46 protein-coding genes and 1 pseudogene (1 of these 47 running past the window's edge) are annotated in these 57671 nt (G+C 68.6%); 21 read left to right on the forward strand and 26 right to left on the reverse strand.

Features of this window, described 5'->3' with window-relative positions:
- Positions 1-659 precede the first annotated feature (659 nt).
- Positions 660-2360, forward strand: a complete 1701-nt coding sequence (locus JGS39_RS04705) for an FG-GAP repeat domain-containing protein (RefSeq protein ID WP_219567438.1) — start codon at positions 660-662, stop codon at positions 2358-2360.
- 494 nt (positions 2361-2854) lie between these two features.
- Here the strand turns inward: JGS39_RS04705 and JGS39_RS04710 are convergent.
- The 4 genes and pseudogenes from JGS39_RS04710 to JGS39_RS04725 all read right to left on the reverse strand — a co-directional run.
- Positions 2855-3340 (reverse strand): annotated as a pseudogene (locus JGS39_RS04710) (pyridoxal-phosphate dependent enzyme); the annotation flags it as partial.
- Positions 3341-3970: 630 nt separating this feature from the next.
- The gene (locus JGS39_RS04715; protein WP_219567439.1) at positions 3971-4111 is read right to left on the reverse strand and encodes a hypothetical protein; all 141 of its coding nucleotides are present in this window, start codon (positions 4109-4111) and stop codon (positions 3971-3973) included.
- Between the two features lie 80 nt (positions 4112-4191).
- Positions 4192-4926 (reverse strand): response regulator, encoded by a 735-nt coding sequence (locus tag JGS39_RS04720; RefSeq protein ID WP_219567440.1) that lies wholly within the window; start codon positions 4924-4926, stop codon positions 4192-4194.
- Positions 4923-6188: a sensor histidine kinase gene (locus JGS39_RS04725; RefSeq protein WP_308120175.1), complete on the reverse strand. Its 1266-nt coding sequence runs from the start codon at positions 6186-6188 to the stop codon at positions 4923-4925. Before JGS39_RS04725 ends, JGS39_RS04720 begins: the two co-directional genes overlap by 4 nt.
- Positions 6189-6410: 222 nt before the next feature.
- Between JGS39_RS04725 and JGS39_RS04730 the strand changes: the two genes are divergently transcribed.
- The 5 genes from JGS39_RS04730 (at position 6411) to JGS39_RS42155 (ending at position 10807) form a co-directional block, all read left to right on the forward strand.
- Positions 6411-7328: an ABC transporter ATP-binding protein gene (locus JGS39_RS04730; RefSeq protein WP_308120176.1), complete on the forward strand. Its 918-nt coding sequence runs from the start codon at positions 6411-6413 to the stop codon at positions 7326-7328.
- On the forward strand, positions 7325-8305 hold the full coding sequence (locus tag JGS39_RS04735) for an ABC-2 membrane transporter-related protein (RefSeq protein ID WP_219567442.1): 981 nt from the start codon (positions 7325-7327) through the stop codon (positions 8303-8305). The genes JGS39_RS04730 and JGS39_RS04735 overlap by 4 nt, the downstream gene beginning before the upstream one ends.
- A gap of 317 nt (positions 8306-8622) precedes the next feature.
- Complete coding sequence (locus tag JGS39_RS04740) at positions 8623-9654, forward strand: sporulation protein (protein ID WP_219567443.1); 1032 nt, start codon at positions 8623-8625, stop codon at positions 9652-9654.
- A gap of 2 nt (positions 9655-9656) precedes the next feature.
- Positions 9657-9884: a twin-arginine translocase TatA/TatE family subunit gene (locus JGS39_RS04745; protein ID WP_219567444.1), complete on the forward strand. Its 228-nt coding sequence runs from the start codon at positions 9657-9659 to the stop codon at positions 9882-9884.
- Positions 9885-10261: 377 nt separating this feature from the next.
- Positions 10262-10807 (forward strand): MTB12 C-terminal domain-containing protein, encoded by a 546-nt coding sequence (locus JGS39_RS42155; RefSeq protein ID WP_504740095.1) that lies wholly within the window; start codon positions 10262-10264, stop codon positions 10805-10807.
- Positions 10808-11081: 274 nt separating this feature from the next.
- Here the strand turns inward: JGS39_RS42155 and JGS39_RS04755 are convergent, their stop codons facing one another.
- The 3 genes from JGS39_RS04755 to JGS39_RS04765 form a co-directional block, all read right to left on the reverse strand.
- Positions 11082-11984, reverse strand: a complete 903-nt coding sequence (locus tag JGS39_RS04755) for an ion transporter (protein ID WP_219567446.1) — start codon at positions 11982-11984, stop codon at positions 11082-11084.
- A 157-nt stretch (positions 11985-12141) separates the two neighbouring features.
- The gene (locus JGS39_RS04760) at positions 12142-13167 is read right to left on the reverse strand and encodes a hemolysin family protein (RefSeq protein ID WP_219567447.1); all 1026 of its coding nucleotides are present in this window, start codon (positions 13165-13167) and stop codon (positions 12142-12144) included.
- On the reverse strand, positions 13164-14504 hold the full coding sequence (locus JGS39_RS04765) for a hemolysin family protein (RefSeq protein ID WP_219567448.1): 1341 nt from the start codon (positions 14502-14504) through the stop codon (positions 13164-13166). Before JGS39_RS04765 ends, JGS39_RS04760 begins: the two co-directional genes overlap by 4 nt.
- A 275-nt stretch (positions 14505-14779) precedes the next feature.
- On the opposite strand from JGS39_RS04765, the gene JGS39_RS04770 reads away from it, so the two are divergent.
- Positions 14780-15412 (forward strand): TetR/AcrR family transcriptional regulator, encoded by a 633-nt coding sequence (locus JGS39_RS04770; RefSeq protein ID WP_219567449.1) that lies wholly within the window; start codon positions 14780-14782, stop codon positions 15410-15412.
- Between the two features lie 91 nt (positions 15413-15503).
- Complete coding sequence (locus tag JGS39_RS04775) at positions 15504-16718, forward strand: acyltransferase family protein (RefSeq protein WP_219567450.1); 1215 nt, start codon at positions 15504-15506, stop codon at positions 16716-16718.
- Between the two features lie 16 nt (positions 16719-16734).
- On the opposite strand, the gene JGS39_RS04780 is transcribed toward JGS39_RS04775, so the two are convergent.
- Positions 16735-17667 (reverse strand): M56 family metallopeptidase, encoded by a 933-nt coding sequence (locus JGS39_RS04780; protein ID WP_219567451.1) that lies wholly within the window; start codon positions 17665-17667, stop codon positions 16735-16737.
- Between the two features lie 3 nt (positions 17668-17670).
- Entirely contained in the window at positions 17671-18102 is a 432-nt protein-coding gene (locus JGS39_RS04785; protein ID WP_308120178.1) for a BlaI/MecI/CopY family transcriptional regulator, read from the reverse strand.
- A gap of 214 nt (positions 18103-18316) precedes the next feature.
- Here JGS39_RS04785 and JGS39_RS04790 point away from each other — a divergent pair, with 214 nt between their 5' ends.
- The 4 genes from JGS39_RS04790 to JGS39_RS40585 all read left to right on the forward strand — a co-directional run bounded on the left by JGS39_RS04790 (position 18317) and on the right by JGS39_RS40585 (position 22734).
- Complete coding sequence (locus JGS39_RS04790) at positions 18317-18892, forward strand: TerD family protein (RefSeq protein ID WP_219567452.1); 576 nt, start codon at positions 18317-18319, stop codon at positions 18890-18892.
- A gap of 46 nt (positions 18893-18938) precedes the next feature.
- The gene (locus JGS39_RS04795) at positions 18939-19520 is read left to right on the forward strand and encodes a TerD family protein (RefSeq protein WP_219567453.1); all 582 of its coding nucleotides are present in this window, start codon (positions 18939-18941) and stop codon (positions 19518-19520) included.
- A gap of 59 nt (positions 19521-19579) precedes the next feature.
- On the forward strand, positions 19580-20035 hold the full coding sequence (locus tag JGS39_RS04800; RefSeq protein WP_219567454.1) for a tellurite resistance TerB family protein: 456 nt from the start codon (positions 19580-19582) through the stop codon (positions 20033-20035).
- A gap of 1523 nt (positions 20036-21558) precedes the next feature.
- Positions 21559-22734 carry a hypothetical protein gene (locus JGS39_RS40585; protein ID WP_236062857.1) on the forward strand — a complete coding sequence of 392 codons (1176 nt, stop codon included), beginning with the start codon at positions 21559-21561 and terminating at the stop codon, positions 22732-22734.
- A 953-nt stretch (positions 22735-23687) separates the two neighbouring features.
- Here the strand turns inward: JGS39_RS40585 and JGS39_RS04810 are convergent.
- Positions 23688-24410, reverse strand: a complete 723-nt coding sequence (locus JGS39_RS04810) for an ArsR/SmtB family transcription factor (RefSeq protein ID WP_219567455.1) — start codon at positions 24408-24410, stop codon at positions 23688-23690.
- Between the two features lie 109 nt (positions 24411-24519).
- Between JGS39_RS04810 and JGS39_RS04815 the strand changes: the two genes are divergently transcribed.
- The 4 genes from JGS39_RS04815 (at position 24520) to JGS39_RS41820 (ending at position 25880) form a co-directional block, all read left to right on the forward strand.
- On the forward strand, positions 24520-25020 hold the full coding sequence (locus tag JGS39_RS04815; protein WP_219567456.1) for a GNAT family N-acetyltransferase: 501 nt from the start codon (positions 24520-24522) through the stop codon (positions 25018-25020).
- Positions 25021-25108: 88 nt separating this feature from the next.
- Entirely contained in the window at positions 25109-25345 is a 237-nt protein-coding gene (locus JGS39_RS04820) for a transposase family protein (protein ID WP_236062864.1), read from the forward strand.
- Positions 25339-25722 carry a hypothetical protein gene (locus tag JGS39_RS04825; protein WP_219567503.1) on the forward strand — a complete coding sequence of 128 codons (384 nt, stop codon included), beginning with the start codon at positions 25339-25341 and terminating at the stop codon, positions 25720-25722. The genes JGS39_RS04820 and JGS39_RS04825 overlap by 7 nt, the downstream gene beginning before the upstream one ends.
- On the forward strand, positions 25650-25880 hold the full coding sequence (locus JGS39_RS41820; RefSeq protein WP_306106322.1) for a carboxypeptidase-like regulatory domain-containing protein: 231 nt from the start codon (positions 25650-25652) through the stop codon (positions 25878-25880). The genes JGS39_RS04825 and JGS39_RS41820 overlap by 73 nt, the downstream gene beginning before the upstream one ends.
- A 49-nt stretch (positions 25881-25929) precedes the next feature.
- Here the strand turns inward: JGS39_RS41820 and JGS39_RS04835 are convergent, their stop codons facing one another.
- Entirely contained in the window at positions 25930-26910 is a 981-nt protein-coding gene (locus JGS39_RS04835) for an NADPH:quinone reductase (protein WP_219567458.1), read from the reverse strand.
- A complete protein-coding gene (locus tag JGS39_RS04840; RefSeq protein ID WP_219567459.1) occupies positions 26910-27482 on the reverse strand; it encodes a PadR family transcriptional regulator in 573 nt (190 codons plus the stop codon). The genes JGS39_RS04835 and JGS39_RS04840 overlap by 1 nt, the downstream gene beginning before the upstream one ends.
- 138 nt (positions 27483-27620) lie before the next feature.
- On the opposite strand from JGS39_RS04840, the gene JGS39_RS04845 reads away from it, so the two are divergent.
- Positions 27621-28952, forward strand: a complete 1332-nt coding sequence (locus JGS39_RS04845) for an MFS transporter (protein WP_219567460.1) — start codon at positions 27621-27623, stop codon at positions 28950-28952.
- A gap of 530 nt (positions 28953-29482) precedes the next feature.
- Here JGS39_RS04845 and JGS39_RS04850 read toward each other — a convergent pair.
- The 6 genes from JGS39_RS04850 to JGS39_RS04875 all read right to left on the reverse strand — a co-directional run bounded on the left by JGS39_RS04850 (position 29483) and on the right by JGS39_RS04875 (position 36387).
- The gene (locus tag JGS39_RS04850; RefSeq protein ID WP_219567461.1) at positions 29483-32131 is read right to left on the reverse strand and encodes a tryptophanase; all 2649 of its coding nucleotides are present in this window, start codon (positions 32129-32131) and stop codon (positions 29483-29485) included.
- A 352-nt stretch (positions 32132-32483) separates the two neighbouring features.
- A complete protein-coding gene (locus tag JGS39_RS04855; protein WP_219567462.1) occupies positions 32484-33830 on the reverse strand; it encodes a cytochrome P450 in 1347 nt (448 codons plus the stop codon).
- Positions 33827-34432, reverse strand: coding sequence for a GTP-binding protein (locus JGS39_RS04860; RefSeq protein ID WP_219567463.1), 606 nt, complete (start codon positions 34430-34432; stop codon positions 33827-33829). Before JGS39_RS04860 ends, JGS39_RS04855 begins: the two co-directional genes overlap by 4 nt.
- Positions 34407-34796, reverse strand: coding sequence for a DUF742 domain-containing protein (locus JGS39_RS04865; RefSeq protein WP_219567464.1), 390 nt, complete (start codon positions 34794-34796; stop codon positions 34407-34409). Before JGS39_RS04865 ends, JGS39_RS04860 begins: the two co-directional genes overlap by 26 nt.
- Positions 34793-35191, reverse strand: coding sequence for a roadblock/LC7 domain-containing protein (locus JGS39_RS04870; RefSeq protein WP_219567465.1), 399 nt, complete (start codon positions 35189-35191; stop codon positions 34793-34795). The genes JGS39_RS04865 and JGS39_RS04870 overlap by 4 nt, the downstream gene beginning before the upstream one ends.
- Entirely contained in the window at positions 35188-36387 is a 1200-nt protein-coding gene (locus JGS39_RS04875; RefSeq protein WP_236062858.1) for an ATP-binding protein, read from the reverse strand. The genes JGS39_RS04870 and JGS39_RS04875 overlap by 4 nt, the downstream gene beginning before the upstream one ends.
- A gap of 1260 nt (positions 36388-37647) precedes the next feature.
- On the opposite strand from JGS39_RS04875, the gene JGS39_RS04880 reads away from it, so the two are divergent.
- The gene (locus JGS39_RS04880) at positions 37648-38121 is read left to right on the forward strand and encodes a MarR family winged helix-turn-helix transcriptional regulator (protein WP_219567466.1); all 474 of its coding nucleotides are present in this window, start codon (positions 37648-37650) and stop codon (positions 38119-38121) included.
- Between the two features lie 204 nt (positions 38122-38325).
- Entirely contained in the window at positions 38326-39918 is a 1593-nt protein-coding gene (locus JGS39_RS04885; protein WP_219567467.1) for an MFS transporter, read from the forward strand.
- A gap of 275 nt (positions 39919-40193) precedes the next feature.
- Here JGS39_RS04885 and JGS39_RS04890 read toward each other — a convergent pair whose 3' ends face one another.
- Positions 40194-40787, reverse strand: coding sequence for a fibronectin type III-like domain-contianing protein (locus tag JGS39_RS04890; protein ID WP_219567468.1), 594 nt, complete (start codon positions 40785-40787; stop codon positions 40194-40196).
- A 34-nt stretch (positions 40788-40821) separates the two neighbouring features.
- Between JGS39_RS04890 and JGS39_RS04895 the strand changes: the two genes are divergently transcribed.
- A complete protein-coding gene (locus tag JGS39_RS04895; protein WP_219567469.1) occupies positions 40822-43554 on the forward strand; it encodes a SpoIIE family protein phosphatase in 2733 nt (910 codons plus the stop codon).
- A gap of 196 nt (positions 43555-43750) precedes the next feature.
- Here JGS39_RS04895 and JGS39_RS41390 read toward each other — a convergent pair whose 3' ends face one another.
- The 3 genes from JGS39_RS41390 to JGS39_RS04910 form a co-directional block, all read right to left on the reverse strand.
- On the reverse strand, positions 43751-45661 hold the full coding sequence (locus JGS39_RS41390) for an NAD(P)-binding protein (RefSeq protein ID WP_219567470.1): 1911 nt from the start codon (positions 45659-45661) through the stop codon (positions 43751-43753).
- Between the two features lie 621 nt (positions 45662-46282).
- Entirely contained in the window at positions 46283-48058 is a 1776-nt protein-coding gene (locus JGS39_RS04905) for a glycoside hydrolase family 3 protein (RefSeq protein WP_219567471.1), read from the reverse strand.
- Positions 48059-48111: 53 nt separating this feature from the next.
- Entirely contained in the window at positions 48112-49467 is a 1356-nt protein-coding gene (locus tag JGS39_RS04910) for an MFS transporter (protein WP_219567472.1), read from the reverse strand.
- A gap of 164 nt (positions 49468-49631) precedes the next feature.
- Between JGS39_RS04910 and JGS39_RS04915 the strand changes: the two genes are divergently transcribed.
- Positions 49632-50264 carry a TetR/AcrR family transcriptional regulator gene (locus JGS39_RS04915; RefSeq protein ID WP_219567473.1) on the forward strand — a complete coding sequence of 211 codons (633 nt, stop codon included), beginning with the start codon at positions 49632-49634 and terminating at the stop codon, positions 50262-50264.
- A 46-nt stretch (positions 50265-50310) separates the two neighbouring features.
- Here JGS39_RS04915 and JGS39_RS04920 read toward each other — a convergent pair whose 3' ends face one another.
- The 4 genes from JGS39_RS04920 to JGS39_RS04935 form a co-directional block, all read right to left on the reverse strand.
- Positions 50311-51465 carry an ROK family transcriptional regulator gene (locus JGS39_RS04920; RefSeq protein WP_219567474.1) on the reverse strand — a complete coding sequence of 385 codons (1155 nt, stop codon included), beginning with the start codon at positions 51463-51465 and terminating at the stop codon, positions 50311-50313.
- A gap of 149 nt (positions 51466-51614) precedes the next feature.
- Entirely contained in the window at positions 51615-54854 is a 3240-nt protein-coding gene (locus JGS39_RS04925; protein WP_219567475.1) for a beta-glucosidase, read from the reverse strand.
- A gap of 432 nt (positions 54855-55286) precedes the next feature.
- Positions 55287-56036, reverse strand: coding sequence for an ABC transporter ATP-binding protein (locus JGS39_RS04930; protein ID WP_219567476.1), 750 nt, complete (start codon positions 56034-56036; stop codon positions 55287-55289).
- A protein-coding gene (locus JGS39_RS04935) for a branched-chain amino acid ABC transporter ATP-binding protein/permease (protein ID WP_219567477.1) crosses the window boundary here: on the reverse strand, positions 56036-57671 show its 3' portion. It continues 197 nt past the right edge of the window; 1636 of the gene's 1833 nt are visible here — the last part of the coding sequence; its start codon lies off the right edge, out of view; its stop codon occupies positions 56036-56038. The genes JGS39_RS04930 and JGS39_RS04935 overlap by 1 nt, the downstream gene beginning before the upstream one ends.

The following is a 57671-nucleotide window of genomic DNA, read 5'->3' on the forward strand; positions in this document are numbered from 1 at the left end:
CACGAGTTAAATCTCAGTAGAACCGACTATAAGGTCGTCTCCTATGTGAGTTCGGCTCGTCAAGTCAGTCGTGGGGTGAACATGGATTGCTCCAGACGACTGTGGGAGACCGTAAAGCCGGTGATCCCGCCGTCGATGGCGCTGCCACCGCAGACCCAACCACTGCTACGCCCCCGCCCGCGACTGCCTGGCCTCCCCCGGTCTCGCAGCCCTTCACTGGCCCGGAAGTGCGCGGAATACGCCCCATGTATGCGGCGGTCGATTGTTCCAGGAAATTGCCCGGCGGTCAGGGACTCATCGACCCGACGGCCTCATCCCTTATCGGCACCGTCTGAACTCCCACCAACCGGCCGCTGGTGGTGGCGGTGCCCGCCGCCAACGGCGAGACCAAAGCCGACATTTGAGCCACCACCTCCACCGGGCAACTTATGCTCCACTCCGACCTCGCCGGCCGAGCCATGGTAAGAACAGGCGGCTGGAGTGATCTCGGATCTCTGAGCTGACCTGACCTCGTGTTGTCAGGCCCTGGGCAGGGCCTGACAACACGACGGCTCGTCGCTGCCTTCCACCAGTTACCTCTCCCACACGGCCCGACTGAACGACACAGCTACTCCGCTACCTGGCCACCGACGGGCCAGCTGGCTCCGAAAGGGTTCGTCATGCGTCTCACCAAGCGGCACCGCGCCGCTCTCACCGGGGCACTCCTCGGCACAGCACTCGGCCTGACTCCGCTGACGACCGCCAACGCCGCCGCAGTCGCCATGACTCTCCACACCTCGGACACCATCGACACGGTCGGTACCCCTGAGGACATCGACATCACCCTCACCACGCCGCCCTCCGCCGACAGCTTCGTCGAGCTCAATGTAGGTACCGACAACGCGGCCCACCTGACCGTCACCGATGACACCGGGACCGTCCTGGCCCATGAGCCCGTTTACGCCTCCGACTCCCTGGCCACCTTCCGCTTCGGCAAGGAGGACAGCGACCACGACGGCATACCCGGCGCCACCCTCGAACCCGGTTCGCTGCACGTCCAGGTCACCGCGGACGGATACGTGGGCGATGGACTCAATATCAACGCCTACTACATCGACGGCGCCACCGGCAGCCGCATACCGATCAATCCCGCGCACGCCAGCATCCACATAAGGAAGCCGAGCGTGATCCCGTACTGGCAGTCGCCGGGCAGGTACACAGTCGCGGCCGGAACGGAAAGAGCTGCGGAGGTCCGTCTGGACACCCTCATGCAGCTGAGCACCCCGCCGGCTTCTACCTGGCTCCGGCTGCTGTTCACCGCGCAGCAGATCGCCAAGGCCGGCTACACCCCCGCCCAGTTGGCCCGCGACGTGCACGTCCAGTACTCCAGTGACGGAAACACCTACAGCACCCGCCCCTGGACCCTCGGCGCCGACGGCTCCGTGTACCTGGAGATATCCGAGCAGACCTGGCCCGCCGGCACGCTCAAGACCAGCGACTACCTGCGCTTCACAGCATCCTGGGGCCTGCCCGCCGGACACCTCGCCGGCATCTTCCAGACCCTCGATCCCGACGGAACCCAGCTCAGCAACAGGCCCCAGACCCTCGATTTCACCGCCGACCGGGCCGCGTTCTACGGCCGCGACAGCTCCGGAGTGCTCTGGCAGTACCAGGCCAGCACGACCAGCGACCCCGCCCACTACACCCGGCGCGCCCAGGTCGGCGGCGGCTGGAACACGTACAACACCCTCACCAAGCTCTCCACCCTCAAGGCAGACGGAACCGGTGATCTCGTCGCCCGCGACAAAGCCGGAATCCTCTGGTTCTACAAAGCCACCGGCGACATCAGCCACCCGTTCGCCGCCCGCAGCAAGGTCGGTGGCGGCTGGAACACCTACACCCAGCTCACCGGCCCCGGCGACATCACCGGCGACCACAAGCCGGACCTGATCGCACGCGACCACGACGGCGTCCTCTGGCTCTACCGTGGCACCGACAGCACCACCACCCCCTTCACCGCCCGCACCCGCATCGGCGGCGGCTGGAACACCTACAACCAGCTCGCAGGCGGAGCGGACCTCACCGGCGACGGCAAAGCGGACCTGCTCGCCCGCGACACCACCGGCGTTCTCTGGCTCTACCGCGGCACCTCCAGCATCAAAACCCCCTACACCGCCCGCATCCGCGTCGGCGGCGGCTGGAACACGTACACCCGCCTCGTCAGCACCGGCGACGCGAACGGCGACGGCATCAACGACCTGCTCGCCACCGACAGCAGCGGCGCCCTGTGGCTCTACTCCGGCACCCGCAACGCCAACTCGCCCTTCCGGACCCGGACCCACATCGGCGTCGGCTGGACGATCTACAACACACTCACCTGACCTGCTCTCCGCACACCCGAAAGGTCGGCGCTTCCCACGAAGCGCCGACCGCCACCATTCGTCCTGGAGCCACTCCCAGGATGTCGTGCTGGGGTAACTGCAAGGCCCTTCGTCCTTCCGTGGTGATCAAGCCTGCCCAACAATCTCCACCTCGGACCTCACCGAGCGCTACTTGCCACTTCGGCGGAGAATGCAGGGCGCAGACCGAAGGCTCGACCAGATGGCGCAGGTCGAGCCTACGTGCGCATGAGGATCAGGCTCTCAGTGGCGGCGGGGGGCCCTGCTCACTCTCCCGCGCTATCGCGCACGCGAGGGCGCCCAACGGCCGGTTCTAGGATCGTTCACGCCACCTGGGCGGCGACAACGCCGTCTACGGTTGCCCGGTACTCCCGCGGAGCGCTTCGCCCACCTTCTGGTAGGAGTCGATTCGGTGCTGTGCGCGGCAGTTGCGTTCCTCCGGGTCTCGCACGAAGAGAGCCTGCCGACCGGGGGCACTGGTCCGGGCAGTAGGCGCCAGGCGTACGGGCAAGGAGCTCGGCAACCTTGTCCCGGCGGGCCTGCTGCCAGCCGCCCTCAGGATGCGGCGCGACCACTTGCTCGACGCGCGCACCGTAGGCAAGCAGCAGGCGGACCACCGCCGGCTCCATGCCGGGGTCGGAGACGATGGTCACCGGATGGCCGTGGGTCAGCCCGACCAGAGCGAGACCCAGGCCGAGCGTGCCGCTGGAGGACTCGATGACCGGGGCGCCCGAGGCGAGGTCGCCGCGGCGCCGCGCCTCGCGGACCATGTGCAGACCGGGGTGGTCCTTGATGCCTCCCGGGTTGCCGCCCTCCAGCTTGGCGTGAAAGCCGAGGCCGTCCGGGGCGAAGGGTTCATCGATCCACAGCACCGGCGTGTTGCCGACCAGTTGGGCGGCACGGCGGGCTGAGAACGGCGCCGGGGCGAATGCTCCGACGGGGTTGAGCAGGGACAATTCCATGAAGGCACAGCTCCTCCGCGCCCGGCGCGCACGAAGGCGCCGGGCGTCGGGGCGATCCTGGTGTGGTGGTGGCGCGGGCACGCGGTGAGGCGTGGGGATCGACTACTGACGCCAGACGCAGAGAAGCGAGAGGGCCACCGCGCTACGTGAAATACGAGGCCGGTCTAGCATGTTACGGCCCGGCTGGTTCGAGCCGGGCGTGACGGCCAGGGCAGCCGGCGTGAGAGGGAGCGCCTCGAACCCGGGCACCGAAGCCCCATCAGGTCTTGTCACGCGAGGCCGGTCGGCCAGATGTTCTACATGCCCCTGCGGAATGGTCGTGCGCGGGGAGCGGGGCAGCGGATCGATTCAACGGCTGCTGAACCTCATGACTGCATGCCGTGACCGTGAGATCCAGATGGCTGCCGGCGGGCGTCGAGGCATGCACCGTGCCCGCGAGATGCGCAACGACCAGCACGGCAAGGCAGATCACGGGCACCAGTCGACCCCACCGCACGGAAGGGGTGAAGAAGCCGACACGGAAACCGATCAGAGAGCCTGAGCCTCCCCCGGCGCGGACCCCAGCACCAGCACCGTTAACTGCTGCAGCGGGCCACCGCGCCATGCAGGAACAAACCCTCCCGGCCGGGGTCAGGCGGTCGTGCCCAGACCGTCCATCGCATGGCCCGAGTTGGCACCGCAGGCGCGGTAGCCGTAGACCAGCGGTGCAGCCGCGCGGGAGTCGGCCGAGGTGCCGGTGCCGATCAGGAGCAGGTGGTCGCTGCCTTCCACTGCGCGGTCCAGGTCACAGACCAGCCATTTCCGGAACGGCAGGGAGTCGCGATAGCCCCCCGGTCGAGCTCTGGAAGTCCCTACCGTGACTGTCCCTCGCCCTGTCGCGAGGCGCCTTCGACGCCTGCTCCGGCCGAGACGAGACCTGTCTCGTACGCCATCACCACCGCCTGAACGCGGTCGCGGAGTTGGAGCTTGGCGAGGATTCGGGACACGTGCGTCTTGACGGTGGTCTCGGAGAGGTGAAGGCGGGCGGCGAGTTCGGTGTTACTCAGGCCCTGGGCGAGCAGGCGCAGAACTTCGAGTTCGCGTGGGGTCAGTGCGGCCATGCCGGGATGCGGAGCGGACGACCCGGTGGTCGGCGGCTCAGGAGGTTGGCGTGCGTGGCGTTCGACGAGGCGGCGGGTGATTGCCGGGGCGAGCAGGGCGTCCCCGGTACGGACGAGGCGGATGGCAGCGACGAGGTGTTCGGGTGTGACGTCCTTGAGGAGGAATCCGCTGGCGCCGGCCGACAGCGCTTCGTAGACGAGGTCGTCGAGGTCGAAGGTGGTCAGCATGATCACGCGGGGCGCTGCGTCATCGTCCGGGAACTCGCGCAGGATGCGGCGGGTGGCTTCCAGTCCGTCGAGGTCGGGCATGCGGATGTCCATGAGGACCACGTCGGGGCGGGTGCGGAGCACGGCGTCCACGGCTTCGGCCCCGTCGGCCGCCTCGGCGACCACGTCGATCCCGTCGGCCATGAGGATCATGCGGAAGCCGGTGCGGACGAGTGCCTGATCGTCCGCGACCACGACACGCAGCGGGTGACTGGTCACGACGCCTCCAGGGGGATCAGGGCGCGGACCCGGTAGCCGCCGTCAGGTGTCGGCCCGGTGTCGAGTGTTCCGCCGTAGACCGCGATTCTCTCCCGCAGACCCATCAGCCCGTGGCCACCACCACCGACCGCGCCGATACCTGGCGTGCCGCCGGTGTCGGTGACATCTATGCGCAGGGCATCGGGCTCGTAGGCGAGGGTCACGGTCGCACGTGCGCCGCGCGCGTGCTTCGTGGTGTTGGTCAGCGCTTCCTGGACCACGCGGTAGACGGCAAGGCCGATGCCGGACGAAACCTGGCAGGGAGTGCCTGTCACCGTCAGCTCGACGCTCAGCCCCGACTCGCGTACCCGGCCGACGAGAGCGCCCAGCCGGTCCAGGTCGGGCTGCGGAGCGAGGACGCCTGCGGCGCCGGTGGGATCGTCATCGGTGTGCATCGTGAGGAGTCCCATGGTGTGCCGAAGTTCCGCCATCGCCGAGCGGCCGCCCGCCTCCACGGCCAGGAGCGCCTCTCGGGCCATCGCGGGCTCCATGTCCATGACTTTCCGTGCGGCGCCGGCCTGGATGACCATCATGCTGACGTTGTGGGTGACCACGTCGTGCAGTTCCCGGGCGATACGAGCCCGCTCCCGCTCGGCTGCGCGGCGCAGTTCCTCGGCCTGTTGCTGTTCCAGGGCGGCCATACGTTCCTGGCGGGCGTCGGCGCGCAGCCGCCACTGGCGCATGCCGTCCGCGACGACGGCGAGCGGCAGCACGATGAGCAGCGGCACGTACTCGTTCTGGATGGTGGGCACGTCCGGGGTCCTGGCCCCGTTCAGGACGAGCAGGGCCACGGCCACGCTCGCGAGCGTGGGAATCCGGTACGGGCTGTGCATGACGGCGGAGTACGTCGCGACCAGGGCCGTGTAGAGGATCATCCGCGCCTCACTGCCCGGCGCTGTGAGTCCCGCGACGATGACGGCCCAGAGCACTGCAAGTGGGTAGCGGCGGCGAAGAGCCAGGGGCAGCGAGCACAGGAGCATCGGTGCCAGCGCGCCGACGTAGTTGCCGGATCCCTCGACCACGCGCACCGTGCCGTCGACGATCTTGTACGTGCGGTCCATGCCGACACTCAGGCCGGAGTTGACCGCGGCAACCAGGGCGAACAGGGCAAGGACTGCGTCGAGGATCAGGTCGCGCCGGGCAGGCCGGGGCAAGGTGCCCGTAGGCCGCATCAGCGCCGCGTACCCGTGTCGCAGGCGGTCCGCCGCCGATTCGTTCGTCACCCGTCGATTGTCACAGGCAGCAGCGGCCACGGCGTCGTCCCTTCAGCCCGTGGTCACGCGCCCGAGTACTTCGCTCGTCTACATCTCATGGAGGACCCCGGGAGGGGGTCCTCCATGCGCAGGAGCAGAAGGGGTCCGGGCGCCGGATGCGCCCGCCCGCTGCCCGCTCATAGCGTCCATCAGTGCCGGTCACAGGGACTGGCACCGCCGAGAGGACGACGCGTGACAGCCGCGACTGCCGTACTGAGAGCCCAGGGTCTGGGCAAGAAATACCGACAGCGCTGGGCGCTCTCGGACTGCACCCTCGATGTCCCCGCCGGCCGCGTCGTCGGCCTGGTCGGCCCCAACGGAGCCGGGAAGTCCACCCTGCTGAACCTCGCCTCCGGCATGCTCGCCCCGACCACGGGCACCATCGAGGTCTGCGGCGGCCGCCCGGCCACCGGCCCGGCCCAGCTCGCCAAGGTCGGGTACGTCTCCCAGGACACCCCCACGTACGCCGCCCTGACCGTCGCCGACCACCTCACGCTCGGAGCCCGCCTCAACCCACGCTGGGACGCCTCCCTGGCCCGCGACCGGATCCGCCGCATCGGCCTCGATCCCTCCCAGCGGGCCGGACAGCTGTCCGGCGGGCAGCGCGCCCAGCTCGCGCTCACCCTGGGCCTCGCCAAGCGCCCGGAACTCCTCGTCCTGGACGAGCCCGTCGCCGCCCTGGATCCGTTGGCCCGCCGCGAGTTCCTGGACGACCTCACGGACGCGATCAGCGGGCAGAAGATGACCGTTCTCCTCTCTTCACACCTCATCTCCGACGTCGAGCGGGTGTGCGATCACGTCATCGTCCTCGTCGACTCCCGTGTCCAAGTAAGCTTCGCCGCCGCCGAATTGATCGCTGGACACCATCGCCTCACCGGCCCGGACGGCGCCTCGGCAGACTTGCCCGCCGGGCATCAGGTGATCTCGACATCCCGCGCCCACGGGCGGACCACCCTCGTCGTGCGCGCCGATGCCCCGGCCACCGGCTCTGCTTCGTGGACGGTGGAGCCGGTCTCCCTCGAAGACATTGTCCTGGCCTATATCGGTCGCCAGACGGCCGACCGCTCCTCGGACTCCCGTCCTGCAGCCGGGCTGGGGGCCCACCGATGATCTGGCTTGCCTGGCGCCAACTGCGCACGCAGGCGACGGTGGCCATCGCCGCACTGGCAGTCGTCGCCGCCCTCCTCGCCATGACCGGCCCTCATCTGGCCGACCTTCACTCCACCGCCGGACGCGGCCTCATCCAGCAGCTCTCCCCCACCGACACCACCCTGTACTTCGTCGGCGGCGTGGCCGTTCTCCTTGTGCCGGCCCTCATCGGCATGTTCTGGGGCGCCCCGCTGGTCGCGAATGAGCTGGAAGCCGGTACCCACCGTCTCGCCTGGAACCAGGGCGTCACGCGCACCCGGTGGCTGGCCACCAAACTCGCCCTCACCGGCCTGACCGCCATGGTCGCCACCGGGCTGATCAGCATCGCGGTCACCTGGTGGAGCAGCCCTGTCGACCAAGCGGTCGCCGCGGGTGGGTCCGACAACACGGACAACTTCGTCCCGCGCATCGCCCCGGCCATCTTCAGCGCCCGCGGCATCGTCCCGATCGGATACGCCGCCTTCGCCTTCGTCCTGGGCGTCACCTGCGGCATCGTCATCCGCCGCGCGCTCCCGGCCATGGCCGCCACACTCGCGACGTACACCGCCGCCCTTCTGGCCCTGCCGCTGTGGCTCCGCGAACACCTGGCCCCTCCCAGCACCGCCACCGTCCCGTTCACCCACGACCGCATGGCGAACTACCTCCTCGACTCCGTCACCCATGTCGACATCGGGAAGCCCGACGTCTGGGTCACCGCCGAGCAGACCCTCGACAGCACTGGACACCCGGCCCACGCCATGCCGTCCGCGTACACCAACTGCGACGCCATCAAGTCCTGCATCGATGCCCTCGCGCAGGCCGGCTACCAGCAACGCGTCACCTACCAGCCCGCTGGCAACTTCTGGACGCTGCAATGGGCGGAGACCGGCATCTTTCTCGGACTCGCCATCGGGCTCGGCGCGCTGTGCGTCTGGTGGACCCGGAGCAGGCTTACCTGACGGGTCGGCCGGGCTATCGGTGGCGGCGGGTCCCCGCCCGCTCACCGCTGGGAGCGACCTCGGTCGCTCTTCACTCGGCCAGCCCGCCGTGTCGCCGCCTCGGGCCCCTGCAGCAATGGTAAAAGCACAGCAAAACCTGCTCGTCAAGCGCCTGCTCAGGCCGTCGGTCGATCCTTTTCGGACGTTCACGCCGCCACCCCGCCAGGAGCCCACGGTGACGCCTCCGCCACCCATATGCTTCTATCCGCCCGTAGGACGAGGGAAGCCGTCACTGTTCCCTCACGACTTTCGTACGCACAAAGGGAGTGAACGCCTCGATGGTGTTCAAACGACTGCTCGGCTCACTCGGCGTGGGCGGCCCGACCGTCGACACCGTCCTCACCGCGGGGGCCACCGTCCCCGGTGGTTCCCTGTCCGGCCAGGTCCATCTCCTGGGCGGAACCGATGACTTCGACATCGAACACATCACACTGGAGCTCGTCGCCAGGGTCGAGGCCGAGCACGAGGACGGCGAGAGCCACGGCGCCGTCGTCTTCGAACGGTTCGTGGTCGGCGGCGGTTTCCGGCTACCGGCGGGCGCGGAGCACAGCTTGCCGTTCACGGTGACGCTGCCCTGGGAGACTCCGGTCACCGAGCTGTACGGGCAGGGGCTCGGCATCGTCCTGGGCGTGCGCACCGAGCTGTCGGTGGCCGGCGCCAAGGACAAGGGTGACCTGGATCCGCTCGTCGTCGGCCCACTCCCGGTACAGGAGGCGATCCTCGAAGCCTTCGGGCAGCTCGGCTTCGGTTTCCGGTCCGCCGACCTCGAATACGGCCGCATCGCGGGCTCCGGCCAGCAGCTGCCCTTCTACCAGGAGATCGAGCTTTCTCCGTCCCCGCAGTACTCACACACGGTCAATGAGATCGAGGTGACCTTCCTCGCCATGCCCGGTGACGTGGAGGTGATCCTGGAGGCCGACAAGCGCGGCAGCCTGTTCTCCGAAGGGCACGACGCGGTCACCCGCTTCACCGTCAGCCAAGGCGGCGTCCACCACCAGGACTGGAACGCCCTGGTCGACGGCTGGATGCGGCAGCTCGTCGAGCACCGGGCGGCGTACGGTACGCATGCCGCGTACGGGCAGGACCACGGCCAGGGGCACGGCTATGGCCACCACGAGGATCACCATCACCACGACAGCGGCCACCGCTCCGGGCCCGGCATGGGCACGGTCGTCGCGGCGGGCGCGGCCGGGGTCGCCGTCGGCGTAGTCGGCGGCATGGTGGCTGCCGAAGTCGTCGACGAGATCGGGGACTTCTTCGAGGGTGACGACGAGGATGAGGGCGGAGAAGACGAGGGCGGCGAGGACTGACCATGTTCGGGATCAGCGAGATAGGCGTCATCCTGGTCGTGGTCGTGGCAGTGCTCTGCGTGAAAAAGCTGCCCGAATTGGTGCGCAGCGCAGGCAAGTCGGCACGCATCCTGAAGGCCGAAGCCAGGGCCTTCAAAGATCAGGACGCCGACGCCCCAGCGTCCCGCGTCATCCTTGGGGAGACGACGGCCCCGCCACGGGACGATGACCAGGGGACACGGCGCCAGTGACACCGTCCTCCTGACGGCCGCACGCCCGGGGTGGTGTTGTTACCACCCCGGAGGCGGTAAATACCCAGCTGCCCGAGACGGTCTGGACTTCGCACGTTCGTACGCATGCACGGCCACCAGCATTGCCCTGCCCGTGAAAGCGATCGCTGTCGAGACCTCAGCAATCGGCTCTGGGGCGGCCGGTCCTGCCGCCCCGGCCTCTCAGGTGTGGGACCCGCACCTGGCTCGTACTCGGGACTGCTACCGCACCACCCTTTACGGAGTACAAAGGAGGGCCGAGTCCTCCACCGTTTGCCGGGCGATGCGTCTGCGGTGCCTCGCGGGTTGGACCGGTGCGATGTGGGAACCTGCCAAGAGGTACTCGGGAGGTAGCCCCTATGAAGCACGCGCTCCGTGGTCCGGCAGGCGCACTCGCTGCCACGCTCCTACTGTCTGCCGCTTGCACCAACGGCGACACCGAGCAAAACCGGCGCCACCCACCACTCCCTCGTCCTCACACGCGCGACCGACAGCGCCCAGCCAGATCACGCAGTCCCCTACACCGACAGCAACCGCACCGGAGGACCCGGCGCAGGCAACGCGGGACATCCGGGAATCCTGGGCGCAGTTCCTCTCCCCTCACGCGTCGGTCGACGAACGAACGAACGGACGTGGCGGAGAACGGCATCCAGTACCAGCTGATGATCGAGGCACTGGCGACGGACCCGAAGGCCCGGCTGCTACGTGTGCGCGTCGACAGGATCCGCTTCTCCTCCGACGTGGTCGCGACAACCGACTACACGCTCTTCATCAATGGACGGCGGGTCGGGCCCGACGGCCCGGGTCAGTCCGTCAAGCAGGGCGACACCTGGAAGGTGTCGTTCAAGACGGTGTGCTCGCTTGCCCCATACGGAAACGATGTCCCACAGGCCGCGACCTGCTGAACCTGCGCACACCCCGAAGACGAGCCCACACCGGGCGACGTCTACCAACCTGACGGGCCCGCCGCAGGAGGGGGCCTGCTCGACTGCCCCTCCTCAACTCAGTCCATGCTGCTGCACGCCACCGCGGCCGTGGCCGTCGCACTGCTGCTCGCAACCCTCCGACGGAACAGAACGGACGCGCGGGACGAACCCGTGGACTCAGGGCGCTCACACGATCGGTACCCCCAGCCCCCTGGACGCTGATCTGCTGCTTCCCGGCTCAGGCAGGGGCCGGTCAGGTGCGGGCACCCGTCGACTCGCTGTCTTGCTGGCGGTCTTCTCCAGGGCCGCTGCGCGCGAGCACTGCTTCGATGTCGTCGAGAGCGCGGCGTGCGGCAGCCAGCTGTTCACGAAGTTCGGCCTCCGCACTCGGCGGAGTGCGCGGGGCCGGGATGTCGTCGTTCTGCTCGGCCTCCAGCTCCCGCGCCTCCTGGAGGGAGTTGATGACCACTCCGATCAGCAGGTTCACCAGGACGAACGAGCCGAGCAGAACGAAGGAGGCGAAATAGACGATCGTCCAGCGGGAGATCTCCAGACCGGCCCGGACCGCGTCACCAAGGCCGTCGAGGGTGATCAGCAGGAAGAGCGTGAGGGCTGCCCGCCCGAGCGAACCGTAGTGCTCAGGGTCGGCCGCGGCGAAGAAGACCCAGCCCACCATGGCGTAGATGTAGAGAAGGAGCGCCCCGACAAGGACGAAACTCACGGTGCCGGGCAGGCTCTTGCCCACGGCCACGATGACGATCCTCAGCTGAGGCAGGAAGCGGGCCGCTCGCACGACCCGGGCCAGCCGCAACAGGCGCAGGACTGTGGCGTTCTCGCGGGCGAAGGGCATGAAGGCCAGAGCCACCACCGCGAGGTCGAAGACGTTCCATGGGTCACGGAAGAAGTGTCCCGGCCGGTCCGCGTACGCCGCGGCGCGCAGGAGTATTTCTGCGGTGAAGGCCGCGAGGAACAGGTGCTCCGCCATCTTGAGCGGAGTGTGCCATTCGTGCACGGCGCCGGCGTAGGTCTCGATGCCGAGCAGGGCGGCGTTGCCCAGGATGAGGCAGAAGACAACAGCGGTGAATGCGGCTGAGTCCACGAGGGCACGACTGCGCGCCGCCAAGGCACTTCGTAACTGACCGGTCCGGTCGGACATTCCTGATCCCATCCCTCGCAGACCCTTCCGGTCAGCAGCTGAAGTGGATCTTAAGACGTGCCGGGACCGGTATCGAGATGCGCCGCCGTTTCAGCCGGCAGGCCCGCTCTCGGTCGGCCGGCGCCCCGTTCGCCCGGGTGGCGGCCGACCATGCGCATCAGGCTCTGCCGCTGGCCGCGGGGCCCACCAGCTCCGCGAGAACGTCTTCCATCGTGACGAATCCGATGACCGTTCCCTTGTCGCCCGCGACCGCCGCAAGGTGAGTGCCTGCGGCCCGCATGGCGGTCATCGTGTCGTCGAGCGGTGTATCGATCTCGACCCGGATGACCGGATGAAACGCATTGGGCGGCATGGGACGTGCCCGGTCCGCACGACCGAGGGCGTCCTTGATGTGCAGGTAGCCGAGAATCTCGTCGCCCGGCCCGGTCACCGGGAGGCGTGAGAAGCCGGAAGCCGCCGCCGCACGCTCCAGTTGTTGCGGAGTGACGTCGTGCGCGACGGTGACCGTCCTGTTCAGAGGAACCATCACCTCGCCCACCGGCCGCGTGCCCAGCTCCAGGGCATCCCGTAGCCGCTCACCGTCGGCCGGATCCAGGAGGCCGGCCTCGCTGGAGTCCTTCACGAGGCGCACGAGTTCGTCGTCGGTGAAGACGGAGGAGACCTCGTCCTTCGGTTCGACCTTCAGCAGGCGCAGCAGCGCGTTCGCGAAGGCGTTGATGCCGAAGATCACCGGCCTCAGCGCCCGGGTCAGGGACACCAGGGGCGGCGCGAGGGCGAGCGCGGTCCTGGCCGGAGCGGCCAGGGCGATGTTCTTCGGCACCATCTCGCCGATCAGCATGTGGAGATACGTCGCCAGCGTCAGCGCGATGACGAAGGCGATGGGGTGGATCAGCGCCTCGGGAACCCCGACCGCCTCGAAGGGCGGTTCCAGGAGGTGGGCGATGGCGGGTTCGGCCACCGCACCCAGCACCAGAGAGGAGATAGTGATACCGAGTTGCGCCGTGGCCATGACGGCCGACAGGTGCTGGAGCCCCCACAGTGTGCTGGCGGCACGGGCGCTCCCCTTGACCGCATGAGGCTCAATCTGGCTGCGTCGTACGGAGATGAGGGCGAACTCGGCTCCGACGAAGAAGGCGTTGGTGAGGAGGGTGAGCGCACCGATGGCCAGTTGGAGAACGGTCATCGTGCTTCCCCCTCGGTCTGCGCGGCGGATGCCTGCGCCGGTGCGGTGACGCGGACGCGATCCGCACGGTGATGCTCAACATGGAGGACGGCCAGCTGCCACCCGCCTACGTCGATCCGGTCCGTGAGCCGGGGAATGCGCTCCAGCCGGGTCGCGATCAGCCCGGCGACGGTCTCGTAGGGGCCTTCCGGGACCTCGAAGCCAAGGCTTGCAAGCTGGTCCAGGCGGATACTCCCGTCCGCTTCCCAGACCGCACGGCCGTCCGCGGCCGGCTCGACCAACACGAGATCCGGGCGCTCCACCGGGTCGTGCTCGTCCCGGACCTCGCCCACAACCTCTTCGACGATGTCCTCGACCGTGGCGACACCCGCCGTACCGCCGTACTCGTCGATCACCACAGCCATGGTCCGGTTCTCCCTCAGCCGGCCCAGCAGCCGGTCCACAGGGAGCGAATCGGGTACGAGCAGGGGGTCGGCAGCGAGTGCGGTGACCGGCGTCCGGTCCCGCTCGGACTCGTCGAGGGCGAGAACATCGCGGATGTGCACGCTGCCGATGACCTCGTCGAGGCTGTCGCGGTAGACGGGGAACCGGGACAGCCCGGTGGCGAGTGAGAGGTTGGCAGCGTCCGCCGCCGTGGCGTGTGCCTCCAGGGCCCGCACGTCCACGCGCGGCGTCATGACGTTCTCCGCCGTCAGGTCGGCCAAGTGCAGCGTGCGGACGAACAGCTCCGCCGAGTCCTTCTCCAGGGCGCCTTCACGCGCTGAGTGCCGGGCGAGGGCGACGAGCTCCTCCGGCGTGCGAGCGGAAGCCAATTCCTCGGCCGGCTCGAGCCCGAAGCGGCGAACCAGACGGTTCGCGGTGTTGTTCAGGTGTCGGATCAGGGGGGCGAAGCAAGCGGTGAACGCGCGCTGGGGCCCCGCTACCACCTTGGCGACGGCCAGCGGGCTGGAGATCGCCCAGTTCTTCGGGACGAGCTCGCCGATCACCATCAGCATCACGGTGGAAACGGCGACGCCCAGGAGGGTGGCGACGGTCGACACCGCTCCCGAGGGCAGGCCGATGGCTTCGAGAGGTGCCCGCAGGAGTACGGCCAGGGACGGCTCGGCAAGCATGCCGATGACCAGGGATGTGACCGTGATGCCCAGCTGGGCCCCGGACAGCTGGAAGGTGAGCCGCTTCGCCGCCTTGAGCGCGCTCTCGGCACCGCGTTCACCGGCTTGCGCGGCTCGTTCGAGTTCGCCGCGCTCGATCGTGGTCAGGGAGAACTCCGCCGCGACGAATACCGCACACGCCAGCATCAGCCCGACGGCGAGCAGGAGAAGGAGAACTTCACTCACCGTGCCACCTCCTCCCCACGGGACAGCAGGGGCGAAATGGCACGGTACGGACTGGGAGGCTCGCCCATTACGGGACCGCGGCTCCTTCTCTGTTCGAATGCTCGGGACGGGGAGGAATCCCCGGCCCCAATAGTAAACGGAAAGCAAAACGCGCACCCGTGACCGCGATCACATCTCGCGCACCGGTGTCTGCTCCGGTTTCCGCACCCCGGTGTGGCACTGGAGTCGATGTCCGTGCGCGAACGTCGCCCGAACGCCTCGGCTAGCCTCCCGGAATGGACAACGTGACTCCCGAGGATCTGACAGGCAGGGCCCGGCTGCGGCGGTGCGCACTGGAACTCTTCGCCGAGCGCGGCTTCGAAGCCACATCAACGCGGGCGGTCGCGGCAGCGGCGGGGCTTTCGCCCGCGCTCGTCACTCGGCACTTCGGCTCCAAACAGGGGTTGCGAACCGCCGTGGACGAGGAAGTGATGGGCCGGATCGGGCAAGCGCTCGCGCAGGTCGATCCGGAATCCGGTGATCTGATGAGGTCGCTCGGGGATGTTTCGGCCCAGCTGTTCGGCGCCGATCCGGTCCTTCGCGGGTACCTCCGGCACGTCCTGCTGGAGGACAGCGAAGCGAGTGCGGGCCTCTTCGCCCGCCTCCTGCGTGGCGCGCAGGCCGAAGTCGAACGGCTCGCAGCAGAGAGTGGCACCCCGAACGCAGGCCCCGGCGCAATGCCCTGGGCGCCGTTCCAGATGCTCTGCCTCATCCTTGGCCCCCTGCTCCTGGAGCGTGTGATGCAGCCCGGCCTCGACCGGCCGATGTTCGCGCCCGAGGTGCTGGCGCAGCGCAGCGCGGCCAACCAGGCGCTGCTTCGACACGGGCTCTTCGGTGGCGGAGCCGACCGGATCACCGAGGCCGAGTAGCAGCCGGGCCGCCTGCTCGGCACCGACATCCCTACACCCTTCAGGGACATCCCTGATGTGAAGGTGTACACATGTTGAGGATAGTGAACGCATGGAAACATGCCTCAGCGAATCCTCCGTCTCGCCCCCGCATGCCGGCGACTCTCGTCTCTGCTGGCTCGACAATCTCCGCATCGCCCTGATCGTCGTCGTGGTGGCCCACCACGCAGCCCAGGCGTACGGCCCGGCCGACTGGTGGTACGTGGAGGGCGAGCCGCGCTCCGGCGCCCTGGCCACGCTCTCCGCACTCGACGGCACGTTCTTCATGAGCCTCTTCTTCTTCATCTCCGCCTACTTCGTCCCCGCGTCCCACGATCGCCGCAGCGGATGGTCGTTCGTCGGCGGCCGCCTCCTCAGGCTCGGCGTGCCCGTGCTGGTAGGCGCGCTCACCCTGGTACCGGGACTGATGTACGCGTACTACGTGCACTACCGCGGGTACCCGGACATCTCGTTCGCCCGCTACTTCACCGATGTCTACCTGGGAGTGGGTGAGCGGCCCGGTGACTGGAGCGGGCCGTCCTGGCCCGATCTGCAGTTCGGGCACCTCTGGTTCATCCAGAACCTCCTGGCCTACAGCCTGTTGTACGCGCTGTGCCGGCAGGCCGCCCGCCTGGTCGGCTCACGGCATGCCGCCCCCGGCACACCCCCGCGTCCCACCCGGGTGCCCGGGCACAGCGCACTCGCCGGCCTCACGGTGGCACTGGCGGGCGTGACATTCCTCGTCCGAGTGCGGTATCCCCTCGACACCTGGGTGCCCTTCCTCGACTTCCTCCAGGTCGAACCGGCCCGCATACCGCAGTACGCGGCGTTCTTCACGCTGGGGATCCTCGCCCGCCACGGCGACTGGCTGAACCGCCTCCCCGTACAGGTCGGTCGGATCTGGCTGGCGGCCGGTCTGCTGGGGGCAGCCTTCCTGTTCACGGTCGGCGCCGACGCCCCGTTCTTCGGGACGGGCGGCTCGAACGGCGCGTCGCTGCTCTGGTCCGCCGTCGACAGCTTCCTCTGCGTCGCCCTGTGCACCGGACTGCTCGTCCTCTTCCGCGAGAAGGCACGGTGGACCAGCCGGCTCACCCAGGCCCTTGCCGCCGATTCCTTCGCGGTCTACGTGATCCATGTGCCGATCGTGGTCGCCCTGCAGTTCGCCCTCGCCCACCGCGGCCTGACGGCGCTCGAATCCTTCGCGCTCGTGACCGCGATCGCGGTACCCGTCAGTTTCGGGGCCGCCGGCCTACTGCGCCGGATACCGGGTTTCCGTCGGGTTCTGTGACTCAGGCCCCCGCGCCCTACAGCGGCGTCGCCGCTTCGAGTACGACGAAGAGCGCGAAGGCCGCGTTCAGCGACGAGAGGGTGGACACGGCTGTTCCCGCGGCGGCGACGAACGCCGCGATCCCTGTCGAGGTGAGTGCCGGTGGCCAGCCGCGCTCCGGCGGCACCGGCCCCAGCAACGCGGCAACGCGTCGCGGGACGGGCCCGGCCGCGGCAAAGGCCGCGAACGCCGGGGCGGCGGCCCGGTGCGAAACGAGTGCCGCCTTCCCGACGGCGCGGGCAGTGAGCCGCCGGTCACCGGTGTGGAGGGCGGCCTCCTCGTCCGCCCAACGTTCAGTGCTGTACGAGATGGCCGTGCGGAGAGGCCGCAGAAGTGGATTCGCGCAGCCGGCCAACTGGGCTGCCAGCAGCAGGCGGTGGTGTCGCCCGGCCAGGTGCGCCCGCTCGTGCGCGAGGAGCGCCTGCTGCTCCGCCGCGGTCAGACAGGCAAGCATGGATGAGGAGACCATGATCCTGCCCGGCGAGCCGGGTAAGGCGTAGGCGTAGGGCACCTCGTCGGGCAGAAGAGCGACCTCGCCCGTCGTGGACAGCGGGGCAAGCGTCCTGTGCGCACGGGCACGAAAGCGATAGTGACCCCATAGCGTCGACGCACAGCCCAGCGCCACAGCCGCGAGGGCGACTATCGCCGCCTTGCCCGCGATGCGGTCGTGCGGGACAGCCTCCCGGACCTCGTCGTCGGACCAGCCGTCCGGAAGCGGGTTTCCCGGAAGCTGAGCGGTCCCGACCACGACCAACAGGCCAAGGCAAAGGGTGCTGCACCCCGCCAGGATCACGGCTATGGCGGTCAGCAGACGGGCGGCGCTGCGCGGATGCAGGTGCTGCTCAGCCAGGCGCGCCATGGGCAGCGCCGTGAGCGGCAGAACGAGGGGCAGATAGACGAAGACGCCCATCGGTCAACTCTCCGATGCATCCGTAGACGAGTCGCGGAATTCAGGGCCGCTCTCGTTGAGCAGCGACCGCAGCAGATCCTCGTCATGCGGCGACAGCGCGGAGACGAAGCTGGACAGCACGGCATCCCGATCGTGCCGCTGATCGAGGAGACGCCGCATGCGAATGGCCGTGAGACCTGCCCCGTTCGCCATCGGCTGCCAGAGAACCGGACGCCCCGAACCGGACCGCGTGACCGCCTTCTTGTCGAGCAGACGGGTCAGAATCGTGATCACCGTGCTGTACGACAGGCCGGCGTCGAGGCGCTCTTGCACCCACGTCGCGGGAACAGGCTCGGTCGCCTCTCCCAGCACGGACAGCACCTGGGCCTCCAATTCGCCCTGCCCGCGCCGACGCGGGCGCGACCGCCCGGGCCGACCGTCTTCCTCTGCACCCACGACGCCACCCCTCGCACGACGGCCCGAATCCGCTCTTCAACTGACAAGCGCCGGGGCATAGTACCGAGCCTCGCGGGCAGCTCATGAGATCGACGAAACCTGACGCTCACACTTCCGCAAATGAACTCTACAGTGCTGTAGATTTCAGTTGCTGTCGCTCGGTGCCCGCGCGGTCACGCGCGGGCACACGGATGGACCGAGAAGGAGATGGAACATGGGCGTGAGCCTCGCCAAGGGCGGAAATGTCTCGCTGAGCAAGGAGGCCCCCGGGCTGACCGCAGTTCTGGTGGGCCTGGGCTGGGATGTCCGCACGACCACCGGTACGGACTACGACCTGGACGCCAGCGCTCTGCTGTGCGACGCGGCGGGCAAGGCGCTGTCAAACGAGAACTTCGTCTTCTACAACAACCTGAAGAGCCCCGACGGTTCGGTCGAGCACACCGGCGACAACCTCACGGGAGAGGGCGAGGGCGACGACGAGATCGTCAAGGTCGATCTCGCCGCCGTACCGGCCACCGTCGACAAGATCGTGTTCCCGGTCTCCATTCACGACGCGGAGAGCCGGGGTCAGAGCTTCGGCCAGGTCCGCAACGCCTACATCCGCGTGGTCAACCAGGCCGGCGGAGCCGAGATCGCCCGCTACGACCTCAGCGAGGACGCCTCCACCGAGACCGCCATGGTCTTCGGCGAGTTGTACCGCAACGGCGCCGAGTGGAAGTTCCGCGCTGTCGGCCAGGGGTACGCCTCCGGGCTCAGCGGCATCGTCGCGGACTTCGGCATCAGTCTCTGACCGGACTTCGACTCACCCCGTACCGCCCCCTGCCGAGAGTGGAGCCATGACCGTCAACCTGTCCAAAGGCCAGCAGATCAGCCTCACCAAGTCCGGGGGCGGGGAACTGACGGTCGTACGTATGGGACTGGGCTGGAAGTCGGCGCCTCGCCGGGGGTTCCTGGCCCGCCTGACCGCCCGCGAGATCGACCTCGACGCCTCTGCCCTGCTCTTCGCCGACGGATCTCCCCTGGATGTCGTCTTCTTCCAGCACCTGACCAGCGATGACGGTTCGGTCCAGCACACCGGCGACAACCGGGTGGGCGGCGCCGGCCAGGGTGGCGATGACGAGTCGATCGTCGTCGACCTGCAGCGCGTCCCGGCCCACGTCGACCAGATCGTCTTCACCGTGAACTCGTTCACGGGTCAGACCTTCGAAGAGGTGGACAACGCCTTCTGCCGCCTGGTCGACGAGACCACGGGACAGGAACTGGCGCGCTACACACTGACCGGTGGCGGGCGCCACACCGCGCAGATCATGGCCAAGGTCCAGCGGTCCGGTGCGGGCTGGCAGATGACAGCCATCGGTGTGCCGAGCGACGGGCGCACCTTCCAGGACCTGATGCCGGCCGTCATGGCGCACCTCTAGACCTTCTTCCTTCACATCTCGCACAGCACTCACACTCCGACCGATCCTGGAGCATTCGCATGGCACTGTGGGACCGCATCAAGGAATCGGCGTCGACGATGCAGACGCAGCTCAACGCCAAGAAGAACGACCTCAAGAGCGGTGGCTTCCGCGACGCCAGCATGGCCATGTGCGCCTTGGTCGCCGCCGCCGACGGTTCCATCGATCCCGCCGAACGGCAACGGGTCGCGTCACTGATCGCGGGGAACGACGTACTGCAGAACTTCCCCGCTGAAGATCTGCAGCGCCGGTTCAACGACAACTGCCAGCAGCTGACGTCCGACTTCGAATTCGGCAAGGTCGGCATGCTGCAGACCATCGGCAAGGTCGCCAAAAAGCCCACCGAGGCCCGCGCGGTCATCCAGATCGGCATCGTCATCGGCGGCGCCGACGGCAACTTCGACAACACCGAGCGCGCGGTGGTCCGCGAAGCCTGCTTCGCGGTCGGCATCTCGCCGAACGAATTCGACCTGTAGGTTCGCAGAGGCGCGGTGCGTGCCGTACACACGCGGTACGCACCGCGCCAACGGCGCGCCGCATAGGGAAGCCGGGGGATGGCGTGAGCAGGACATACAGACTTCAGGACGAAGACAGACCCGACTACGCACTGGTGCTGGACGACGCCATACGGGCCGCCGAGATTCGCGGGCTGCTGGAGCATTCACTCATCAACCCGGGCCAGCTACGCGTCCGCGGGCTCGGTGCCAGACCACGGATCGCGGCCGCTGCCGATGCCGAGTACCGAACCTATCTGTCCTTGCGGCAGCGGACGCGTGACGCCGCACCGGCAGATCAGGTCGGCCCCTTGTCCGGTGCCGGAGATCAGGAAGTACACGGGGTAGGTCTACTGCCCGCTCTGGCGGTCCTCACTCCGGTCCTCGCTGCCGTCGCCACCGTCGCGTTCCTGCCAATCGGATATGGGCTGGCTCTCGCAGGTGGCCGGACACCCATGGCCAACGCGCTGATCACAGCTGGGTGGACCAGCTTCGGCATCGGCGTGCTGTCCGCTGCGGTCGGTCTCTTCTCTCTGTACCGCACTGCTGTAGAACACAGGGCCTCGGCGGCAGGGCGCGGAAGCGGCCCGTCACCCGAGGTGAATCGGGCACGGGAGGCGTGGTTGACGAGTCTTCGCGACAAGGCCATTCTCCCCTTTCTCCGCAATCAGCTCCACAGCCCTGACGCGCCCGCCACAGGTATCAGCCGCGGATCCGACTCTGGCCGCGGCACTGCGGACTTCCCCAGCCCAGGCTTCGGAAGCCCCGACTATTCGGGCCCTGGCCTCGGCAGCGCGCATGCGCCTTTCGAGGGCCGCTGAGTGTCAGTTCCTCGTCCGAAGCGCCCATGGGGTTAACGAATTCCGTCACCGACTCCTCGGTCGGCTGGCATCGATGCACGCACAGCCACGCCCGGAGCTTGCGCGCTAACAGAAAGAACCGTAGAGGCCACCAGTGACAACCGGACTCGGCACAGCGGACGACCAGACGGGCCCCGATGACCACAGAGAAGAGAAACAGCAGGCAGGAACCCAGAGAAATCCAGATTCGGGATCGTTTCCGATCCTCGCCTCCCGCAGTCACTTACGAACATAATTTCGAGCGAGTCAAAGGCTTTGCCCAATCCACCCACTTCGATGCCCAGCGTCACGGCTTGCGGATGAGCCGGCATCGGTCGCTCCTTCGAGCGAATGCAGCCCGAACAGCCCACCCCATTCCGCTGCCGCTGGCAGCATCCGGCCCGTCAGTGAAAGCCAGGATCAAAGGTGGTCCCCTTGAAACGGCCGGTCAATGAGGGGCAGCTCTCGGTGCTGCAGTGGGTGGGAGCGGGATGTCCTGAGGACGTGTGGGAGACAAGCTCCTACAAGACCACCTGTCAGGCATTACAGAACCGGGGCCTGGTCACGGTCTCCCGGAAAGGCGGGCAGTGGAGCGTCGTCCTGACGAGTGCAGGCCAGCACTACCTCTCCCACGGCGCGTACCCTCCCCCGGGATCGCACCCGCGCATGACCAAAGCCACCGCTCCGCAACGCCCGTCACCCCGGACACATGACGCCCCGGCCGTCGAGCGAAAGCCAAGCCCTCCCCAGCAGAATCGCCTGACATTCACGGAACAACTGCTGCAGGAACTCGCGGACGCCGGTGGCCGGATCGTCAAGACCACCACCGGCCGGGACTCTGCGAACTGGCCGTCCCGGATCGCGGCCGCTCGCAGATCGACAAAGCTCCCGAAGACAAAGGAGCTGCACGGAGGCTGGTGCCGTGACGGATACGAGATCAAGCTCGTCGACACCCCTGCCTGGCGCTTTGCCGTCCTCGCCCCTGTCTCTGTCCCCTCCCGGCTCACTCGGCCGCACAGCGTGGTCCGGGCCATGCAAAACGAACCCCGATCGCTGGGCCTGACCAAGCCCGTCCATGCACGTGCCCTACGACTCATCCAGGCGCTCATCACCGCCACCGAGTCCGACGGACACGCCTGCTCGGTGGGAAGGCCGGGCTCTGCACCCCCGTCTCACCACCGCCGCAGTGCCTCTGCCCACTTCACCATCACCGCGCAAAGGCTCACGTTGGGGTTCGTCGTCCAGCAGGAACAGGACCGGACCGAGCATGTCGCGACCGAGAAGGAACTCGCCGAAGCCCGGAAGCACTCCTGGATCAGAATCCCCCGCTTCGACTACACCCCGTCCGAACGCCTCCGCTTGGTCCTGAGCGGCGGCCGGCCGCACCGGGCGAGCGAATGGGCCGACACCCCCGGCCGCCCCCTCGACGAGCAACTTGCCGAGATCGCCCAAGAAGTCACACTCCGCGGCGACGCCGCCGAACGCCAACGCCAGGAGGAACTCGAGGCAGCACGCCAAAAGCGCCTCCGCTGGCAAGCCGCCATGGAGAAGGCCCGCGTCCAGTACGCCGAGACGTACCGCGTCAGGCACTTCGAGGCGCAGGAGGCGGCATGGCGCCACGCGACCCGACTGGCCGAGTACGTGACCGCTATGCGCACGCGAGTCGAGACCATGCGTCCAGGCGAAACCAGAACCGAAGCCGAGGCATGGATCATCTGGGCAGAAGCCACCACAGAACGCATCGACCCGCTGAACGCGCCACTCCGGATGCCCACCATCCCCGAACCACAAGCCAACGACTTGAAGCCGTTCCTCGGGGAATGGAACCCCTACGGCCCCTGAAACGAAACCCTCGTGGTGCCGGCCCCCAGCACAGTCGAACTCACCGCGAAGCCCAACCAGAGCACTCCAGTGGGGCCTCGCCTCATGGTTTCAGGAGAGGCCCCGCCTGGCCCATCGGCAAGTCCTTCGCCCTATCACCGATGCCGTCACACACGTCCTGTCACGCGCCTGTCACCAACACCGTCGACGCACCTGGAGCACCAAGTCCAAACCCGCGTGAACAGCGTCGAATTGGACCACGTGGACGTCAGAAGACGGTTCTGCCTACGTATGCCATGTGGTACCGAGGCTTGGTCCGAGCACCAGCACGGGTGCGTCCTCTGGCCCATCTACCTGGTACTTCAACGTTTTGTTGTCTGTCTGGCTCACAGTCCTACGCTCCCACGTCTCACAGCCGTCTCACACACCCCCCTCCTGAGCACTGTGAAGACCGCCCCACGTCGTAGCGGCTCCACGAAGATCCTCTACGTCCGGCTTCACGTACCAACGCTTGGTGGTCTTGACGTTGGTGTGCCCCGCCCATCGTGCCAGCAAGTGATCCGGCACCCCATGAGCCTCTTCCGACCTCATGCTGACGCGCGGTGAAGGACGAGGACGGCCTTCACGATGTCGGTGATGCGGTTGGTGCTGCAGCGGAGTGGAGTGACCCCCGAAATTCTGACACCTGGACGCTGGATGTTTCGTCATCCAGGGGCAGTGATCCAAGGTGGCAAAGCGGAAGAACTACCCCGAAGAATGGTCAGGCTGCGAGTGCGGTCTCATACTCGCAGCCTGGCTGAGGTAGCCGAGGCTGCTGTGCAGTCGGTGCAAGTTGTACCAGCCTGCGATGAAATCGAAGATCGCGGTGTCGGCGGCGGCCCGGCTGGGCCAGGCGGAGGTCAGGGCCCCGGGGAGAGTCCTGTTCGCCCGGCTTGATCACGCGTCGGTGTGGCCCGGTCAGGTCAGGTTCAGGATCAGAGTTCAGCTGGTGGCAGGCCGAGGTGGTCGTGCAGTGCCCGGCGGCCGGCGGGTGTCACGAGGAGGGCGCGGGTGGTGCCGATGCGCGTCATCCACCCGGTGGCGAGTGCGTGGGCGGACAGGGCGGCGCCCACAGCGCCGGCCAGGTGGGGACGGCGCTCGGTCCAGTCGAGGCAGGCGCGCACCGGTGGCCGGCGTGAGCCGGCGGGTACCGTGATGCCGACCTCGGCAAGCCAGAGGGCGCCCTTGCCGGTCAGGCCCGGCTCAGGTCCCCACTCCAGGAGTTGGCGTTCGACCATCGCGTCGGTGATGGCCAGAGCGGTGGTTCCGGCCAAATGGTCGTAGCACAGCCGGGCGCGGGCCAGTGCCTGCTGCCGGCCGGAGGCCGACAGCGAGCGTGGCCGGGGGCTGTGCTTCGGGGCCAGCGCGGCAAGGCTCTCGATCAGTTCGACCACTCTGCGGTCGGCCACCCGTACGTAGCGGTGGCGTCCGTGCCGCTCCTCGACGAGGAGCCCGCCGTTTACGAGCAGGTTCAGGTGCGAGGTCGCGGTGGACGGCGCGACTCCGGCATAGCGCGCGAGCTCGTTCGCCGTCCAGGCCCTGCCGTCGAGCAGTGCGAGGCAGAAGGCGGCCCGGGTGCCGTCGGCCACCAGTCTGGCCACGCCCGCCAGGTCCACACCCACATCCTGGTCTGCGCGCTGAATGTCCACGGTGCCCATTGTCGCCGACGTCCCTTCGACGTCCGTCGAAGCGTCCGGGTCCTAGCGTCGGCCCGTGCGCCGGGCTCACCGGCCCCACACCCGCATCCGCTCACGTACTGGAGCAACCATGCCTGCGTCCGACACTGCCGTCACCGCCTCCCACCAGCCCGCCCCCCAGCCGGACTGCATGCTCACCGACACCCCCAACCCGGAGGACGCCGCGACAATCTCCGACGCGCTGGACCGCTTCAACATCGAACACACGGGAATCGCCGACCGCAGACCTCTGGCTGTCCTGGTCCGTGATCCCGATACCCACCAGGTGGTCGGCGGACTGACCGGGCGTACCTCGCTCGGGCTGTTCTTCCTCGACCTCTTCTACCTGCCGACCCGGCTGCGTGGTAGCGGGCTGGGAACAGAGATCCTCCGGCAGGCCGAGGACGAGGCTCGTGCCCGTGGCTGCCGCACGGCCGTGCTCTACACCATCACCTTCCAGGCCCCCGGCTTCTACCAGAAACAGGGGTGGAAGCGGCTGGGAGAGGTGCCCTGCGATCCGCCGGGCACCAGCCGCGTCTTCATGACCAAAGAACTCACCGCATCGACCGGTGAACCAGTCCAGTCCCGGTAAGGCCGCCGTGCTCGTTGCACCATCATCTGATCCGTCCGCTATGCATCTGCCACAGGCCGCGTCCGGGGCGTCACGGCCCGAGGCGGTGATGCCGTCCGGTCTGCTCGCCGCACTGTCCCTGGTGCCCGATCCGAGGAATCCGCGCGGCGTGCGGTTCCGGCCGGCAACGCTGCTCGCGGTCGGCGTGTGTGCACTCACCAGCGCCGGACACAACTCCCTGACCGCCATTGCCGAGTGGGTACGCCGCTGCGACCACATGTTGGCGGGCGGCACACTACCCGTCCCGGCCGCGCCCGGCTGCAGACCGGGGCCGGCGCGGTGCTGAACGAACTGCGACCCGAAGCGGGCACCTCACTCATCGTCTTCGGCGTCGGCGCCGTCGGCTCGACCGTCCAGGACCGTGAGGCCGCCGCGGGCCTGGTGACGGGCGACGATCCCGTGCTGTACGTGGCCGGGGCGAACGGTGCGGTGCTCTCCCAGAAGCTGGGCACGATCTTCACCGCCCTCGCCGACGAGCACGGCCGGACGCTGACCGTCGAGGAGGTCACCACTTCGGGGAACGGGAACCGGACCTCGTCGGGACGGTGTACCTCGCCGGCCGCGGTCCGGTCCCGGTCCGTCACGCGGCTGTGGTCGTCATCGACGGTCACGGGCGCCAGCTCGTGCGGGCCGCGACCGACGAGCATGGTCACTACGCGGTGACCGGTCTGCCCGAGGGACACCTGAACGTCGTCGCGACGGCAGCCGGGCAGGCCCCTTCGGTCCAGCGGAAACACCTGCGGCCCGGGACAGTGGTCCGGGCCGACTTCGCCCTGCTCACACCTCCGGAACTCTCCGCCCCCTCCAGCCCCCGCACGTAGCGCACACCTTCCGAGGACCGTCGCGCCAGTGGCTCGCCGCCGGCGGGCGTCAGTCGGGGACGTGGACCAGTACCCGCCCCCGGCCTCCGGCGTCGACCCGGTCGTGGGCGTCGGCGATCATCTGCAACGGGTATCGGTCACCGACGTCGACGGTGAGCGCGCCCACCGCTGCGGCCGAGGTCAAGTCCCGGGCGGCCTGCCGCTTCGCCCCGGCCGGGAAATCGTCACTGCCCAGGAGCCGCAGGGTGACGTTGTTGAACAGCATCGGCCAGAACGGGATCCCGGTGCGGTCGGTCCGGGTGGCGTAGGCCGCCACGACCGCGCCGACCGCGGTCACCGCGTTGTCGAGATCGGCGTTGTCGGACAGGGAGACCTCGATGACGCGGTCGACGCCCTGAGGCGCGTACGAGCGGATCGCTCCGGCCGGGTCGTCGGTGTCCAGGGCGACCGCGTGAGAGACGACGGCCGGGTCGACGAGGCCCAGGTCGGCCGTGCGGCGGACCGTGGCCAGGACGGTGGCACCGGCCCAGTGGGCGAGCTGCGCGGCCATGGAACCGACGCCGCCGAGCACCCCGTGCACCAGGACCAGACTGCCGTCGACCGGCCCGTCGGCGAACACCGCCCGGTGCGCGGTGATCCCAGGGATGCCCAGCCCCGCGCCGACCTCGTCACCGACATGATCCGGAAGGCGGACGGCCAGGTCCGCCGGGACCACGGTGTACTGCGCGGCCGTCCCGAACGGACGGTAGGACTGGGCCCCGTAGACCCACACCCGCTCCCCGACACGGCGCGCGTCGACCCCGGCGCCGGTCATGTCGATCACACCGGCCGCATCACTGTGCGGTACCACCCTTGGGTACGGCATCGACGAGCCGAGCCAGCCGAGCCGCTTCTTGGTGTCCCCCGGGTTGACGCCCGACACCCGCACACGCACCCGCACCTCGCCGGCGCCGGGCCGCGGATCGGGCAGTTCACCGACCCGCAGGACATCCCCCGCCGCACCCTGTTCGTCGTACCACGACGCGATCATCACGACCTCCCTGCCGGCGGCTGTTCTTCGAGTGTGGAGCGGACCACACCACTCGGCGCGTCGTCGCCCAGGACCTCCCGCAGCCAAGTCCTTTCCGCGCGGCTGGTGGCTCTGGCCGTGAGCATCATGCCCCGACGGTAGGGATCCTCGACTTCCGCCGCCCGCAACGGGCGGTCACCCGCGTAGAAGAAGCTCGCCGGCTGTTCCAGGAACTCCAGACGCCGGCGCAGGACCGCGTGCTGGTCGGCGACGGACGGCAGCCGGGAGAGGAACGCGAGAATCGTCAGGAAGCGCGTGAAATCGGTGATCTCGTGGTCGGCGGGTTCCCGCAGCCGGTCCAGCATCTCCGCGTGCCCGGCCTCGGTCAGGCTCAGTACGTAGCGGGCCGGGCCGGCACCCGGTGCGGGGCTCCGCTCCAGCAGCCCCGCCTTGGAAAGCCGGTTGATCGCCGGGTAGAGGCTGCCGTCGCTGACCGGCCGGGAGAACCCGGTGAGACGTGCGACGCGGCTCCGCAGTTCATGTCCGGGCAGGGGGCCTTCCGCCAGAAAACCCAGGATCGCTAGTTCAAGCATGCCCACAGTCTCGCACGTGAACATCGAAACGATGCATACATCGTTTCGATGTTAGCTTGGATGGCCGCCTCCCCTCCCGAGGCTCCGCCGCCCCCCTTCCCGGGAACCGGCCCTTCACCTTTCGAGAGAAGACCCCGCATGTCCCCCGTCTCCGGAATCCTCACGACCCCGCCGGCCGGCACACCCGTAGGCGTGGCGCCGCTGCCACGGTCATCGATGGCCGTTGCGGCCTTCTCGACCGTGGTCGAGTGGTACGACTTCACGCTCTACCTGTTCATGACCGCCGTGATGTCCCGGGTCTTCTTCGGGACGGGCCCCTCCTCCGTTATCACCACGCTCGCCGTGTTCGCGCTGGCCTACGTGATGCGGCCGCTCGGCGCCCTGGCCTTCGCCCACCTGGGCGACCGCTTCGGACGGCGCCGGGTCCTGCTCGCCTCGATGACCTGGATGACCGCGGCGATGACGGCCACTGCCGCCCTGCCCACCCGCGACCAGATCGGCCCGGCGGCCGGAGCACTGCTGCTGCTCCTGCGCTGCGTGATGGGCTTCTCCGTGGGCGGCGAATACGCAGGCGTCATGACCTACCTGGTGGAAGGAGCACCGCCCGCCCACCGCGGCCTGGTGGGCTCCCTTGCCTCCGCCGCGAGCGAGATCGGCGCCCTGCTCGCCGTCGGCGCGGCCGCCGTCACCACAGCGTCGATGAGCCGGCCCGCGCTCGACACCTGGGGCTGGCGCATCCCGTTCCTCCTCGGCGCACTGCTCGCCGCCGGCACCCTGGCCGCACGCGCGACGATGCGCGAGTCCCCTGCCTTCGAACAACTACGACAGACCGGCTCCGCATCCCCCAGCCCGCTGCGCCGGACCCTGCGGCACCACCGCCCGGCCCTCTACCGGACGTTCACCATCTCCGCCCTGGGCTCCATCACGTACTACGTCGGCATTACCTACGTCCCGACCTACCTCTCCACGACCGGTGGTTTCAGTGAAGGAGACGCCCTGTGGCTGTCGACCATCGCCTCGGCCGCGGTCATCACCATCACGCCCCTGGCCGGCATGCTGGCCGACCGCGTCGGACGACGCCCCGCTCTCCTGCTTTTCGGCGGCCTCGCCCTCACCCTGCCGGTCGCGATGTTCGCCCTCATGGACGACGCCCACCACGCCCGGGCCCTGACCGGTGCCGTCGTCCTCGCTCTCGTCGCGGGAGGAGTGAGCGCTGTCGGCGCTTCCGCCACACCCGAACAGTTCCCGGTGACCGGACGGCTCAGCGGACTGGCAGTGGGCACCGTGGCCACCACCGTCTTCGGAGGGCTCACCCCCCACCTGTCACAGACCCTGATAGACGCCACCGGCTGGAGTCTGGTACCCGGAGCCATGGTTACCCTCGTCGCACTCACCGCCCTCCCCGTCCTGTGGTACCTCCCCGAGACAGCACCCCACCAGCAAACCGAGCGGGCACTACACCACCCCTGACGCCTCCCCCTCAACTCGTCACGAAGGCCCGGAAACTACCACGGACGATCACGCTGATCATCTGGGCTTCGGGCCGACGGCACTTACCGCGGGAACCTGGCGAACGCGCCAGGCGATGCCGAACGCATGGCGCCGTGCCTGTCTCAACGATGCCGCTACACGTCACTCAATCCAGTCCACACAGGTCAGCGGCTCCTGGACGAATAGGGCCTGTCTCCCTGATGAGTTGAGTGGGCCGGGCGGGTAGGTCCGGCGGACGGCTCCGTCTGCCGGTGGCCCGCACGGAAAGACGTCCTGCTGAGGCTGAACCCGTGGCCCCAGGGTTTTCCCACGTTCGGGTGGCAGCGCCCACGCAAAACGCTCGACTGGGAAACCCCAGCCGAGCGCCTCGCTAAGCTACTTGACCTGGCCAGTTGACCAGCAGTGTTGCAACGACCCCTCGAATTCGCCCACCGGGGTGGGGCCTTCCCGTGGCCGCCGCACTGTCACTGGACCGGTACAGCCGAAAGATCTGCACTGCTACAGGATTTTCATGGCTGGGCTCGCGTCGTAACGAACGAAGAGTGCTGATCAGTCGCCGGACTCACGGGCTCCAGTTTGATGCTGAAGTGTCGGAGGATCGGGGACTGGCCCGTAACCCGGTAGCCACGGACCGATTCAGGATTCTTCGCGATATCTGCCAGGGTGGCGGCAACGTGGTCGTAGTGGCTGCGGGTGTAGACCCGTCGGGGGAGAGCCAGCCGTACAAGTTCGTAGGGCGCCGTCTTGACAGGGTTGCCGTGCTCGTCCTCTTCACCGAGGTACAGCGACCCCAGCTCCGCCGAGCGGATGCCTCCGCGCAGGTAGAGCTCGCAGACGAGTGCGGTGCCGGGGTACTGGTGCGGGGGGATGTGGGGCAGGAGGCGCCCGGCGTTGACGTAGAGGGCGTGCAGACCGGCGGGTTCCACGATGTCGACGCCGGCCTCGCGGATACGTGCGGCGAGATAGGCGGCTATGTCGGCACGCTCGGCGAGGTAGGCCGGCTCGGTCACTTCGAGGAGGCCGCGGGCCATCATGTCGAGGTCACGTCCGGACAGACCGCCGTAGGTGGTGAATCCTTCGGTGGCGATGAGCAGACCCCCGCACCGCTCGGCGAGTTCGGCGTCCTTCAGGCCGATGAAGCCGCCGATGTGGACGATCCCGTCCTTCTTCGCGCTCATGACGCAGCCGTCGGCGAGGCGGAAGGCTTCCTCGGCGACCTGGCGCGGGGTGCGGTCGGCGTAGCCGGGTTCGCGCTGGGTCACCAGCCAGGCGTTCTCCGCGAACCGGGCCGCGTCGAGGATCATCGGCACGTTGTGACGGCGGCACAGTTCGGCGGTGCGGTGCAGGTTGTCCATGCTGACCGGCTGGCCCCCGCCACCGTTGTTGGTGATGGTCATCAGCACGGCCCCAACGGGCGTCCGGTCCGCATTCTCCAGGGCCTGTTCGAGGGCGATCAGGTCGATGTTGCCCTTGAACGGAAAGTCGCTGTCGAGGTCCTTCGCCTCGGCGCAGGGCAGGTCGTACGCCGTGCAGCCAGTCAGTTCGACGTTGGCGCGGGTGGTGTCGAAGTGCGTGTTGGACAGCACACTCGTGCCAGGCCGCAACAGCGAGGAGAAGAGGATGCGCTCGGCCGCGCGGCCTTGGTGGGCCGGCAGGATGTGGGGGTAGCCGGTGAGCTCGGAGACGACCTCGTGCCACCGGTAGAAGGAGCGGCTGCCGGCGTACGACTCGTCGCCCTGCATTCCTGCGGCGAGCTGGTCTGCGGAGATGGCACCGGTCCCGGAGTCGCTCAACAGGTCGATGGTGACTTCGTCGGCCCGCAGATCGAAGGGGTTGTAGGCGACCCGCTTCAGCGCGGCCTCGCGCTCCTCCCGGGTGGTGAAAGCAAGAGGTTCTACGACCTTGATGCGGTAGGGCTCCACGTGACTTCCTTCTGTGCGGTGTGCGGTGTGCGGGCTGACGTGGCCGACGGCCTGGTGCCCGAGGTCCAGGACGCTCCGGGTGAGTTGCGCAGGCATCCAGGTGCCCCGCGGGTACTGCTCCTGCGGCGGCCGGACGCGGTGGGCCTCGGAACTCAGGTAGGCGGTGAGCCGGGGCGGCCGGTTGCGCTCGTACACCAGGGCCAGGTAGGCGATCAGCCCCACGCCGTCGGCGAGGTTTCGCTGTGTAAGCGCTCCCAGACTTCGGTTCAGGACGGTGGGGTCCATGCCGGCCCGGGTCAGCAGGGCTGTGGCGCGGGCGAGGGCCTCTTCGTCATCGCGCACGTAGTCGCGAACGGGAATGTGGAGCGTGAAGCCGCTCGGGTTGCTGTCGCCTTCGGTGAAGGAGTGGCAGGTGAGCACCGGCCGCCGCACCAGTCGCAGGGTGTCGTTTCCGCCGCGCTCGGACGGCGCGAGGGAGCCCGCGGCCGCGTGGAAGAAGTAGCGGATGTCGGCCGCTGCGGCTCCGGAGGCACGGCTGAGCGCGCAGGCGTCATCGGCTGACATCCGCGGGTGTCTCACGTAGACCTTGACGCGGGGGGACGTCCAGGCGCCCAGGTCCAGAGCGAGGAACGGGTAGCCGGCCGCCGGGGGCAGTTGCTCGAAGGCCTGGCCGTAGCCGAGCCGCCGCAGAGCCTCCTGCACGGTGCGGGCCGCGCCTTCCGGGCCGGAGGCGGAGGGGTTCAGGTAGACCTTGACCCCTGGGACCCCTCCGGCGCGCAGATCGAGCGCGTACCACAGGGCCAGGGGGCCCTGGGCTGCAGCGGGGAAGAACAGGTCGGCGAGGGCGTCGAGTCGGTCGGTGGCGAAGCCCCAGCGGGCGCCCATCGCGCGGATGACCGCAAGCCCGGCGCGGCCGCTGTCAGCCATGTCGCTGTGGACCCACCCGGGCTCCACGAGCACTCGCAGGGCCGGGGCGGCGTCCGGAGAGCTGGCGAGGGAGAACTCGACGGGGCTGTGGTCATCGGAGAGGAAGGTGGGCGAGGCCGGCGGCAGGGACAGCGGCCGGTGGGCGGCGCCTGCGAGGGAGGCGATCAGGACCTGACCGTACAGCTCGGTGTCCGCCTCGCTCAGGCCCACCGTGGCGCCCAGGCGCCGCAGTTGACCGAGTACGTGGTCGCCGAGCGTCGTCTCACCGGGGCTGGTTGCCGGTATGCCGGGGCCCGGGCGGGAGGTCATCGTATGCCTCGCACGTCGTGGCGCGTAACGCGTCTGGACGGTACGGGAGTACGGGGACGCGCTCCGCCGACAAGGGAGGAGACGAGGGCCGATCCGCTGCCGGGAGCAGCGGGTATTCGGTCCTGCGGCTGGTCGGGGTCGCCGCCCCCGCACAGGTTCCGTCTGCTGGGGGTGGTGCGCCGTGGGCCCGGTCGGGCGCTCGCGGATGGTGGCGCGGAGATGCTTGCGAGGTCCACTGCCTCTCCTTCATCTTGTGTCACTCCAGACACTCCGCGCCGTCCTACCCAGGAAGTTGATCTTTCATGCAGGCTACGTCAACTGCCTGTGTCACATGCATCACAGGGGGTGTGGGCTACTGGCCCGTCAGCCACTTCATGAAGCCGCTCCAGCGCCCCGCTTTGCCGTTGGGCTGCGGCGCCGCCGGCGCGGGTGCGGCCGCGACGGGGGGTGCCTGGTAGCGGGGCACGGCCGTCGGCTGCGGAGCGGCCGCGGCGCGCGGGGTGACTGCGCTGAACCGGACGGGCAGGGAGGCCAGGGCCCGGTTGAAGGGGCCGGGCCGCCAGGCGAGGCTGTCCGCGGGGACGGCGAGTTCAACGTCGGGCAGGGCGTTGAACAGCGTCTCCAGGCCCGTCAGGGCGATCAGCCTGGCCGGCTCCTTCGACGGGCAGGCGTGCGGGCCCGCGCTCCAGGCGAGGTGACCGCGGGTGTCGGCACCGCGGTCCGCGAGCGCCGTGTTGGCGGCGCCGAAGGACACCAGCACCAGGTCACCGGCGCGCACCTTGTCGCCGGCCACGTCCGCGTCGACCACCGGGTAATGGGGCGCATAGTTGGACATCGGCGCATTGCGCCACAGAGTGTCGTCCACAGCCTTGTCGAACTGTCCCAGGCGCGCGAACTCCTCGTTGGTCAGCATCGTGTAGAAGGCGTTGCCGATCAGGTTGCCCTCCGGCTCGCCGCCCGCACCGAGGAGCAGCACCAGCGTGTGCGCCAGTTCCTCGTCGTTCAGCTGCGCCGGATGCTGCATCAGGTAGGACGTGATGTCCTCCCCGGGCTGGGCGCGCTTGAGCGCCACCAGCTCGCTGACCGCTCCGAGCAGGACCTGGCTGGCCGCCTCGGCGTTGGCTCCGTCGAACATGCCGGAGATGCCGAACAGCACCCGGTCACCGATCTCTGCCGGGCAGCCGAACAGCTCGTTGAACACGTACAGCGGGAGCTGCTGGGCGTAGTCGCGGAGCAGGTCGGCGCTGCCGCGGGCGCTGAACTGGTTGATCAAGAACTGGGCCGCCTGGCTGACGATCCGGCTCAGCCGCTTGTTGCTGACGCGGGCGAAGGAGTCGGTGATGGCCTGCCGCAGCCGCACATGCTCGGCGCCGTCGGTGAACATCGCGTTCGGCCGGTAGGCCAGCAGCGGCAGGACCGGGCTGTCGGGGCGGACGCAGCCCTCAGCCAGTGCACGCCAGCGGCGTGAGTCCTTGCGAAAGGTCGTCGAATCCTGCAGCAGTTCCAGAGCCGCGTTGTAATCGGTCACCAGCGTCGCCTCCACGCCGGGGGCGATGGTGACCGGAGCAGTGGGGCCGAGCTCGCGCATGTAGCGGTAGTACGCGTGCGGATTGGCAGCGAACTCCGCGCTGTCCAGGGGTATGCGCTGCCCGCTGCCGTGTGCGGGGCAGCCGGGCGGAGGTACAGAGGGGGTTGTCATGTGTGCTCCAGGTCGGCGCGCTCGTGCAGATAGCGGACCAAGGTGATCAGGGCGTCGACGGACGACTTCTCGTCGCGTGCGTCGATGGTGACGACGGGGGTGTCGGGCAGCAGGTCGAGTGCCTCCCGGACTTCCTCCGGGGTGTGGACCGTACTGCCGTCGAAGTGATTGATGGCCACGGCGAAATCGAGGCCGTAGCTCTCGACCAGATCCATGACGTCGAAGGAGTCGGCGAGGCGCTCGGGGTCCACCAGGACCAGGGCGCCCAGCGCTCCGCGGGCCGTGTCGTCCCACAGACTCACGAAGCGCTGCTGTCCGGGGGAGCCGAACAGATACAGAACGATGCGCTCGCTCAGCGTCAGCCGGCCGAAGTCCAGGGCGACGGTGGTGGTGGTCTTCCCCTGAACCCCTTTGAGGTCGTCGACGCGCTCCGAGAGCGTTGTCATCCGCTCCTCGGTGGACAACGGCGTGATCTCGGAGAGTGAGCTGATCAGGGTGGTCTTGCCGACGGCGAAGTGTCCGACGACCAGGATTTTCACTGCAGTCTGCTGTGCGCCGCTGGGCACGTAGGCATCCTCAGACAGAGAGAGCCTTGAGGCCATCGAGCACCTCCTTAAGCAAGGCCTTGTTGGTGGGACGGGCCGAGGGCACCGGCGCCCGGGTCACGAGATAGCCCCCCTCGGCGAGGGAACTGAGCAGCGCCTTGACCACCCCGAGCGGCAGCTGGGAGTGCGCGGCGATCTCAGCGACCGAGAGGTAGCCACTGGAGCACATCTCCAGGATCTGTTCCTCTTCGGGCGAGAGCCGTTGGGGGCGCTGCTGCTCGTCGGTGGCTGTCGTAACGAGAGTGATGAGGGCGAACTCGCTCTCATCGGGCAGGTCACGGCCACGGGTGATGACGTAGGGACGGACTAATTCTCCGGCCTCGGACACGAACTCGGGCTCGGGACGGCCGGGTTCCGTCATGAGGTGACCGTGTCGCCGCGAAGGCCGGTCGACATCGCCTTGCCCAACCGGCTGACCAGCTGCTGCATCCGGTACGTGATGTCCTGCATGTCGACCTCGGCCGACGCCGCCACGGCGAGGTAGCTGCCGCCGCCCGCAGCGTTCAGGAACACCCAGCCCCCGTCGAACTCGATGAGGGTCTGGCGCCAGTTCGCTCCGTGCTCACCGCAGAAGAAGCTGACGGCCCGGCTGAGCGACTGCAGGCCGGAGACGGCGGCGGCCACCTTGTCGGCATCGCCCCTGTCGAACTCCGCAGTACGGGACATCTGGAGGCCGTCGGCAGAAATCAGGACCGCGTGGAGAGCATGCGGAATCTGCAGCGCGTCCTCAAGCATCCAGGACAGGTCGTCGCTCACGGGGCATCGAATCCTTCGTGTGAATCGGCAGTGGTATCGCCTTCGGCGGCCGGTACCCCCGCACCTCGGCCGCTGAGAGTGCCGCGCTGAAACGCGCCCATGGCCGCCACCCGTGCCTCTGCTGACCGGGCCGGCGGCGCTTCATCAGATCTGCGGCCGCCATCCGGCACGAGCGCCATACCGCGCTTGTTCCGTCGCCGGGGCAGCCCGCCCTCTGTCGCCGCAGGAGCCGAAGCGCGGCTCTCGGCAGCGGCATTGACTTCTTGCGTGGTAGTGGGCGTCTTGGGCTCGGGCATCTCGGTCAACAACTCCTTCGGCACCATCACCACCGCGCGGACGCCGCCGTAGGGAGAGGTGCTGTCGATGGCGACCGTGAACCCGAACCGCGCACACAGGGCACCGACCACCGCGAAACCGAACGCGGGAGGGTTGCCGAGCTCCGAAACGCTCACCGCAGACCCGCTGGACAGCAGAGCGGTGGCGTTCGTCCGTTCTTCCTCGCTCATGCCGACACCGGCGTCGTCGATCACGATGCAGATGCCCCGGGGCACCGTCCGCACCTCGACCTCGACCATGGTGGACGGCTCGGAATAGCTGGTCGCGTTGTCGAGCAGCTCGGCCACCGTCAGCGCGATCGGTTCGACGGCACGGCTGGTCACCGCGAAATCGACCCGTGAGGCGATCTCGATGCGCTCGTAGTGCCGGATACGGCCCTGCGCTCCGCGGATCACGTCATAGACCGATGCAGCCTCCCGCTGCCGGCCGAGCCACCCGCCGCACAGCACAGCAATGGACTGCGCACGCCGGTTGAATTGCGAGTTCATGTGGTCGATGTCCAGCATGTCCCGCAACACGGCCGAGTCGCCGTACTTCTTCTGCAGCCCGGAGATGGCCCGCTGCTGCTCCGCGGCGAGGCCTTGAAGGGTCCGCATGGCCGACTTCAGTACGGTGTTTGTGGCCTCCTCCGCCTCTTCCTTGGCCTGGCGGACCACCTCGTCGTAGCCGCTGCGCAGCTCGGTGACGGTGGACTCGAGGCCGACGGCCCTGCCCTGCGATGCGGTCAGCTCACCCTGAAGGCCCTGCTTTTGACGACGTAGCGCCTTGATCGTTTTTCGCTGGCGAGTGATTACCGTGGCGGCGACAGCGACGCCGACGGCAAGCGCCCAGACTGTCGGATCCTGCCAAAAATTCGTCATGTGACTCTCTATTGAGCGGCTGGATTCCAGCTCTCGAAATCTGTCCAAGCGGACCCTCGGCTGTGGGCAGACGTCACCGCCCGGAGAGCCCCCTGGCTGTAGCCATGCCAAGGTGAATGCTCACATGGCATGTGCACGCGAGCGTATCACCGGACGATCATGAGACTCCGTCAAGTCCGCCACGCCGTTGTCCCGTTGGCCAAAAACGCATGTTCATGTCAGTGAGGAAGGTGTGCCTGCAGGGTGGAGGCCCAGTGGCGGAGCGCGCAGCATGCCGCTCAGTAGTGTGGCACCTGGGTTCTTGCAGCTCTGCGCCGCATCTCGCCTCGTAGCGGGCTGACGCAGCGATACAGAGCAGGGCGAGTGCCATCCGGCCAGCAAGCGTTCCAGGGCGCAAGATGGCCGATTCGAGAGCGGGCTACTGACAGCGACGCGAGCTGCGACTCAGGGCATGTGACCGCAGTCTCACGGTCTGGGCTTCCTTGCCGCCGGCAGCATGTCCAGAACGCGGCGACGCGAACGACGGAGGCGGCCCAGCCCGTATTCAGGTGCGCCCGTACTGGAAGGACCTGCGGGAAGCGCCCCATGAAGACCGCGTCGCCCCGTGATCGCTGACCCGCCCGACTGCGATCTGCACGGACGCCCAGCCTGGTCGCTACGGATATCGACCGCACCAGTCAGCAACCCGCCGACGCCGGCTATGCATGCAGGTTCTATGCGTCCGGCCCGACCGGCAGCCCAGGCGAAGTCCAGGTGCGATGCTCTTGGCACCCAGGCGAAGTCCAGGTGCGATGCTCTTGCCACCCGGGCAGGAGACTGGCTCAGTACAGGGCAGACCACGACGACTGCGAGGCCCGGCGACGCCGCTTCCGACACCTGTCCAGGAACCTCTTGCAGGTGCCCGGACGCTGATCCTCATGCTGGCCGAACCGGAGATCCATCGTGATGAGCCCCCGCTGACAAAGGCCGGCGGGGGTTCATCACGTCTCACGCGAGGGGGCGTTTCCTCTCACACGCGTCTCACCAACAGCGCCGACGCGCCTGGACAGAACGAGCTGACCTGGCCATTCCTAGCCGCCCGTGACCACCCCGGACCCCACAAGACACGATCTACCACCTGTGCCATGCAGCACCGAGGGAGGTGCCCATAACGAGGACCGGGGCGTCCGGCGGAAGCTGCCTCACTGCCGCGAAGGTCTCCCGTGACCGAAGGCTTAGATATTTTGACATAGCTATGTCTGCATACCTAGAATCGTAGTCATGCCCCGCCCCACCAGGTTCGTCCAGGACGTCGACCACGTAGCCGCCGAGCTCGTGTCGTGCCTGCCCGCGCTGGCCCGGGCCGTGGAGCGGCAGATCGGTCCGCACGTCGAGCACCCCAAGCCGTCCGAGGCGCAGATCGCCCTGCTCCGTCACGTCGAGGCCAACGACGGAGCGACGGTGCGCAGGGCGGCCGAAGCCCTGCTGATGAAGCCGAACAACGTGAGCGCGCTGGTGACCCAGCTGACCGAGCAGGGCCTGCTGGAGCGCCGGCCGGACCCTGCCGACAAGCGCATCGCGCACCTGCACCTCACCTCGACCTCGCGGCAGCAGCTCACCGAGGTCCAGAACCTGATGAGCGGCCTGGTCGCCGGGGCGCTCCAGACCATGACCGAAGGTGAACTGGACGCTCTCGGCTCGGCACTGGGCGCGCTGCACGCGCTCAACGACCGCCTGCATCCCCTCAGTCACTGACACGCGCAGCCTCTCCGGGCTGTCGCGCCCGTAGCCGCACGCGTCGCACGGGCCTTTTCCGCGTGCGACGGGATGACACCTCTCCTCCACCGCGTCCGGCCTTCCCCAGGCCCCGGATGCCGCTTCGTCATGCGCGGACTCCTGGCCCCGCCCACGCACGACACCCGACGCACACCCCATATCTCACGAAGGACAGACACCTTCATGCCCTCCGACGTCCTGAACTCCCCGGCTCCGCCTGCGCGTCCGGTCCATGAGGACCAGCCGCGCGGCCGCCGCGCGAACCCGTGGCTGACACTCGTCGCCGTCGCCTTCGGTCTCTTCATGGTCGGCCTCGACGGCTCGGTCGTCTCGATCGCCAACCCGGAGATCGGCCGGGACCTCAACGCCTCCACGGCCGACCTCCAGTGGGTCACCAACAGCTACCTGCTCGCCCTCGCCGCCGCACTGATCCTCGGCGGCAAGCTCGGCGACCGTTTCGGCCGCCGCACCTTCTATCTCGTAGGAGTCGCGGGATTCACCGTCGCCTCCGTGGCCATCGGCCTCTCCGGATCCATCGAAGGAGTCATCGCGTTCCGCGCGCTCCAGGGCTTCTTCGGCGCACTGCTGATGCCCAACACCCTGGGCATGCTCAGGGCGGTCTTCCCACCGAAGAAGTTCGGCATGGCGGTCGGCATCTGGGCCATGGTGTCCAGCGTCTCCACCGCTCTCGGTCCGATCGTGGGCGGCCTGCTCGTCGAGCACGTCAACTGGGAGTCCGTCTTCTACATCAACGCGCCCATCGGCGTCATCGCGCTCGTCTTCAGCATCATCGTGCTGCCGCAGAGCAGGAACACCAGCGCCGCAGATGAGAAGTTCGACATCCCGGGCGTCGTCCTGCTGGCGCTCGGCCTTCTCGCGGTTGTCTTCGGCGTCGTCAAGGGCGAGACCTGGGGCTGGACTTCGGCCGGCACGCTGGGCACCATCATCGCCGGCGTACTGATCCTGCTGCTGTTCGGCCGGTACGAGACACGAATCGCGCACCCCCTGCTGCCCATGCGTCTGTTCCGGAACCCGGCGCTGACCATCGGCACCGTCATCACCGCGCTGAACTTCTTCGTCCTGCTCGGCATGATCTTCTTCGTGATGCTGTACCTGCAGAACGTGCGGGGCTTCACTCCTGTCCAGGCCGGTATCCGCACCCTGCCGCTGAGCCTCGCTTCGGTCGTGGCCTCCCCCCTGGGCGCCGCGCTCACCCAGAAGTTCGGCCCCCGGCTCACGATGCCGCTGGGTATGGCGCTCCAGGCCGCCGCCTGCTTCGCCATGCTCGGGTGGGGTGCGGACTCCTCCTACACCGCGATGTGGCCCCCCTTCATCGCGCTCGGCCTGGGCGTCGGCATGGTGATGGCGTCGTCCTCCGACGCGATCGTCGGGAACGCACCCGTCAAGGACGGCGGAGTCGCCGGCGGCCTCCAGGCGACGGCGCTGCAGATAGGCGGCGCGCTGGGCACGTCCGTCCTGATCTCCCTGATCAGCAGCCGCGTCGGCTCGACCCTGACCGGCGAGCTGACCTCGTCCGGGGTGCCCGCCGATGCGGCCCACGGGCTGAGCGAGGCGAAGGACGCCGTGGCAATGGGCGTCGCACCGGTCTCCGACGGGATGCCGGCACAGCTCAGGTCCGCGGTCGTCGAGGGAAGCCACCACGCCTTCATGAACGGCGTACACACCGCCGTGCTCGTCTCGGGCCTGCTGTGCCTGCTGGGTGCCCTGCTCGCCGTGGTCGGTGTACGGCGCAGCCCCGAGGCGACCGGTCACTGAGAGGCAGGACCGAGCAGCCCGGCCGGGTGACGCAGTAGGGAGACACGCCTCCTCGCACCCGGCCGGGCCCGCCCCCGGGCGCCGTCTCGAGCCGCGCATCGGCGACGGTTCTGCCATCACGCTCTTCGAGCTTCCGGGGCGGCTGCCGATGTATCCGGCGTCGCGCTGCCCTTCCGGTCGTCACGCTCAGGGCTTCGGTCTGCTGTCGACCACAACCGGCAGCAGACCGAGGGCCGAAATGCGGCTCACGTGGAATCCGACGAGCTCAAGGGGCCTCAGCTGATGGTGACAACCCGCTGTACAGCCGGGCTTCGCGAGGACCGGCCGGCGTGGACTGTGTAGGAGCCGGGGGTGAGTTTCCAGACGCCGGCAGTCCACACCGACAGGTCGCGGGCAGAAACGCTGAAGGTGATCCGAGTGCTGGCACCGGGAGCGAGCGTGACCTTGCGAAAGCCGATCAGTCGCCGTGGCTCGGCCTGGGCGCCGGCAGGCAGCCCCGTGTAGAGCTGCACGACTTCGGTACCTGCGCGGGAACCTGAGTTGGTGAGGGTGACGGCGGCAGTGAGCGTCTTGGTCGCTGTGTTGTAGGACGTTTCCAGGGAGCCGAGGTTGAAGGTGGTGCAGGAGAGGCCATGGCCGAAAGGGAACAGCGGGCTCTGGTTCTTCGCGTCGTAGTAGCGGTAGCCGACCAGGTGCCCCTCGCAGTATGCGCCGGCTATGAGGCGCTGGTGGCGGCCCCGGTACAGCTTCGGCGTACCGGGGCCGTCGCGTACCGCGAGGGGAACGGTCGGCCTGCCCGGCCGGGGCAGGGCAGACAGACCACTTCCGTGTCCGTCCCGAAAGCCCCCGATCGGCGCTGCGGTGCGCAACGGGAGTGCGGCCTCAGCAGGCTAAGAATTGACCATGCCTGTGACTCGTGCTGCCCGGTCGGCCCGGAAGTCCTTCCCCTCTCCGCCGCGGACCCTTGCCGGACAGGTGTTCCTGCTGCAGTTGCTGGTGGTCGTGCTGCTGGCCGGAATGATCGCCGCCGCCTTCGTGTTCGAGGCGCACCGGTGGGCGGTGCGGGAGGCGTACGACCGCTCGCTCGCGGTGTCCGAGACCTTCGCCCACGCGCCCGGTACCCGCGCGGCCATGGAGTCCCGCGACCCCAGTGCGATTCTCCAGCCGAGTGCCGAAGCGACCCGCCGGACGGCAAACGTGACGTACGTGGTCGCGTTCGATCCGAACGGCATCCGCTGGAGTCACCCCGACGCTTCGCTCATCGGCGGACATGTGTCAGGCGGGTTCGCGCCTGCGTTCTCCGGCGAGCCGTTCCAGGAGACCTTCGACAGCACCTTGTTCGGTCAGGCGGTGGACACGACGGTCGCCGTGTTCGGCGAACGGGGCGAGGTTGTCGGGCTCGTCTCCGTGGGCATCACGGTGCAGAGCGTGAACGAAGTCGTCCTGGGACAACTTCCGCTGCTGCTGGGGCTGGTCGCCATCGCGCTCGCCCTTGCCGCTGGCGGATCGGCGCTCATCAGCCGTCGGCTGCGCGCGCAGACGCACGGACTGGGCCCAGTGGAGATGACCCGCATGTACGAGCATCATGACGCGGTCCTCCATGCCGTCAGGGAGGGAGTCGTCATCGTCAGCTCGGACGGCCGGCTGGTCCTCGCGAACGATGAAGCACGGCGGCTGCTCGACTTGTCTGCCGACGGGATCATGGACCGTTCCGTCTCCGGGCTTGGCGTGTCACGGCAGATCGCGGACCTGCTGGCCTCGGGCAGAACGGCGAACGACGACGTCCACCTCGTCGGGGGCCGGCTCGTCTCCGTCAACCAGAGGGCCGTGGGCGGTGCGGGCCAGCGCTCGGGCAGCGTGGCCACCCTCCGTGACACCACGGAGCTGCGCACCCTCGCCACGCGGGCCGACGTCGCCCATGACCGGCTGCAGTTGCTCTACGACGCCGGGCTGACGATCGGAACCACCCTCGACGTGACCCGTACCGCGGAGGAGTTGGCGGCGGTGGCGGTCCCGCGGTTCGCCGACTTCGTCACCGTTGAACTGTTCGGACCGGTCTTCCAGGGCGACGAACCGACGGCTGCTGTCACCGAGATGCGCCGCGCCGTAGCATCGGGCATCCGTGACGATCACCCGTTCCTGCCTGCCGGAAGGATCATCAGTCTCGTGCCGGGGAACCCTCTGGCCGCCGGCACCGTCACGGGGCGTCCGCACATTGAGGCGGACCTCGACGGGACCGAGGCGTGGCGGACCGTGGATCCGGACAGAGCGCGACGGATCCTGGAGTTCGGTATCCACTCCCTGGTCTCGGTCCCGTTGCGGGCCCGCGGCGTCGTGCTGGGAACGGCCGACTTCTGGCGCTCCGATCAGCGGTCCTTCGACGCCGACGACCTGTCCTTCGCGGAGGAGCTCGGAGCACGGGCGGCCGTCGCCGTGGACAACGCGCGCCGCTACACCCGCGAACACTCGGCGGCCGTCACTCTCCAGCGCAGTCTGCTTCCGCGTGCCCTGCCCGAGCAGCCCGCGCTGGAGACGGCTTACCGATATCTGCCGGCCAAGGCCGGGGTGGGCGGCGACTGGTTCGACGTCATCGGGCTGTCCGGGGCCCGTTTCGCCCTGGTCGTCGGTGACGTGGTCGGCCACGGGGTCCACGCCGCGGCCACCATGGGCAGGCTGCGTACCGCCGTGCTCAACTTCTCGGCGCTCGACCTTCCGCCCGACGAGCTCCTCGCGCATCTGGACGAGCTCGTCACCCGCATCGACGCCGGCTGGGGCGCCGATGACGAAGATGCCGCCGTGACCGGCGCGACCTGTCTGTACGCCGTCTACGACCAGGTCACAGGAGCGTGCACCGTCGCCCGTGCGGGACATCCGGGCCCCGCTGTGGTCGCCCCGGACGGCAGGACCACGTTCCCTGACATCCCGGGCTCCCCACCGCTGGGGCTGGGAGGCAACATGCCTTTCGAGACGGCCGAACTGCAGCTGGCCCCAGGCAGCCTGCTGGTCATGTTCACCGACGGCCTGGTCCAGGGCCGGGAGCGCGACATCGGCGCCGGTCTCGCCCTGCTCCGGGACGTCCTGGCCGTTCCCGGGCGCAGTCCTGAGGATGCCTGTCAAGCGGTGCTGGAGCAGGTGCTGGGCTCACTGCCCAGTGACGACGTCACATTGCTCATCACCCGTACCAGCCTCATGGACCAGGGGCGCGTGGCGGAATGGGACGTGCCGCAGGACACCGCCGCCGTCTCCCGCATCCGCACAGAGGTGCAGCAGACGCTGGAGCGGTGGGACCTCGACGAGCTCGCCCACACCACCGCCCTGATCATCAGCGAGCTCGTCACCAACGCCATCCGCTACGGCGCCCCGCCACTTCGGCTACGGCTCCTGCACGATCAGGCGAGTCTCATCTGCGAGGTCGCCGACGACAGCAGCACAGCGCCCCACCTGCGCCGGGCGGAGATCAGCGACGAAGGCGGGCGGGGCCTGTTCCTGGTCGCCCAGTTCGCCGACCGCTGGGGCACCCGGTACCTGCCCCACGGCAAGATCATCTGGACCGAGCAACTCCTCGCCCGCCCTGACCTCGACGCCGGCACTCCGGATGAGGAGACCCTCCTGGCCCAGTGGGCCGACGACGAGTGAAGCGGGCTGAACGCGCCAGGAGCAGCCCGCCCACTGCCCCGGCGGCCGGACCGCGCTGGACGCCGGACAGGGCGGCTCCCCTCCTCCGAGGGGGGCTCACGAGATCCGGTGTCCGGCCTGAATCCCTGACCGGGAAGGGGCCGGACAGCCGGTCTGTGCCGATGGCGGCCCGACGGCCGCACGCGGCACGCCGGGTTCAGAGGAGGTGGGCTACGGCGCGGATTGCGGCGTCGAAGGCAGCGTGGGTGTAGCCGAACGCCTCGGCGTCGGAGTTGGCGATGGTGATGCGTCCGACGGGGCGGCGGGCCTTGGCGTAGGGCCGTTGTGATTCGGGCTGGTACAGGGACGGGTCGTCGAGGGAGTTGTACTCGTAGGCGTATCCGTGGGCCCAGCGGTTGACGGTGATGGCCGTGATGTCTCGGGCGGGGTCGAACCCGTGGTCGCCGAGGGAGCGGGTCATCGAGTCGCGGATCTCGCGCTCGAAGTCCTCGAACGGCATCCTGATCAGTGTGCGGCGGCCGGCCTTGTGCTGTTCGCGGCAGACCAGGCCGGGAGATCCGGGGGTCGCCGACAGGGAGACCACAGTGGGGAGTTCGGGTCGGTGCGGCATGGCGAAGTCACCGATCTCGGTGACCGTGGGCAGGCCGAAGCTGGAGAAGAACATCGAAGGTGTACTGACCCGGGAGACGCGGGCGCGGGCGAAGGCCCTCCAGTCGCGGAGCGCGACCCGTGCGTACACCAGTGGCACCTTCGTGCCGTAGCGCATCGCGGTGACCTGCTCCGTCGGCAGTTCGGGTACGACGTACGAGGAGACGGAGTTCCAGCAGGCCATGACCACGCCCTTGGCGCGGACCCGATAGCTTTGCCCGCCCTTGGAGTAGTCGACCACTGCGCCGTGCCGGCCTTCGTTGCGGACGTGGAAGGCTGTGCTCCCGAGGCGGATGCGGACGTGGTTGTCCCGGTCGTCGAGGCGTGAGTAGTCCGCCTTCGCGGTGACGATCCTCTGCCAGTCGGGCCGGCGCTCGTCGAAGGCATCCGGGACCAGCTTGCTGACCAGCAGTCGGGCTAGGGAAGCGTTGCCCTCGGGGAAGTAGAAGTTGCCGTCCTCCTCGGTCTCGGCAAGGTGCATCAGCGGCGTCAGGCCGGCGCCCGGCCACGGCGTGTGTTCGAGCCCCAGGCCGCCGAAGCCCGGCTGTCCGGTCGCCCACGCGTCGGCCGCTGCGACGTGGTCGACGTTCACACCCCACAGGCCGTTGGTGCCGCGCTTGACCATCTCCAAAGCGTCGGCGTCCAGGCCGAGCTTCTCGCGCAGGTAGGTCTCGTACGGCGTGCGGGCCAGGATCTCCTTCTTCTGCGCGTCCGTCAGCCCGGGATAGAAGTCCTCGGTCGTCGTGTACAGACGGACCAGTGCGGCCCGGCTCGCCTCGCTCATCGGCAGCTTGGTCGCGTACGACGCCCAGGACTCACCGGATTCACGGATGACCAGCTGGTCCTTGCCCCAGCGCTCGGAGTTGAACAGGGTGCCGCTGCGCAGAGAGTACGGCGCGTACGCGTCGCCCTTGACCGTGGCTTCCAGTGCCTTCAGATCGACGCCGAGGTCCTTGGTGAGAAGGTCGCGGGCTCCGCGCGACCAGGTACTCGGGGTGTCGATGTTGACGGTGCCGCCGTTGGACAGGAGCTGAGTGCGGCCGACGTGGAACTCGTTGCGCCGGGCGTGTCCGCCGAAATCGTCGAGGGCGTCGAGAATGAGCACACGAGCCTTCGGGCCGGCGTGCTTGCGGTAGAGGTACGCTGCGGCAAGCCCGCTCAGCCCGCCGCCGACCACGACCAGGTCGTAGGTCTCACGGGTATCCGATATACGCCCGGGTGCGAACGCACCGTCACGTACGGCGTGCGCCACGTCGTACGCTCCCGGCTGCTGGCCCCGCAGACCGGTCGCGGTGGGCGGGTAGGGAGCCTTGGGCCTGCCGTGCCCGTGGGGCGTGGGGCCGGGGTGCGCGCTCGGAGCCGCCTGCGCCGCCCCTGGTAGCGCCACGGCCGCGGCCGCGCCCATGGCCGTGACAGCCACCCCGTCGAGGAAGTCACGACGCGTGACCTTTCGGTTCATACCAAGCTCGTGATCACTGAATCTGGGCATACGAGACCCCTCACGTGGATCTTCGGATTTCGGATCAGAACTACCTGGCGGGAATGCTATACAGTCGTCTCGCCTTTTATGAAGCGCGAATTTCGTTGCGTATGAGGCTTGTTGCTGCGAAATCAGTAGCCAGCGAGGAGAAGTGGCGACCCCGCGTGGCCACGGCGGTTCCGTGCGAGCCGGGACGTGGTCCGCCGGGCGGATCAGCGCTAGACCGTTCCGGCGGAGCTGTCGAGGTCGGCCCGGGTGGCCACCCCTTCCCGGTCGACCCGCGTGCCGACGATGACGGCGCTGGTGGTGACGGCGCGGGGTCTTCATCAGGTCGAGCAGCGGGCGAGTCCGGCCGGGGAGCAGGTGAAGTCGTCGGCGCAAGGCGAACTCGAACCGGCCAGGGCGCTCCTCGCAGGGGGTGGCAAGGCGGACAATGCCAGGCCCGCCCGGGCGGGCCCTGTGACGACCCTCGCGGCCCTCAACCGCCGGCCGCCGCCTTCGGGCCACATACCAAATGGCGCCCGGGCCCGGAGCCACCGCAGGGGTTCCGGGCCCGGGCGCCTTCGGTCGCAGAACCCCGCGGGGCCGTCGGCTTGGGGATCAGAGGGTGAGGCCGTGGCCGGCCGGGAAGACCGGGTTCTCGGTGTCATTGGGGACGTCTTCGCGGGAGGCGGCGACGGCGGCCATGGAACGGGGAAGCTCGAAGGGGAGCCGACCCTGGGGCGTGACGTGGCCGAAGGCTACGTCGAGGAGAGCCGTGTCGGAGGCACCGAAGTCGGCGAGCAGCGCTGCGGCGTGCTCGGCGATCTCGGGGAGTACGGCCGCGCGCTCCAGGTTGACGCAGACGAGAGTGGGGACGGTCTTCATCAGGTCGAACAGCGGGGCGAGTTCGGCCGGGGAGAAGGCGAGGTCGCCGGAGTGGAAGAAGGACTCGAACCGGTTGGGGCGCTCTTCGTAGGGGGTGGCGAGACGGACGACGGCGAGGTCCGCCTCGGCAGGGTCGCTGACGATCTGCCCGTACGGTACGGCTGCTTCCTGGCGCACGCCTTGGAGGTAGAGCTTGGGGGTGCCGGTGAGCGGGAGCAGCGCGTCGTGGTTGGTCAGCACGGTGATGGCGCGGCGCTGGGCGTCTTCGCCGGCGGCGGTGAACTCGGCGTTGCCGACGATGCGTTCGGCGGCGTCGACGTCGACGTAGGGGTTGTCGAAGAGGCCGAGGACGAACTTCTCCCGCAGCAGGCGGCGTACGGAGGTGTCGATGCGTGCTTCGGTGATGCGGCCGGAGCGGACGAGTTCGACGATGAGTTCTGGGCACTGTTCGCCGCCGAACTGGTCGGCGCCCGCGTCCAGGGACTTGGCGGCCCGTTCGGCGGGGGTGAGGTGCTCGACGCCCCAGGCTCGGGCGACGTGGGTCTCGCCGAAGATCTCGGCGTCGGTGAGCAGGCCCCAGTCGGTGCAGACGATGCCGGTGAAGCCGAGTTCGTCGCGGAGCAGGCCGGTGAGGACGTCCTTGTTGAAGCCGAAGGCGACTTCTTCCCAGTCGGTACCGGTGGGCTGGCCGTAGTAGGGCATCATCTGCGAGGCGCCGGCGGCGATGGCGGCCTTGAACGGGGCGAGGTGGTAGTCGCGCATGCCGCCCGGGTAGACCTGTTCCTTGCCGTGGGGGAAGTGCGGGTCCTCGCCGTCCTTCTGCGGGCCGCCGCCTGGAAAGTGCTTGACCATGGTGGCCACGGACTGGGTGCCGAGCGTGTCGCCCTGGAGGCCGCGGATGTAGGCTGCCGCGAGTTCGCCGGTGAGGCGGGCGTCGTTGCCGAAAGTGCCGTTCTGCCGCGACCAGCGGGGGTCGGTCGCGAGATCGATCTGCGGGTGCAGGGCGACCCGGAATCCGACGGCCAGGTACTCACGGCGGATCGTGTCGGCGAAGCGGTGAACGAGTTCGGCGTCGCCGATCGCGCCGAGGCCGATGGGCTCGGGCCACTGGGAGAACGCGCCGGCGTTCAGCGCGGCACCGGGGTTGTCGGTGAAGGCGTTGCGGGGGTCGGTGGAGAGGGTGACGGGAACACCGAGACGGGTGGCGGCCGCCCGCTCCTGAAGAGCGTTCTGCCACAGAGCCATCTCGCGGACGCCATAGCTGCCGAGGAGGTTGAAGTGGCTGAGGTTCTTCTTCTCCAACAGGTCCGTGGTGCTCATGGGGACCATGGCAGGGTCCCCGGCCTCGACGGGAGTGCCGTCCGCGTTCATGGTGAGCATGGTGTGGAAGAGCTGGCCCGCCTTCTCCTCCAGCGTCATCCGGGCGAGCAGGTCCTCGGTGCGCTCGTCCGGGGTGAGGGCGGGGTCCTGGTAGGGGTGGCCTTCGTTGCGGGGTGTCCGGGTGGTCATGGTGGTGCTCCTGTGGTACGGAGCGGGTCTTGCGGCCCGCGGGGTGGGGGTGGTCAGCGGACGGTGCGCACGCACTGGATCGCGGTGGCGCCCAGTGCGGCGCAGATCCCGCCGAGGAGGAAGAGCGCGGTGTAGTTCTCGCCGCCCGCACCGATCGCGAGGACAGCCGGGGCGATGACGGGGACGAGGGACTGCGGAAGGGCGTTGGCGACGTTGAGGACGCCCATGTCCTTGGCCGAGGTCGCCGGGTCGGGCAGCACCGCGGCGGCGAGTGCCAGGTCGACGGCCATGTAGAGGCCCTGGCCGGCGCCGAAGACGAGCAGTGCGACGAGGAACAGGCTGTAGCTGTGGGCGAAGGCGAGAAGTGCCAGCCCGACGCCGACGAGGAGGGCCGCGAAGAGCACGAAGGGCTTGCGGCGGCCGATGCGGTCGGAGAGGAAGCCACCGGTCACCGACGCGGCGACGCTCATCAGGACCATGACGATGGTGCCGAGGAACATCTTCCCGGTGACGTCGTCCTCGCTGTACCCGAGGCGGTCCTCGAGGAAGTAGACCTGGTACGTGGTCACCGCCGACATGGCGATGAAGACCAGGAAGCGGCTGGCGAAGTTCCAGCCGAAGTCGGGGTGCTTGCGCGGGTTCACCCAGAAGCTCCGCCCGAATTCCCTGATCCCGTAAGCAGGGAAGCTTCCCTTCACGGCGGGCCGGTCCGGCATCACCGTACAGAGGTAGCCGACACCCGCCAGGCCGAGCACGGCGGGGACGATGAAGGCGAAGGCGAGGGTGTCCTTGAAGACGTTGGCGAGCATGGACCCGAGGATCATCGACAGGGCGCTGCTCATGCCGACGAGTCCGGAGACGCGGGCGCGCTGATCCTCAGGTATCAGGTCGGGAATGGTCGCGGTCAGTGCGGCCAGTGCGGCGTTGCACCCGAGCTGCGCCAGGGACCAGCCCAGGGTGAGGAGCAGGACGCTGTCGCCGAAGGCGATGACCGACAGGCCGGCGAGACCTACGCTCATGCCGCCCAGCAGCCACGGGCGGCGGCGGCCGAAGCGGCCGGTGGTGCGGTCGGAGAGGGCACCGAAGAGCGGGTTGGCGATCAGTGCGAGGACTGCGCCGACCGCCATGACGGTGCCGAGCTTCGCGCCCCGCTGTTCCTTGGGGACGATCTCGTCGACCCTGAGCGCGAGGGTCACGATCACCGGCGTCAGGGTCGCCAGGAAGATGCCCAGCTGCGCCAGCACGATGCCTGCGACCAGGCGTCCGGGTGCCTTCGGCGGCGCGGAGGAGGCTGGAGTCGGAGCGTCCTGCCCCGCCGGGGTGGACGAGGCACCGGGCAGCACCAGGCCGCCTGCCCGGTCCGTACCTGCTGGGGCGGCCAGTGCCGGGGGTCGGCTGTCGAAGGCCATGAGGGCTCCTTGCGGCTCTCGACCGGCTCCATCGCCGGTTCGTTTCGCAAGATTAAGCGAAACCCGAGTGGTTGCTAGGTTTTCATGGCGTGGCGTGGATCACACCCAAATCGGACGCTGGGCCCATAGGAAAGGGCGGTACGTCGGCCCGTAGGCTGGGGCGCATGCCTCCCCGAAACCCCCGCGGCAGCTACGCCGTGGGCGACGAACGCCGCCAGCGCATCCTGGACGCAGCAGTCGAGCACTTCGCCCGCAACGGCTACCACGCCAGTTCACTCGCACGGATCGCCCACGACGTGGGCATCACCCAGGGCGGCCTGCTTCACCACTTCCGCAGCAAGGAAGACCTGCTGCTCTCGGTCCTGGGCGAGAGCGAAGAACGTGACCGCGTCTGGGCCTTCGGCGCGAAGGTCATGACCGCCACCCAGCACGCGACCGCCCTTCTGGAACTTGCCGCCCTCAACGCCACCCGCCCGGGCCTGGTGCGCATGTTCACCGTCCTGTCCGCCGAAGCCGCGGAACCGGGGCATCCCGCCCACGCCTACTTCACCGAGCGGTACGCACGGCTGGTGGCGCACATCTCCGCCGTCTACCGGCGCGGAATCGACACGGGCGAGATCCGGCCCGGCGTCGACCCCCTCGCCGTTGCCGAGGAAGGCCTTGCCGTCATGGACGGACTGCAGATCCAGTGGTCACTGAAACCCGCCACGTTCGACATGGTCGGCCGGCTGCGCGCCTACCACGACCGCCTCCTGCGCGACATCACCACGGCGGGAACGGGCCTGCCCACGGCCTGAAACGGTCCGCTGCGCGGGCCCACCCGGCCCCTGTGGCAGTACACGGTCAGTTCGTGGCCAGTGTCGTCGCCAGCCGGAGGGCGCCCAGGAGTTCGGCCTGCGCGCCGAGGCCGGCAGGCAGGATGTCGAGGCCGGCGGCGATGGCAGGCTGAGCATGCCGGGTGACCGTCGTGGTGATGCCTTGGACGAGCGCCCCGGTAGAGGCACCCAGTTCACCGCCCACGATCAGCGCCTGGGGGTTGAGCAGGTTGCAGAAGGCGGCGAGAACGCGGCCGAGCGTCCGGCCGGCGTCGTCCAGGATGCGGTCGGTGACGGGGTCGTTCTCCTGGAGCGGGAATCGAAGACCGCTCTCCCCGGGACGGGTGTGGGCGATCTGCGCCGCGATGGCCGACACGGACACGACAGTCTCCAGGCAGCCCCGGTTGCCGCAGCGGCACATCTCGGTGTGCCCCGGCAACGGGGTGTGGCCGATCTCGCCGGCGAAGCCCCGTGAGCCCCGGTAGGGCAGGCCCCCGACGACAAGCCCTGCCCCGATGCCGTGCGAGACCTTGACGTAGAGGAAGTCCGAGTAGCGGCTGCCTGCGCCGAGGTGCAGTTCTCCGTACGCGCCGAGCAGGGCGTCGTTCTCGGCGTGCACAGGTACGCCGAGGCGGCGTTGGAGCTCCTTCCGCGGGTCGAGCCCCACCCAGCTCGACAGGATCGTCGGGGAGCGTACGAGCCCCGAGTCGGTGTCGAGCGGCCCGGGGACACCTGCCACGACGGCGGCGACGCTGTCGATGCCCGCTGATGCGCGCAGTCCGTCCAGCAGCCCCGCAGCATGGTCCATCGCGTCGGTGGCCCGCAGATCGACGTCGAGTTCCACCCGCTCCTCGGCGATGGGGCGGCCGAGCGGGTCGCCGAGGGCGACGTTGATGTGGTTGTGGCCGAAGTCGATCGCCGCCACGGGAGCATCCCGGGGCACCACCCGGAGTATCGCCGCGGGCCGCCCGCTGCCGGAGCCGGGGCCCCCTCCCTCGGCCTGCGTCTCCGTCACTCGTTCGTCCGCCAGAAGCCGGGACACAGCGTGGTTCACAGTGCTGCGGGACAGCCCGCTGAGTTCGATGATCCGGGCCCGGGTCGCCTGGCCGGCGGACTGAATGAGCCGGAAGACGTCCTCGCGTGTCCGGTCCCGGGGCGAAGAGTCTCCTGGCATCTGGGGCATGCACAGATCCTAAGGGCTTACCGGCCGCTCGCGTCCGGCGCACGGCCATGCCCGTTACGGCGGACGCGTGACCGCCCCCGGCCTGACGAAGACAGGCCGGGGGCGGCAGGGGACGGGTGACGACTGGGGAGCGCCGTCACTGCGCGAGGTCAGCGACCCTGGTGACTCCCGTCATGGCCATGACCCGATTGGTGCTGGTCCTCGGGCGCCTTCGAGACCCTTCCCAGGGTTGTGGTGACCGCGGGCTCCAGGTTCCTGAACTGAGCGGTGTACGGGCCGACCTTGATGCCCTTCACTCCCTTGAGACCGGCGAGCTCCTGGAACGACGAGCTCTGCGACGCGGTGGTGAGGACGCGGATCGCGCTGCGCTGGAGATCGCCCAGCCGGAGCGGGTAGCCCTGGGTGGGGTAGTCGCCCTTCAGCGCGACGGTGTAGGCGACCACCGGGGTGCTGTCGTCGCCGGCCGTGGCGTGCTGGACACCGGTGATGCCGATGGCGGCCTTCTGCGCCGCACTCAGTGCCGTGCTGCTGGGGTCCAGCAGGGCGGTCACCGTGCGATAGGCCTCGTCGACCGAGGTGAACTTGGCGTTCGGCGTGAACACTTGGTTGTTGATCGCGTCCGTGACGGTCTCACCGGACTGCGGCGCCCGGGACAGGTCCGTGTTCTTGTCGACGGTCGTGCTCACGACTGTGCCACCGGTGGACGACGGGGTGAAGCCGCCGAACTGCCAGGTGTAGCTGACCCGCCCGTTGGAGCGGGTCGCCTTGTTGTAGGCGGGCAGGCCCGAGATGTCGATGGCCGGCGCCACCTGCTTGATGGCGTTGATGATCTCGGCCGGGTTGCCGCCGGGCTCGATGAGGTCGTTACCGGCGTACATAGAGGTCAGTGCGCCGTGGCTGCCACCCCAGTCCGACATGACCGTGCCCTTGTAGCCCCACTCGCCGCGCAGCAGATCGGTGAGCAGGTCGTAGTTGCTGGCGGCCCAGGTGCCGTTGACCTTGTTGTACGAGCTCATGACGGACATCGGCTGCGCGGCCTTGACCGCGATCTCGAATCCCTTGAGCTCGATCTCGCGCAGGGCGCGCTCGCCGACCACCGAGTTGCTGGTGTTGCGGCTGGTCTCCTGTGAGTTGGCGGCGAAGTGCTTGATGGTGACGCCGACCCCGGGAATGCTCTGGACGCCCTCGGTGGTGGCCGCGGCGGTCAGGCCGGAGACCAGCGGGTCCTCGGAGTAGTACTCGAAGTTGCGTCCGTTGAGCGGGTCGCGGTGGATGTTCATGCCCGGGGCGAGCCAGAGCTGGACGCCGTACTCCTGCATCTCCTCACCGACGGCCTCGCCGACCCGCGAGACCAGGCCGCGGTCCCAGCTCTGGGCGAGCATCGTGCCGATGGGCCAGGCGGTGCCCCACTGGTACGTGGGCTCGGTCGTGCCGATCTGCTGCGTGAGACGCAGCCCGGCCGGGCCGTCCGCCAGTGCCATGCCGGGGATGCCGAGCTTCTCGTAGTTCGGTGTGGTGTAGCCGGCGGCACCCTTGGCGGTGAGCGTACTGCCCGCGGCGCTGGAGCCTTCGACGATGTCGGCGAGTTGCGAGACGTTCAGGCCTGCGACGAACTGCTCGATGGACGCCTTGCCCTTGGCGACGTCGTACAGGGTGGTCGACGAGTTCGTCGACACATGCTTGACCTTCTCACCGGTCTTCGGGCTGTAGGCCGCGCCGGTGCCCTCCCAGTCCTTCTGCTTCGGGTCGAGGTACGTCGTGGTCGACGCGATCCTGTCGCCGTCGAGCGCGTAGTACGGGGAGGACGAGTCGACCGCGGTGTCCTGCTGGTACGGCGACGCCTTCTTCTCGGTACGGAAGGAGCGGGCATCGAGGCCGATCCTGCGGGCCCGCGCGATCTCGGTCCGCTCGCCCGGGTAGGTGTAGAAGTCCTTCGGGGAGCTGGTGAGTTCCGAGTCGGGGGCCTGGTCGTCGAGTTCGGTGTGGTCCTGCTCGGTGACGACGGTCTTCGCGAGGTTGAGACGGGCCGCGACGTGGGTGTCACGGGACGAGTTGCCGACCCGCACGACGTAGTCGCCCGCGTCCAGCACGTAGGCCGCGCGGGACTCGTCGTAGGCGGCGAGCGACGTGGTGTCGAAGCTGATGGTCACCGTCTGGGACTGGCCCGGCGCGAGGTTGTCGGTCTTCGCGTAGCCGGTGAGCTGCTGGTACGCCTTGTCCAGGCCGGTCTGCGGAGCCGACACGTAGACCTGCACGACCTCCTTGCCACTGTGGCTGCGGCCGGTGTTGGTCACCTTCGCGGTCACCTTCACCGTGCGGGCGTCGGCCTTGACCTGCTGCGCCTTGATGTCGAAGGAGGTGTACGACCGGCCGTAACCGAAGGGGTAGTTGACCACACCGGCCGGCCTTGCGGGGTCGATCTTCCCGTAGAACGAGTCGAAGTAGCGGTAGCCGACGTAGATGCCCTCGGAGTACTGCTCCAGCAGGGAGTCACCGTCGTTCTTGGCGAACGTCGAGGCGGCCGGGTAGTACGAGTAGGCGGACGCCCAGGTGTCGGTGAGCTTGCCCGACGGGGTGACGGTGCCGTTCAGCACCTCGGCGAGCGCGCTGCCGCTCTCCTGGCCGGCCTGACTCATCAGCAACAGCGCGTCGAGCGCCTGGCCGCCCGGGGCGTTCTTGACCTCGTCGTTGATCTGCGGGAAGAACGACGTGTCCACGACACTGCCCGTGTTCAGGACCACGACGACACGCTTGTACGTCTGGCCGAGCAGCTTCAGGTTGGCGCGCTCGGTCGGGGTGAGCTGGTAGTCGCCCGGGCCGGAGGAACGGTCCGCGCCTTCACCGGAGTTCCTGGCCAGGACGAAGACCGCGGTGTCCGTGGGGGCCGCGGGCGCGGCGCCGGCGGCTGTCAGCGGCTGCTCGACGGAGGCGTAGTCGACGCTCGGGCCGAAGATGCCGCCGGTGGTGTCCGGGTACTTGGCGTCGTAAGCCTGCGTCATCGCGGACCAGTAGGCGTCGCTCGTAGTGACTCTGTACCCGGCGTCGGTGAGCCCCTGTCGGGCCGAGATCGTGTACCGGTTGTTGACCGCACCCGAACCCGTGCCGCCCTTGACGGTCTTGTAGGCACCGACACCGAAGAGCGCCACGTTGCCCTTGCGGGAGATCGGCAGCGCTTGATCGTGGTTCTCGAGAAGCACCATCCCCTGGGTTGCCGCTTCACGCGAGAGTGCCGCGTTCTTCAGCTCCAGTGCGGCTGGGTTGGGGTCGGAGGTCGCCGCGGTCGCCGCAGGGGCTCCGGTGAGGACGAACGTCGCGACGACCGCGGTGGCCGCCGCGAGCGCCATCGCCCGGCCTCGACGGGCCCCTCTGACCGATCTCGTGGAGTACATATCAGTAAGTCCTCTCGCAACCACATTGTCCGCAAAGGAAGTTCATGCAGAGCGGGCAGGCCTCCGACCCTGACGTTCATGGAGGGTGTCCGCTCGGCGCGAATGAAGCTGACCCTAAGAGCCGCCTTTTCTGTGGTCAATGGCCAAAACATGATGGACTTAGCGAATGTTTCAGCCCATCCTTGGCTAAATGATCGATTGGCTCCTCGCGCGGACCGGGCCGGTGACAGCCGGGCCTCAATCTGATATACGGTCATACAGGGGTAGTCACATGTGATTCGCTGTCGGAACCGGTTCCGGAAGCCCCTATTCGAAGGGGCCTGTCGACACATCAGTGGCACTGGTGAACCCTGAGATCGTTAAAAAGTTGGAGGCGGGGTACGTGTGCGGGCCGGTGCGGCGAGCCGAGACGTCACCTCGGCTCCCGCCCCCTTACAGCCCGAGGTAGATCTGCCGGACCCGCTCGTCGTGCGCGAGCTCCTCGGACGTGCCCGACATTGCCACTGAGCCGTTCTCCATCACCAGGCAGTGACTGGTCACCCCGAAGGTCAGCTTGGCGTTCTGCTCGACCAGCAGGAGACCGAGCCCTTCGCTCCGCAGCCGGACCAGGATGTCCAGGACGTTCTCGATCAGCTTCGGTGAAAGCCCCATGGAGGGTTCGTCGAGCAGAAGGAGCCTCGGCCTGGACATGAGCGCCCGGCCGATGGCCAGCATCTGCTGCTGGCCTCCGGACAGGTCGCCGGCGGCCCGGCCGCGGAAGTCCCGCAGGATGGGGAAGAGGTCGTACACGTGGGCGAGGGTGTCGCGTGTTTCTCCCTTCCAAGACCGGCAGTAGGCGCCGAGCAGCAGGTTCTTCTCGACGGAGAGTCCGGGGAATACATGCCGGCCCTCCGGGACGTAGCCCACCCCGTGCCGGACCATGTCCCGAGCCCGTACCTTGCTGAGATCGGTGTCGCCGAGGGTGATCCGGCCGCTGCTGCGCGGGACGAGCCCCATGAGCGCCTTGAGCGTGGATGTCTTGCCGGCACCGTTGGAGCCGATGATTCCCATGGACTCGCCGGGGGCGACGCTCAGTGCCACCGATCTGACCGCGCAGACTCCTCCGTAATGAACGGTCAGGTCGGTGACAGCGAGGCTGTCGGTTCCCGTGCCGGCCGCGGAGGGCTCGGCGGCAGTGGTCATCACGGAACCTCCGGTGCGGCGTGAACGGGTATGTCGGCCGGCGCCGAGTCGCCGAGGTATGCCTCTATGACTTCGGGGGTCGCCGCCACTTCGGCGGGCGACCCTTCCGCGATGACGCTGCCGGCCGCGAGGACGGTGATCCGTTCGCACAGGGACATGACCAGGCCCATGTTGTGCTCGATGAGGACAACGGTGACGCCCTGGTCGCGGATGGACCGGACGATCGAGGAGAGCTGTCCGACCTCCTCACCGTTCAGACCGGCCGCCGGCTCGTCCAGGAGGAGCAAGCTGGGCCGTCCCGCCATGGCCCGTGCGATCTCGATCCGTCGCTGGATGCCGTACGGGAGGGACTGCGGGTGTGCGTCGGCGAAGGCGGTGAGTCCGTACTCCTTCAGGACGCGGTCCGCCTCCGCCTGGAGCCGGTGTTCGTTGGAGAGGACACCGACGGGCCACACGGCGTACTGCCAGACCGTGCTGGTGCGGGACCGGTCGAGGACGACGAGGATGTTCTCGCGGACCGTCATCTGGGAGAAGAGGCGCAGGTTCTGAAACGTGCGCGCCATTCCCGCCAGGGACAACTGGTACGGGCGGGCCCGGCTGATGTCGCGGCCGACACCGGAGACCTGTCCCGCGGAGGGCCGGTACAGCCCGCTGATCACGTTGAACAAGGTTGTTTTGCCGGACCCGTTGGGGCCGACGATGCCGCGGATCTCTCCCTGTCTCACTGTCAGGGTGACGTCGTCGAGCGCGGTCAACGCCCCGAACCGCTTGGTGAGGTGGCTGATCTCCAGTGCCGGCCCGCTGTCGGCTCCGCTCTCGGGCACCTGCGCCGCAGGGGCGGGCCCGGGCAGGTAGGGGCCCAGCTCGGCGGAGCGTACGTCGTCGTTCTTCCTGCGGCGGCCGACGGCTTCCCGGACTCGTCGGGGGATGCCGGCGAGTCCGGTAGGAGCGAAGACGACCATGAGGACGACGACGATTCCGTAGCCGAGCTGCGCGTAGACAGCGAAGTCCACGAGGGCCTCACGGATCAGTACGAGGCCGACCGCGCCGACGACGCAGCCGATCAGGCTTCGCCGGCCTCCGATGATGACCATGGCCAGCAGCAGGAACATGTTGCCGAGGCTGAAGGTCTCGGGGGCGACGTACCGGATGAGGCCCGCGTACAGGATGCCCGCCGCCCCTCCGTAAACGCTGGCGAGCATGAACGCGGTCATCCGCAGCAGCGGGATCTCCGCACCCATGGCACCGGCCGCCAGGGCATCGTCCCGCATGGCACGGAGCCTGCGTCCGAGCCGGGTTCGCACGACGAAGGTGCCGAAGGCGAGGGCCAGCCCGAAGACCACGATCTCCAGGTAGTAGTAGAGGTACTCGTCGGCGAGATCGATCCCGAAGAACGGCGGCACCGGAATTCCGGAGATGCCGTCCGCTCCCCCGGTGATCTCCGCGTTGGTGATCCAGTTGACGAATCCCAGTGCGAGGCCGAGCGTGACGATGCCGAGGTAGTGGGACTGCATCCGCAGCGCCGGCAGGCCGACGAGGAGTCCCACCAGGACAGTGGCTGCCAGCCCGACGATCGCCGCGGTCCAGAAGCCGAAGCCGGAATGGGTGGTGAGGATGGCCGTCGTGTACGCGCCA

The sequence above is a fragment of the Streptomyces poriferorum genome (genome assembly GCF_019399235.1).
GTDB classification, from domain to species: Bacteria; Actinomycetota; Actinomycetes; order Streptomycetales; family Streptomycetaceae; genus Streptomyces; species Streptomyces poriferorum.

Bases quoted from the DNA above. Each gene is read 5' to 3' on its own strand.
- JGS39_RS04705 (WP_219567438.1), top strand. From the start codon at position 660: ATGCGTCTCACCAAGCGGCACCGCGCCGCTCTCACCGGGGCACTCCTC.
- JGS39_RS04735 (WP_219567442.1), top strand. From the start codon at position 7,325: ATGATCTGGCTTGCCTGGCGCCAACTGCGCACGCAGGCGACGGTGGCC.
- JGS39_RS04740 (WP_219567443.1), top strand. From the start codon at position 8,623: ATGGTGTTCAAACGACTGCTCGGCTCACTCGGCGTGGGCGGCCCGACC.
- JGS39_RS04745 (WP_219567444.1), top strand. From the start codon at position 9,657: ATGTTCGGGATCAGCGAGATAGGCGTCATCCTGGTCGTGGTCGTGGCA.
- JGS39_RS42155 (WP_504740095.1), top strand. From the start codon at position 10,262: ATGAAGCACGCGCTCCGTGGTCCGGCAGGCGCACTCGCTGCCACGCTC.
- JGS39_RS04755 (WP_219567446.1), bottom strand. From the start codon at position 11,984: ATGTCCGACCGGACCGGTCAGTTACGAAGTGCCTTGGCGGCGCGCAGT.
- JGS39_RS04760 (WP_219567447.1), bottom strand. From the start codon at position 13,167: ATGACCGTTCTCCAACTGGCCATCGGTGCGCTCACCCTCCTCACCAAC.
- JGS39_RS04770 (WP_219567449.1), top strand. From the start codon at position 14,780: ATGGACAACGTGACTCCCGAGGATCTGACAGGCAGGGCCCGGCTGCGG.
- JGS39_RS04775 (WP_219567450.1), top strand. From the start codon at position 15,504: ATGGAAACATGCCTCAGCGAATCCTCCGTCTCGCCCCCGCATGCCGGC.
- JGS39_RS04780 (WP_219567451.1), bottom strand. From the start codon at position 17,667: ATGGGCGTCTTCGTCTATCTGCCCCTCGTTCTGCCGCTCACGGCGCTG.
- JGS39_RS04790 (WP_219567452.1), top strand. From the start codon at position 18,317: ATGGGCGTGAGCCTCGCCAAGGGCGGAAATGTCTCGCTGAGCAAGGAG.
- JGS39_RS04795 (WP_219567453.1), top strand. From the start codon at position 18,939: ATGACCGTCAACCTGTCCAAAGGCCAGCAGATCAGCCTCACCAAGTCC.
- JGS39_RS04800 (WP_219567454.1), top strand. From the start codon at position 19,580: ATGGCACTGTGGGACCGCATCAAGGAATCGGCGTCGACGATGCAGACG.
- JGS39_RS40585 (WP_236062857.1), top strand. From the start codon at position 21,559: ATGACCAAAGCCACCGCTCCGCAACGCCCGTCACCCCGGACACATGAC.
- JGS39_RS04810 (WP_219567455.1), bottom strand. From the start codon at position 24,410: ATGGGCACCGTGGACATTCAGCGCGCAGACCAGGATGTGGGTGTGGAC.
- JGS39_RS04815 (WP_219567456.1), top strand. From the start codon at position 24,520: ATGCCTGCGTCCGACACTGCCGTCACCGCCTCCCACCAGCCCGCCCCC.
- JGS39_RS04820 (WP_236062864.1), top strand. From the start codon at position 25,109: ATGCCGTCCGGTCTGCTCGCCGCACTGTCCCTGGTGCCCGATCCGAGG.
- JGS39_RS04835 (WP_219567458.1), bottom strand. From the start codon at position 26,910: ATGATCGCGTCGTGGTACGACGAACAGGGTGCGGCGGGGGATGTCCTG.
- JGS39_RS04840 (WP_219567459.1), bottom strand. From the start codon at position 27,482: ATGCTTGAACTAGCGATCCTGGGTTTTCTGGCGGAAGGCCCCCTGCCC.
- JGS39_RS04845 (WP_219567460.1), top strand. From the start codon at position 27,621: ATGTCCCCCGTCTCCGGAATCCTCACGACCCCGCCGGCCGGCACACCC.
- JGS39_RS04850 (WP_219567461.1), bottom strand. From the start codon at position 32,131: ATGACCTCCCGCCCGGGCCCCGGCATACCGGCAACCAGCCCCGGTGAG.
- JGS39_RS04855 (WP_219567462.1), bottom strand. From the start codon at position 33,830: ATGACAACCCCCTCTGTACCTCCGCCCGGCTGCCCCGCACACGGCAGC.
- JGS39_RS04860 (WP_219567463.1), bottom strand. From the start codon at position 34,432: ATGGCCTCAAGGCTCTCTCTGTCTGAGGATGCCTACGTGCCCAGCGGC.
- JGS39_RS04865 (WP_219567464.1), bottom strand. From the start codon at position 34,796: ATGACGGAACCCGGCCGTCCCGAGCCCGAGTTCGTGTCCGAGGCCGGA.
- JGS39_RS04875 (WP_236062858.1), bottom strand. From the start codon at position 36,387: ATGACGAATTTTTGGCAGGATCCGACAGTCTGGGCGCTTGCCGTCGGC.
- JGS39_RS04880 (WP_219567466.1), top strand. From the start codon at position 37,648: ATGCCCCGCCCCACCAGGTTCGTCCAGGACGTCGACCACGTAGCCGCC.
- JGS39_RS04885 (WP_219567467.1), top strand. From the start codon at position 38,326: ATGCCCTCCGACGTCCTGAACTCCCCGGCTCCGCCTGCGCGTCCGGTC.
- JGS39_RS04895 (WP_219567469.1), top strand. From the start codon at position 40,822: ATGCCTGTGACTCGTGCTGCCCGGTCGGCCCGGAAGTCCTTCCCCTCT.
- JGS39_RS41390 (WP_219567470.1), bottom strand. From the start codon at position 45,661: ATGAACCGAAAGGTCACGCGTCGTGACTTCCTCGACGGGGTGGCTGTC.
- JGS39_RS04905 (WP_219567471.1), bottom strand. From the start codon at position 48,058: ATGACCACCCGGACACCCCGCAACGAAGGCCACCCCTACCAGGACCCC.
- JGS39_RS04910 (WP_219567472.1), bottom strand. From the start codon at position 49,467: ATGGCCTTCGACAGCCGACCCCCGGCACTGGCCGCCCCAGCAGGTACG.
- JGS39_RS04915 (WP_219567473.1), top strand. From the start codon at position 49,632: ATGCCTCCCCGAAACCCCCGCGGCAGCTACGCCGTGGGCGACGAACGC.
- JGS39_RS04920 (WP_219567474.1), bottom strand. From the start codon at position 51,465: ATGCCCCAGATGCCAGGAGACTCTTCGCCCCGGGACCGGACACGCGAG.
- JGS39_RS04925 (WP_219567475.1), bottom strand. From the start codon at position 54,854: ATGTACTCCACGAGATCGGTCAGAGGGGCCCGTCGAGGCCGGGCGATG.
- JGS39_RS04930 (WP_219567476.1), bottom strand. From the start codon at position 56,036: ATGACCACTGCCGCCGAGCCCTCCGCGGCCGGCACGGGAACCGACAGC.